The sequence below is a fragment of the Salibacterium lacus genome, from assembly GCF_042684865.1.
GTDB classification, from domain to species: Bacteria; Bacillota; Bacilli; order Bacillales; family Marinococcaceae; genus Salibacterium; species Salibacterium lacus.
Map to the genome: position 1 here is coordinate 1,836,465 of NZ_JBHUML010000002.1, position 57,671 is coordinate 1,894,135.

51 protein-coding genes and 2 pseudogenes (2 of these 53 cut by a window edge) are annotated in these 57,671 nt (G+C 48.4%); 21 read left to right on the forward strand and 32 right to left on the reverse strand.

Annotated features, from left to right (window positions below):
- Positions 1-77, forward strand: the 3' portion of a protein-coding gene (aldA, locus tag ACFSUB_RS10195) for an aldehyde dehydrogenase (RefSeq protein WP_380713071.1). The gene continues 1,372 nt to the left of window position 1, outside the view; 77 of the gene's 1,449 nt are visible here — the last part of the coding sequence; its start codon lies off the left edge, out of view; its stop codon occupies positions 75-77.
- A 217-nt stretch (positions 78-294) separates the two neighbouring features.
- Here the strand turns inward: aldA and ACFSUB_RS10200 are convergent.
- The 10 genes and pseudogenes from ACFSUB_RS10200 to ACFSUB_RS10245 form a co-directional block, all read right to left on the reverse strand.
- A pseudogene (locus ACFSUB_RS10200) lies at positions 295-418 on the reverse strand (ISL3 family transposase); the annotation flags it as partial.
- Positions 419-587: 169 nt separating this feature from the next.
- Positions 588-857: a hypothetical protein gene (locus ACFSUB_RS10205; protein ID WP_380713072.1), complete on the reverse strand. Its 270-nt coding sequence runs from the start codon at positions 855-857 to the stop codon at positions 588-590.
- Between the two features lie 102 nt (positions 858-959).
- Positions 960-1,274, reverse strand: coding sequence for a hypothetical protein (locus tag ACFSUB_RS10210; RefSeq protein ID WP_380713073.1), 315 nt, complete (start codon positions 1,272-1,274; stop codon positions 960-962).
- A 15-nt stretch (positions 1,275-1,289) separates the two neighbouring features.
- The gene (locus tag ACFSUB_RS10215) at positions 1,290-1,571 is read right to left on the reverse strand and encodes a hypothetical protein (protein WP_380713074.1); all 282 of its coding nucleotides are present in this window, start codon (positions 1,569-1,571) and stop codon (positions 1,290-1,292) included.
- Between the two features lie 91 nt (positions 1,572-1,662).
- Positions 1,663-1,974 (reverse strand): hypothetical protein, encoded by a 312-nt coding sequence (locus ACFSUB_RS10220; protein WP_380713075.1) that lies wholly within the window; start codon positions 1,972-1,974, stop codon positions 1,663-1,665.
- Between the two features lie 181 nt (positions 1,975-2,155).
- A complete protein-coding gene (locus ACFSUB_RS10225) occupies positions 2,156-3,373 on the reverse strand; it encodes an ROK family transcriptional regulator (RefSeq protein ID WP_380713236.1) in 1,218 nt (405 codons plus the stop codon).
- Positions 3,374-3,858: 485 nt separating this feature from the next.
- Positions 3,859-5,022, reverse strand: a complete 1,164-nt coding sequence (locus ACFSUB_RS10230) for an S-layer homology domain-containing protein (protein WP_380713076.1) — start codon at positions 5,020-5,022, stop codon at positions 3,859-3,861.
- Between the two features lie 53 nt (positions 5,023-5,075).
- The gene (locus ACFSUB_RS10235) at positions 5,076-5,957 is read right to left on the reverse strand and encodes an S-layer homology domain-containing protein (RefSeq protein WP_380713077.1); all 882 of its coding nucleotides are present in this window, start codon (positions 5,955-5,957) and stop codon (positions 5,076-5,078) included.
- Between the two features lie 76 nt (positions 5,958-6,033).
- Positions 6,034-7,476 carry a sodium/pantothenate symporter gene (gene panF, locus ACFSUB_RS10240; RefSeq protein WP_380713078.1) on the reverse strand — a complete coding sequence of 481 codons (1,443 nt, stop codon included), beginning with the start codon at positions 7,474-7,476 and terminating at the stop codon, positions 6,034-6,036.
- Positions 7,473-7,742 carry a YhdT family protein gene (locus tag ACFSUB_RS10245; RefSeq protein WP_090927706.1) on the reverse strand — a complete coding sequence of 90 codons (270 nt, stop codon included), beginning with the start codon at positions 7,740-7,742 and terminating at the stop codon, positions 7,473-7,475. The genes panF and ACFSUB_RS10245 overlap by 4 nt, the downstream gene beginning before the upstream one ends.
- A 155-nt stretch (positions 7,743-7,897) precedes the next feature.
- Between ACFSUB_RS10245 and ACFSUB_RS10250 the strand changes: the two genes are divergently transcribed.
- Positions 7,898-9,130: a hemolysin family protein gene (locus ACFSUB_RS10250; RefSeq protein WP_380713237.1), complete on the forward strand. Its 1,233-nt coding sequence runs from the start codon at positions 7,898-7,900 to the stop codon at positions 9,128-9,130.
- Between the two features lie 58 nt (positions 9,131-9,188).
- On the opposite strand, the gene ACFSUB_RS10255 is transcribed toward ACFSUB_RS10250, so the two are convergent.
- Positions 9,189-11,222 (reverse strand): beta-galactosidase, encoded by a 2,034-nt coding sequence (locus ACFSUB_RS10255; protein ID WP_380713079.1) that lies wholly within the window; start codon positions 11,220-11,222, stop codon positions 9,189-9,191.
- 460 nt (positions 11,223-11,682) lie between these two features.
- Positions 11,683-12,858, reverse strand: coding sequence for an ROK family transcriptional regulator (locus ACFSUB_RS10260; RefSeq protein ID WP_380713080.1), 1,176 nt, complete (start codon positions 12,856-12,858; stop codon positions 11,683-11,685).
- A gap of 184 nt (positions 12,859-13,042) precedes the next feature.
- On the opposite strand from ACFSUB_RS10260, the gene ACFSUB_RS10265 reads away from it, so the two are divergent.
- From ACFSUB_RS10265 to yicI, 4 genes are all read left to right on the forward strand, one after another.
- Complete coding sequence (locus tag ACFSUB_RS10265; RefSeq protein ID WP_380713081.1) at positions 13,043-14,302, forward strand: ABC transporter substrate-binding protein; 1,260 nt, start codon at positions 13,043-13,045, stop codon at positions 14,300-14,302.
- Between the two features lie 78 nt (positions 14,303-14,380).
- Positions 14,381-15,271: a carbohydrate ABC transporter permease gene (locus ACFSUB_RS10270; RefSeq protein ID WP_380713082.1), complete on the forward strand. Its 891-nt coding sequence runs from the start codon at positions 14,381-14,383 to the stop codon at positions 15,269-15,271.
- Between the two features lie 2 nt (positions 15,272-15,273).
- Positions 15,274-16,095 carry a carbohydrate ABC transporter permease gene (locus ACFSUB_RS10275; RefSeq protein ID WP_380713083.1) on the forward strand — a complete coding sequence of 274 codons (822 nt, stop codon included), beginning with the start codon at positions 15,274-15,276 and terminating at the stop codon, positions 16,093-16,095.
- Between the two features lie 31 nt (positions 16,096-16,126).
- Positions 16,127-18,469 carry an alpha-xylosidase gene (yicI, locus tag ACFSUB_RS10280; RefSeq protein WP_380713084.1) on the forward strand — a complete coding sequence of 781 codons (2,343 nt, stop codon included), beginning with the start codon at positions 16,127-16,129 and terminating at the stop codon, positions 18,467-18,469.
- 157 nt (positions 18,470-18,626) lie between these two features.
- Here the strand turns inward: yicI and xylB are convergent, their stop codons facing one another.
- The 8 genes and pseudogenes from xylB to ACFSUB_RS10320 all read right to left on the reverse strand — a co-directional run bounded on the left by xylB (position 18,627) and on the right by ACFSUB_RS10320 (position 27,736).
- On the reverse strand, positions 18,627-20,126 hold the full coding sequence (gene xylB / locus ACFSUB_RS10285) for a xylulokinase (protein WP_380713085.1): 1,500 nt from the start codon (positions 20,124-20,126) through the stop codon (positions 18,627-18,629).
- A gap of 13 nt (positions 20,127-20,139) precedes the next feature.
- Positions 20,140-21,462: a xylose isomerase gene (xylA, locus tag ACFSUB_RS10290; protein ID WP_380713086.1), complete on the reverse strand. Its 1,323-nt coding sequence runs from the start codon at positions 21,460-21,462 to the stop codon at positions 20,140-20,142.
- Positions 21,463-21,587: 125 nt separating this feature from the next.
- Positions 21,588-23,150: a glycoside hydrolase family 43 protein gene (locus tag ACFSUB_RS10295; protein WP_380713087.1), complete on the reverse strand. Its 1,563-nt coding sequence runs from the start codon at positions 23,148-23,150 to the stop codon at positions 21,588-21,590.
- A 20-nt stretch (positions 23,151-23,170) separates the two neighbouring features.
- Positions 23,171-23,992, reverse strand: coding sequence for a carbohydrate ABC transporter permease (locus tag ACFSUB_RS10300; protein ID WP_380713088.1), 822 nt, complete (start codon positions 23,990-23,992; stop codon positions 23,171-23,173).
- Between the two features lies 1 nt (position 23,993).
- Positions 23,994-24,932: a carbohydrate ABC transporter permease gene (locus ACFSUB_RS10305; protein ID WP_380713089.1), complete on the reverse strand. Its 939-nt coding sequence runs from the start codon at positions 24,930-24,932 to the stop codon at positions 23,994-23,996.
- 67 nt (positions 24,933-24,999) lie between these two features.
- The gene (locus ACFSUB_RS10310) at positions 25,000-26,298 is read right to left on the reverse strand and encodes an extracellular solute-binding protein (RefSeq protein ID WP_380713090.1); all 1,299 of its coding nucleotides are present in this window, start codon (positions 26,296-26,298) and stop codon (positions 25,000-25,002) included.
- A gap of 339 nt (positions 26,299-26,637) precedes the next feature.
- Positions 26,638-26,802, reverse strand: a pseudogene (locus ACFSUB_RS10315) (xylose isomerase); the annotation flags it as partial.
- A 484-nt stretch (positions 26,803-27,286) separates the two neighbouring features.
- A complete protein-coding gene (locus ACFSUB_RS10320) occupies positions 27,287-27,736 on the reverse strand; it encodes a DUF2188 domain-containing protein (protein ID WP_380713091.1) in 450 nt (149 codons plus the stop codon).
- Between the two features lie 275 nt (positions 27,737-28,011).
- Between ACFSUB_RS10320 and ACFSUB_RS10325 the strand changes: the two genes are divergently transcribed.
- The 5 genes from ACFSUB_RS10325 (at position 28,012) to ACFSUB_RS10345 (ending at position 31,183) form a co-directional block, all read left to right on the forward strand.
- Positions 28,012-28,206 carry a hypothetical protein gene (locus tag ACFSUB_RS10325; RefSeq protein WP_380713092.1) on the forward strand — a complete coding sequence of 65 codons (195 nt, stop codon included), beginning with the start codon at positions 28,012-28,014 and terminating at the stop codon, positions 28,204-28,206.
- A 30-nt stretch (positions 28,207-28,236) separates the two neighbouring features.
- Positions 28,237-28,479, forward strand: coding sequence for a hypothetical protein (locus ACFSUB_RS10330; RefSeq protein ID WP_380713093.1), 243 nt, complete (start codon positions 28,237-28,239; stop codon positions 28,477-28,479).
- Positions 28,480-28,757: 278 nt separating this feature from the next.
- A complete protein-coding gene (locus ACFSUB_RS10335) occupies positions 28,758-29,795 on the forward strand; it encodes an amidohydrolase family protein (RefSeq protein ID WP_380713094.1) in 1,038 nt (345 codons plus the stop codon).
- Between the two features lie 19 nt (positions 29,796-29,814).
- The gene (locus tag ACFSUB_RS10340; RefSeq protein WP_380713095.1) at positions 29,815-30,171 is read left to right on the forward strand and encodes a Rieske (2Fe-2S) protein; all 357 of its coding nucleotides are present in this window, start codon (positions 29,815-29,817) and stop codon (positions 30,169-30,171) included.
- Positions 30,172-30,187: 16 nt separating this feature from the next.
- Positions 30,188-31,183: an NAD(P)/FAD-dependent oxidoreductase gene (locus tag ACFSUB_RS10345; protein ID WP_380713096.1), complete on the forward strand. Its 996-nt coding sequence runs from the start codon at positions 30,188-30,190 to the stop codon at positions 31,181-31,183.
- Between the two features lie 374 nt (positions 31,184-31,557).
- Here the strand turns inward: ACFSUB_RS10345 and ACFSUB_RS10350 are convergent, their stop codons facing one another.
- From ACFSUB_RS10350 to ACFSUB_RS10365, 4 genes are all read right to left on the reverse strand, one after another.
- Complete coding sequence (locus tag ACFSUB_RS10350; protein ID WP_380713097.1) at positions 31,558-32,727, reverse strand: IS256 family transposase; 1,170 nt, start codon at positions 32,725-32,727, stop codon at positions 31,558-31,560.
- A gap of 803 nt (positions 32,728-33,530) precedes the next feature.
- A complete protein-coding gene (locus tag ACFSUB_RS10355) occupies positions 33,531-34,085 on the reverse strand; it encodes a DJ-1/PfpI family protein (protein ID WP_380713098.1) in 555 nt (184 codons plus the stop codon).
- 265 nt (positions 34,086-34,350) lie between these two features.
- On the reverse strand, positions 34,351-36,321 hold the full coding sequence (locus tag ACFSUB_RS10360; protein WP_380713099.1) for a methyl-accepting chemotaxis protein: 1,971 nt from the start codon (positions 36,319-36,321) through the stop codon (positions 34,351-34,353).
- Positions 36,311-36,541, reverse strand: a complete 231-nt coding sequence (locus ACFSUB_RS10365; RefSeq protein WP_380713100.1) for a hypothetical protein — start codon at positions 36,539-36,541, stop codon at positions 36,311-36,313. Before ACFSUB_RS10365 ends, ACFSUB_RS10360 begins: the two co-directional genes overlap by 11 nt.
- Positions 36,542-36,999: 458 nt before the next feature.
- Here ACFSUB_RS10365 and ACFSUB_RS10370 point away from each other — a divergent pair, with 458 nt between their 5' ends.
- From ACFSUB_RS10370 to ACFSUB_RS10415, 10 genes are all read left to right on the forward strand, one after another.
- Positions 37,000-38,067: a TRAP transporter substrate-binding protein gene (locus ACFSUB_RS10370; RefSeq protein WP_380713101.1), complete on the forward strand. Its 1,068-nt coding sequence runs from the start codon at positions 37,000-37,002 to the stop codon at positions 38,065-38,067.
- A gap of 81 nt (positions 38,068-38,148) precedes the next feature.
- Entirely contained in the window at positions 38,149-38,670 is a 522-nt protein-coding gene (locus tag ACFSUB_RS10375; protein WP_380713102.1) for a TRAP transporter small permease, read from the forward strand.
- Positions 38,667-39,944, forward strand: coding sequence for a TRAP transporter large permease (locus tag ACFSUB_RS10380; protein WP_380713103.1), 1,278 nt, complete (start codon positions 38,667-38,669; stop codon positions 39,942-39,944). The genes ACFSUB_RS10375 and ACFSUB_RS10380 overlap by 4 nt, the downstream gene beginning before the upstream one ends.
- Positions 39,945-39,966: 22 nt before the next feature.
- Positions 39,967-41,580, forward strand: a complete 1,614-nt coding sequence (locus ACFSUB_RS10385) for a PucR family transcriptional regulator (RefSeq protein ID WP_380713104.1) — start codon at positions 39,967-39,969, stop codon at positions 41,578-41,580.
- Positions 41,581-41,710: 130 nt separating this feature from the next.
- The gene (locus ACFSUB_RS10390; RefSeq protein ID WP_380713105.1) at positions 41,711-42,976 is read left to right on the forward strand and encodes a M20 family metallo-hydrolase; all 1,266 of its coding nucleotides are present in this window, start codon (positions 41,711-41,713) and stop codon (positions 42,974-42,976) included.
- Entirely contained in the window at positions 42,973-43,764 is a 792-nt protein-coding gene (locus ACFSUB_RS10395; protein ID WP_380713106.1) for a dihydroorotate dehydrogenase electron transfer subunit, read from the forward strand. The genes ACFSUB_RS10390 and ACFSUB_RS10395 overlap by 4 nt, the downstream gene beginning before the upstream one ends.
- Positions 43,761-44,675 (forward strand): dihydroorotate dehydrogenase, encoded by a 915-nt coding sequence (locus ACFSUB_RS10400; RefSeq protein ID WP_380713107.1) that lies wholly within the window; start codon positions 43,761-43,763, stop codon positions 44,673-44,675. Before ACFSUB_RS10395 ends, ACFSUB_RS10400 begins: the two co-directional genes overlap by 4 nt.
- Positions 44,676-44,740: 65 nt before the next feature.
- The gene (gene allB / locus ACFSUB_RS10405) at positions 44,741-46,165 is read left to right on the forward strand and encodes an allantoinase AllB (protein WP_380713108.1); all 1,425 of its coding nucleotides are present in this window, start codon (positions 44,741-44,743) and stop codon (positions 46,163-46,165) included.
- Positions 46,152-46,898 (forward strand): oxygen-insensitive NADPH nitroreductase, encoded by a 747-nt coding sequence (nfsA, locus tag ACFSUB_RS10410; protein ID WP_380713109.1) that lies wholly within the window; start codon positions 46,152-46,154, stop codon positions 46,896-46,898. The genes allB and nfsA overlap by 14 nt, the downstream gene beginning before the upstream one ends.
- A gap of 13 nt (positions 46,899-46,911) precedes the next feature.
- Positions 46,912-48,210, forward strand: coding sequence for a CapA family protein (locus ACFSUB_RS10415; protein WP_380713110.1), 1,299 nt, complete (start codon positions 46,912-46,914; stop codon positions 48,208-48,210).
- 23 nt (positions 48,211-48,233) lie between these two features.
- Here the strand turns inward: ACFSUB_RS10415 and ACFSUB_RS10420 are convergent, their stop codons facing one another.
- From ACFSUB_RS10420 to ACFSUB_RS10455, 8 genes are all read right to left on the reverse strand, one after another.
- Complete coding sequence (locus tag ACFSUB_RS10420) at positions 48,234-48,425, reverse strand: hypothetical protein (RefSeq protein ID WP_380713111.1); 192 nt, start codon at positions 48,423-48,425, stop codon at positions 48,234-48,236.
- Positions 48,426-48,669: 244 nt separating this feature from the next.
- Positions 48,670-49,746 carry an ABC transporter ATP-binding protein gene (locus ACFSUB_RS10425; RefSeq protein WP_380713112.1) on the reverse strand — a complete coding sequence of 359 codons (1,077 nt, stop codon included), beginning with the start codon at positions 49,744-49,746 and terminating at the stop codon, positions 48,670-48,672.
- Positions 49,743-51,485 (reverse strand): ABC transporter permease, encoded by a 1,743-nt coding sequence (locus tag ACFSUB_RS10430; protein ID WP_380713113.1) that lies wholly within the window; start codon positions 51,483-51,485, stop codon positions 49,743-49,745. The genes ACFSUB_RS10425 and ACFSUB_RS10430 overlap by 4 nt, the downstream gene beginning before the upstream one ends.
- 13 nt (positions 51,486-51,498) lie before the next feature.
- Entirely contained in the window at positions 51,499-52,530 is a 1,032-nt protein-coding gene (locus ACFSUB_RS10435) for an ABC transporter substrate-binding protein (protein ID WP_380713114.1), read from the reverse strand.
- Entirely contained in the window at positions 52,527-53,327 is an 801-nt protein-coding gene (locus ACFSUB_RS10440) for a sugar phosphate isomerase/epimerase family protein (protein ID WP_380713238.1), read from the reverse strand. Before ACFSUB_RS10440 ends, ACFSUB_RS10435 begins: the two co-directional genes overlap by 4 nt.
- Positions 53,328-54,131: 804 nt before the next feature.
- A complete protein-coding gene (locus tag ACFSUB_RS10445) occupies positions 54,132-54,425 on the reverse strand; it encodes a hypothetical protein (protein ID WP_380713115.1) in 294 nt (97 codons plus the stop codon).
- Positions 54,426-54,587: 162 nt separating this feature from the next.
- Entirely contained in the window at positions 54,588-55,508 is a 921-nt protein-coding gene (locus ACFSUB_RS10450) for a SurA N-terminal domain-containing protein (protein WP_380713116.1), read from the reverse strand.
- A 216-nt stretch (positions 55,509-55,724) separates the two neighbouring features.
- Positions 55,725-57,671: the 3' portion of an S-layer homology domain-containing protein gene (locus ACFSUB_RS10455; RefSeq protein ID WP_380713117.1), read on the reverse strand. It continues 828 nt past the right edge of the window; 1,947 of the gene's 2,775 nt are visible here — the last part of the coding sequence; its start codon lies off the right edge, out of view; it ends in the stop codon at positions 55,725-55,727.

Sequence of the window (57,671 nt, forward strand, 5' to 3'; positions counted from 1 at the left end):
CCGACGGCCGTCACGGGCTCGAAGAACACCTCGAAACCCACGTCGTGTACATGCAGTATAAAGACGATATCCAGTAAGAACAGCTTCGTTCATACGTGTGAAAAAGAAACGGAAAGGAATAAAAACGTAAGTATGGCTGCTCCATACTTACGTTTTTTTAGTGGTCGAAGGAGAAAACCTGAATCCGTGATGCGTTCTTTCGACATATCCTCCAAAGTCTTGATAGGATAGGGAATGATGTTCTATTCGGTTCTAAGTCAAATGTTGAGGTGGAGGCTGTCGGCTTCCGCCCCATTATCCTACTTGAACATTTTGATACTTCATTTGATGATATAATACAATTTTACTTTGAAGTCGATCATATCGTTGAAATCCAAAGGCATTTCATCACCTTTGTCTGGTTAATCAGCCCTTCGATAGGACGGTGAATCTGTTTAATTTTTCGTCTGCCAGTTCTTAAGGGTTGGGGCTTTATTTATGTGGCTGGCAATACCTGTTGGTTATTACGGCACTGCTTTTTTTATAATATGAACTTCTTGATTCATTTTCTCTCAGCCGGTATGTTCCAGTCATGGGAGCATATGCTGTCATTTTCCTTCAACAATAAACGCTGCCACCAGGTCATCTATACTGATAATCCCGATGAAAATCAGAGAACTGAAAAACAGCAGCACAGCCAGCATAATCAATAACCGATTTCTAAGCGCGTTTGCCAGGAGAGCAGCTGATGTACCCGTAACGACTGTTATTAACACCGTAATTCCAAACCCGTAGTCCATAAACGTGTAATAAAAAGAAGCCAATCCAATGGCAACCATAATCCAATACGTGATAAGGAAAAACATTTGTTGCTGCATTTCAAAAGCCTCCAGTGCTTATTACGTAATCCGCCGAATCATGCCACACACCGCATTCCCAGGTACATACCTTCACACAAAAAGAGAGTATTCCTCCCTTTATCAGGGACTGTCGCTCATTCCCCACAATAATGCCATGATGACGGGAACCAGTATATAATAAAGAATGATGAGAAAAGGTATAACAACTCCTGCGTACTTGATCTTCTTCGGTTCCTTTCGAATAACAGCTGTAACAGCACTTATTAATCCAACAAGGAGTAAAATGACAGCCAATATGTAGAGAAAGGCTGTCAGAATGGCTATGAAGCCTTGTGGTACTCTGGGAGCTGCGGCATGGCTGAGTATAAAAAACACAACACCCAGTACACTGGTCAAAAAAGCCCAAAAGCTAAAAGTCTTATTAACTATCATCATAGGAACGAAGCTCCTCTACACGCCAAAAATGACTGTTCCGATAACATGATACAATATCGGAAACAAAAACATCACTATATTAAAAACAATGCCGATAAGGGACCATTTATCCTTGTATAACCTGTATGAAACAAAGCCTATTACGGCGCCGATGGGACAAAGGAAGATCGGCAGAATAACGGGCAGTCCCTGCATGTTGTCCATCGGAATAAGTCCTGAAAAAAAGTTCAAAATCAAAAAAAGCAGCAGCAACGGGATACCAACTGACACAACACCTGTTATTCTTTTTCTCATCATCCAGTCTCCTTCATCCAGAATCGGTGATCATTACCCTGTTTTTAATCCACTTTCTTGATGTTTCAGCACACTGCCAAAAAGCCCTCTGTAACTATGAATTGAAGTGTTTTTGCCTGCGGAGGACTGCAACCTTGATTATGGTAAAAAGAACACTGATCATGATACCGACAGCTGCTGTAAATAATATTCCAAGGGCCTGCCAGCCTCCAATAAGCGGAGGAGCAATAAAAGGGACAACAACTAAAATGATGAGTGCTTCAATCATGACGGTTGCAATATCGAGGACATAACGCCCCCGGTTTTTAAAAATTAAAGATAGGCTGAAATATATCATAACGGTCAGCAGGACAGCGTATAGTATGATCGAAGCCCATCCCTGCGTCCACTCATTTAATTGCTGCACAGTAAACCCTCCTATCAGTCTCCTTCATCCATTCTTTTATAAACACAGCATCTTTTGTCTGCGACGTGTTTTCATAAAAACTTACATTTCCAGTATAAAATAAGAAAAGAGAGGGGTGGTACCCTCCCGTTGTAATTTGAATATTTTTTTAGATTTCCCGGTGTTTCTGTCTAACGTGTAGTCACTGCGAAACGATCACTTCAGGGTCAAACAGCTCGACCAGTACGAGCGAGACGGCGCCGAGTGCGGTGGCCTGGTCCCCGAGACCGGACACGACGACGTCGGTATGCTTGGCTTTTGTCGTCAGGGCCCGCTTCTTGATTTCTTCTTTAATGGGGGGAAGGATATAAGATGCTGCGTTGGACACGCCTCCTCCGATCACGATTTTGCCGGGGTTCATGACGTGAATCAGGTTCGTGAAGCCGATACCGATGTAACGGCCGGTGTCTTCGAGCAGCTTCCGGCATACCTCATCCCCTGCCAGCGCCGTTTCATACACCAGTTCTCCGGTGATGACGCCGTCGCTGCGGGCAGCTCTTTCAGAAAGCGCGGTGGCTTCGCCGGATGCTGCCAGTCTCTCTGCTTTTGCGGCAAGTGCCGGTCCGGAGGCCATCGTCTGGAGGCACCCGGTATTGCCGCACTGACACGTTTCTCCGTGAATATCAATCGTCATGTGCCCGACTTCTCCTGCTGTATCAAATTCCCCGTGATACAGCTTTCCGTCTATCACCATACCGGCTCCGATGCCGCGTCCGATATTGACGGCCATCATGCTGTGGGCCTCTCCGCTTTCACCGAACCAGGCTTCTCCGAGCGCCATCGCTCTTGCGTCATTCTCGACTTTCACCGAATAGGGAAAAGCAGCTTCCAGTTTCTCTTTTACCGGCATGTCACGCAGATCCAGGTTCGGCGCATACAGTGATATCCCGGACGCCGCATCCACTACCCCGTGCATGGCAACACCAATGCCGATTATTTTGTCACGAAGATGGTTATATCTATGTAAAAAACGACGGATGCCGCCTTGCAGCATTTCGATAAAATCATGTTCCTGAATCGGCAGTGTGATCGGAATCCGGGCACCATCAACGACTTCTCCGGATAAATCCGATAAAATCATTTCCATCTCATTCGGTCCTGCATCAATACCTATCACAAAAAATTCACTGTTGTTCATCTCAAGCATCGTCGGTTTCCGTCCGCCCTGCGACGTTCCAAGACTGCTTTCTTTCACAAAACCCTGATCCAGCCACTCTTTCACGATACTGCTCACGGTCGGTGGTGTTAACTTGGTGTCTTTGGCGATCTGGGCGCGTGAAATCGGTCCGTTCGTACGTATTTTATTTAATATGATGGATTTATTTAATGATTTCATCCACTGAAAGCTTCCGGTCTGTATCATATCGTGCCCTCCATCCTGTACTCTCTCTCAGTATATCATATAAATTAACTTAATTAACGTACTTTTATATGCGTTTACATTAAGTTTTTTTATATCGAAAGGGCTTGGGGGAAAAAGATCCTTATGGGGTATGGACACTAAAGGCGCCCCTCAAACGCATAATGTCCACACGCGAGCCCGCAAAAGAGATACATGGTTTCAAAGACCGGCTGAGGCGGTCTCCCTGGAGCACTCTGCCGGTAAACGGTCGATAGACGACCTCTCTCGACCATTTCCAAGCAGAAACACACTACAGATGCCTCTAAAAGATCCCCTGGGACCGTTTTCCACTTGCTCAATCATGCAATTGGTCGTTAAAGCGAATCCATCGACCAATTTGTGCCGGCTGCGTGCATTTATTCGCCCCAGACGGGCCCACCCACCTACAGAAAACGCTCCCGGCTATCATTCAGGATAACCGGGAGCGTCTTTCTACTATCGTTTTACATCGTTTCATCAAAAAACACCAGGTTGTATGCTTCTGGTTCCGAAACAACCGGGGCTGTAAGCTGAAGGACAGCGGTATCGCCCTGCGGACGTGCTTCATTCAAGTTCAGGGTGACGGTCCTTCCCTCCGCCTGAATGTTGTCAACCGTTATCGTGCTGCCTCCTGTTGTGGCAAGTCTGTAGGCGTCAGGACTCGTCAGCTCCATGCCGCTGATGTCCGTGTTGAACTGAACCGTCACCTGCTTCAGATCAGAGGCCATCACGTCTTCGACCACCGGTTCCGGTGCCGTTTCCACAGTCATCCCTGTCCACGTTCCCTGATACAACAGAGAATAAGACTGGTCGTGCTCCATCGGCTCGACCGTCAAACGGACCGTGTTCCTTCCCACCGTTTCAGTCCGGGATACGTTTACGGCCGGATCGAACGAGAACTGTCCTGCTTCAACGTTCCCCGGCGTCTGTTCAAATTGCACATCAATGGTTTCCTCATCCACCATGCTGACATCTGTCAATCCCTGTTCTTTCGTATATTCATCAGCCTGTGCCCTCTCGAGAAAGACGGCAAACTGGGCGCGTGTGACAGGGTCCCGGGGATGAAAACGCTGATCGGGCGTGGCGGTAATACCATGGCCCGCCAGTATTTCAATATTCGCCCGGTGGGTCTGGGACGCTTCCTCGATATCAGCAATCACCGTCTGTCCGCCTTCCCGGGCCTGCAGTCCGAAAGCCCGTACCAGTATCGAAGCCATCTGTTCCCGGCTTAAATTCATATCAGGAGAAAAAAGCGTGTTATTTTCTCTTCCTCCCATCAATCCTGCTTCTTTGACGGCTTCTGCCGCCGGCGTGAAATAACTGCCCGCGTTCAAGTCTTCAAACGTGGATTCAGGCTGCTCCTCCATATTCAGGTCAAACACGCGTACGAGCATCGAAGCCGCCTGGCCCCGGTTAATCTCTTCGCCGGGCGCAAAGGTACCGTCGGAATAGCCGCCCAGTATTCCTTTCTCTGAAAGACGCTGAATCGATCCGGATGCCCAGTACTCCTCTTCCACATCCGAAAAAGCTGCCGCCGCTTCTGCCTTTGGCGCCTGCAGATGGAATACCGCCGTAAAGGCAGCAAGCAACAGAGCAGCGCCGGCGGTCCATTTTACAATATAGGACAACAATATTCTCTCCTCTCTTCTTAGCTGAGACAACTGTATCTGTCTGTTATCTATCACATTTCAATTTCCGTGCGTTCCCCTTTGTAATAAAGCCTGTGACTTCCTTCCTGTGTCCCTGTCGTCAGGCGGACTACAGTGACGGCGTCATCGCTTCCCGCCGGAGAATTCTCCGCATCTACAAACTCCACACTCAGGACTACGGCAGGAGGCTGAAAGGAGAAGTCATCTACACTGATCGCTGAAAGCTGCCGGTCAAAACTGACATCCATCGTATTCCGCCCGGATGAGGCTGCCTCAAGAATTCCTGCATCTCTTGTATGAGCAACCGCTCTGGCACGGTCCAAAAAGACAGCGAACTGATCCCTCGTTACGGTTTCATCCGGACGGAACATCCCGCTGCTTGTCTCTGTAATCCCGTGCTGGGCGAGGATTTCTATGTTCGGACGGTGGGTGGGGGCCGCACTGCTTAAGTCACGGATCCCTACCCCGTCTCCCTCATCTTCCAGAGAGAAAGCACGCACGAGAACCGTTGCCATCTGCTGTCTTGTCAAATCTGCTCCTGCTTCAAACCTGTTGGCGCTTCCGGTCATATACCCTGCCTCATTCACCGCTTCGGCAAATGGCGTATAATAACTGCCGCTGTCGAGATCACTGAAAGATGAAGCCGTACTTCCCGGGTTCAAGCTGAATGCTGTCGTCAACAATTCCGCGACCTGCCCCCGGTTAATCTCTTCGCCGGGGTGGTACGTCCCGTTGGAATACCCGTTTACGATATCATCTTCCGCGAGGCGCTGAATAGATGCCGACGCCCAGTGACTGTTACGAACATCGGAAAAAGCATCTGCCGCATCAGCACCGCCGGCGTAAAATAAAGAGCCTCCAATTGCTGCAGCCGCTGCCGATAGAAGCAGTCCGGTTCGATATACATATTTCATCTATAGACCTCCTCACCGGTCGTGTTTTTATTTTTTTGAAAATAAAATCCCCGCTGCTCACCCGATGATAACATTTTCATGGATGATGGCCGATGGTCGTGACGCGGCGGGAAACAAGGGTTGCTGTAATATACCCCGCGCATGACAGCAGTACCGGAAGCGTCACGGTATGCATGCCGAACGGTTCCGGCCACAGATTATGAATCAGGCTGTACGCGGCGACGCCGATGATAATGGAGGCGAGCGCTCCGTATTTATTCCCTTTCGACCAGTACAGACCGAGTACAACCGGCCAGATAAAGGCGGACTCAAGCCCTCCGAAAGCAAACAGATTCAACCAGATTAACAGATCCGGCGGGCTGAGCGACATCGCAAACACGCTGATCCCAAGAACCGCCGTCACTCCGAAACTGACCCGCTTCACCTGCTTGCGGGACGCATCGGGTTTCATATAGTTCACATACACATCTTTCACTACAGTGGAACTGACAAGCAGAAGCAGCGAATCCACCGTGGACATGATAGCTGCCATCGGTGCGGCCAGCACAACTCCGGCAAGCCAGGCCGGCAGCACTTCCATCGCGATCCGCGGCATCACGGAATCCGGTGTTTCAATGCCGGGCAGAATCGGACGCGCCATGACGCCGACAAGGTGCATCCCAAACATCATAAACGCCGTGACCACCGTACCGATAATGAGCGCCCGGTGCATCCCTTTGGAACTTTTATAGGACATCGCCCGCACCGCCACCTGCGGCAGACCGATGACACCTACACCGACAAGAATCCAGAACGAAGAAACGTACCTTGGTGTCAGGCTGCCGTCGTGACCAAACGGTGTCACAAGATTCGGGTTTTCTGCGGCAAGATCGGACATAATATTGCCCATACCGCCGCCTGCTATAATGGTTCCAATAAGTATAATAAGTGTACCGAAAAACATCACAATGCCCTGCAGCGTGTCCGTGACGACAACAGCACGGAACCCGCCGATAATCACGTATACAATCACCGCGGCGGCGAAGATAAATAAAGCGGATGTGTAGGAAAGCCCCGTCAGTGACTCAATCAAACGGGCGCCTCCCACCCACTGCGCAGCCATTGCTGAAAACAGGAAAATTATAATGCTCGCCGCGCTGAGCAGCACAACGGCCTTGCTTTGATAACGTCCTTTCAGGTAATCAACAAGCGTTACAGCCTTATACTGCCGTGCCTTTACCGCAAATTTTTTCCCAAGAATCATAAGCACGAAGTAACCGGTTGCCGTCTGGGACATCGCAAGCAGTACCCAGCCGAGCCCCTGGGTGTAAGCCACTCCCGGACCACCGACAAAACTGCTGGCGCTTCCGTACGTTGCAATCATCGTCATCGCAAGGATCAGCCCGCCAAGCTCCCGGCTTCCCAGAAAATACTCCTGCAGGAAGTCGCGCTTGGACGCCATCTGCCGCGATGCCCAGAAACCGATGCCAAAAATCGCCGTCACAAATACAATCAGAGGGATCACAACTCCCCAGTTCATGAAGATCCCTCCTCATCGTCAAGCGGTACTTCTTTGAAAAAAAGCTTTACTACAGCGCTGACCAGCACCATCATTACAATAGACCCCAGGGCGCAGCTGTAGAAAAACCAGGCCGGCATACCAAGAACATAATGGTACGCTGAAGGATCAGCCGACCCCAATCCATAGGCAAAACCAAACCACCACAGAAAATTGAATACCACCAGGCCGACCCCGATCCAAGCTTCCCGGTGTGCAATACGAAATCGCTTATCCACGTTCTTCATCTACCTCTCCCCTCAAACATTACATTCTACGACAGATTTTACTATGCATCGTTCCTTTTTTACATACAATTCGCAAAATAATTCGGTGTTTCTTCTGTTTTGGAAAGGGTATAGTAAGGAGTGTGGAACACGTTCAAACGTTGGAGGATGGTTACATGATAGCTGCTATTATCGTTTTACTCTGTGTATCCCTGTTTTTATCAGGCAGCGAAACGGCTCTTACCGCCGTTAATCAGATGAAAGTAAAATCACGCGCGGATAACGGAGATAAAGCGTCCCAAAAATTATTACATATGATTTCACGTCCCGATGAGATGATTACCGCGATCTTGATCGGCAACAATATATCCAATATTACCCTCCCCACGCTGGTCACCATCGTGGCGCTCGATTACGGCATTAACGTCGGCATCGCTTCCGCCGCCCTGACTGTTACCATTATTGTCTTCTCTGAAGTGCTGCCAAAATCAACGGCCGCTACCTTTGCTGACCGGATTGCCTACTTGGTCGCCCCGGTGATACGGGCCGTGATGACTATTTTCAAACCACTGACCTATCTGCTGTCGCATTTCACAGGTGCGGTTATACGGGTTATTTCAAAAGGGGAAAAAGAACAGTCCTCTTTCTCCAAAGAGGAACTGAAAACGATGGTCGACATCGGTTCGTCGGAAGGAACGTTTGAAAGTGATGAAACCCAGCGGATCAAAGGGGTCATCGACTTTTACAATAAAGATGTGAAAGACGCCCTGAAAACACCGCGCATCGATATCACCGGCATCCCGGCCGGAAGCTCGTACGACGAAGCCGAAGCCATCGTGCTCGAGAATAATCATACCCGTTATCCCGTGTATGACGGGGATATGGACCATATCATCGGTATTTTTCACTCTAAGCTTCTCCTTAAATGGGCCCAGGAGCCGGGCCTGAGTCTGGCGGATTTCACCGATAATTATCCGCTCTACATTGTCGAAACGACCAATATTGAGAAAGTCTTTAAAATGATGCTCAAAGAGAAAAAGCACCTGGCCATCGTGCTGGATGAATACGGCGGCACCAGCGGCATTATCAGTCACGAAGACATTATTGAAGCGATGATCGGCCAGGAAATCGCCGATGAAACGGATGACAGCGAAGAGAAGCTGATTGAGGAACTGTCGGAACAGCACATTGTCTGCCACGGCAAACTCGGTCTCCGCCGTCTCAATGATTTGTTCCGGGAGAGTATTCCGGAGGATGAGGATATAATATCAGGGTTTCTATATAAGGAAATGGAAAAGATACCAAAAGAAGGAGAAACACTGGAATATGATTCACTGTACTTTGAAATACTGAAGATGAACAAAAACCGGATTGAAAAAGTGAGAATTACAAAAATGACAGAAGAATAACAAAGCTTCCGCCTGTCAATACAGATGGGCGGAAGCTTTTTTGGTATGCTTTATTTTCTTACAGGGAGTCCTTTAAAATCATTACCCCTTTTGGCTCAAGCGCATGCGCTCCGGTGACCATTTCTCCTGTGAGCAGATCTTCTGTCTGTCTCTCTCCAATATCAAACGAGGACGTGCGGTCGTTGTGATTCATGAGAAACAGATAGGAACCGCTGTTGCTGCGGCGTTCCGAAGCTTCCACCCCGTCGTCGGCGTATGTCACAAGCGGGGCTATCCCCTGCTTTTCACAAAGGTCGCGGAGAAAATCTTTCAGAAAGTCCCCTTCCGGACTCGACGCAACATAGAAGGCATTTCCGCTGCCGTAGGAGTTCTTCGTGACAACCGGCATGCCCGCGTAAAAGTCGGAACCATACTCCGCCAGCACCTCAGCGCTTTCCGCGTGGATAAGATCAAACAGCAGCCGGCAGTTATATTCTTTCCGCCCGTGCTCCCATGGTTCTTTCATGACAATCTGATTTTTCTTCTCCGGCGGCAGCGCATCGATCTCTTCGGCCCAGATGCCGAGCAGACTTCGTAACTCTCCCGGATAACCTCCAAGGGTGACGAGATCATGCTCATCGACGATACCGCTGAAGAATGTGGTAACAAAAGTACCGCCATTATTCACAAACGTCTTCAGCTTACCCGCGTATCCGCGTTTCACCATGTATAACACAGGCGCAATGACAAGGTCATAGCCGCTCAGGTCCTCTTCCACCCCGATCATGTCCACCTGGATATTCTGCTGGTACAAGGCATCATAATATTTGTGCACTTCCGTCACATAATCAAGCGCCGCGGACGGACCGCTCGACAATTCAACCGCCCACCGGTTTTCCCAGTCAAAAACGATGGCGGCTCTGGCCTGCACCCGGCTGTCCAGCACTTCATCCGACAACACGTCCAACTCTCTGCCAAGCTCCGCGGTTTCCCTGAACACCCTCGTATGTTCATGACCCGCGTGTTCAATAACGGCACCGTGAAATTTTTCCGTGGCCCCGGCGGAACGTCGCAGCTGAAAATACAGAACCGTATCGGCTCCCCGCGCCACCGCCTGATAACTCCACAACCTCATCACGCCCGGCCGTTTCAAAGAGTTGTAAGACTGCCAGTTCTGCTGGCTCGGTGTCTGTTCCATCAGCATAAAGGGCTGCCCGCTTTTCAGCCCGCGCATTAAATCATGCGTCATCGCGGTGTAGCTGATCGGGGTATCCATGGCCGGATAATTGTCCCACGAGACAACATCCATCTCTTTTCCCCATTTGAAATAATCAAGCATCGGGAACGTACCCATGAGATTCGTCGTCACCGGCGTATCGGGGGTGTGTTTTTTGAGCGCGTTGTATTCCAGCTGAAAACACTCCAGCAGGCTGTCCGACATAAACCGACGGTAATCGATGGAGATCCCCTGAAAATCTGTCTCACTCCCTTTGCGCTCCTCACTTAAAGCACTGGGGGCAACGATTTCATCCCAGTCGTAAAACGTATGGCCCCAGAAACGGGTATTCCATACTCTGTTCACTTCATCGAGCGTCTGGTATTTTTCTTTCAGCCACTCCCGGAACGCCGCTTCGCAGTGCCCGCAGTAGCAGTATCCCCCGTATTCATTGGATACGTGCCAGATCAACACCCCTGGATGTTCTTTGTAGCGCGCTGCCAGTTTGTCCGCTATCCTCTCTGAATACTTTCGGTAAGTCGGGCTGTTGGGGCAGGAATTGTGCCTGCCTCCGAACTTCCGCTGCTGCCCGTGGAAATCCACCCGCAGCATATCGGGGTACTTCTTTGCCATCCACGCCGGATGAGCGGCTGTGCTCGTGGCCAGGCACGTATAAATCCCCTGTTCATACAGGCGGTCAATCTGTTCATCGAGCCATTCAAAATGGTACGTGTCTTCATCCGGCTGATTCTGCGCCCAGGAAAACACATTTAATGTCGCCACATCAATGCCGGCGAGCTTAAACATCCGCACGTCTTCATCCCACGTCTCCCTGTCCCACTGCTCCGGATTGTAATCCCCGCCAAACCAAATCTTTGGAAGCTGTTTGTTTATCATATGAAACCCTCTCTTTTTTTCGAGTCTACAATAGATGCTTTTATGTATATGTCCGTCGTTTGATAGAAAACGCTTTCAGAAGTAGTTTAATAGCGATCGCGCTGAAAGTCAATTATTAATTAAATTAATTAATCAGTAAGAAGTGAAAAAGGAAGGCCTCCCCCTCTTAAAATCCTAAGAGGTATGTCCACTATCTTCTCGAAAACAAAGATTAGTGTCTACAAAACAGCGTTGTGGGGACACTACCCTGCTGAAATCATCGATTAGTGGTCACCGACTGACGACAATGGACACTAATTGCTCACTTTAGAAAGATTGTATCCATCAAAACCACCTCCGTGGACACTGGAAATACAAGCTGAATATCCAGTGTCCACTACAGAGTCCTATAAAAAAGCGCGGTGCCTTCAGCAGCAGAAATTCCGCTGAAAACACCGCGCCGCGCCGGATTTTCCGCCCTTCAGGTAACGGTGACTTTGTTTTCCGAAAAGAACGCTTCAACCGAAAATGCCGCGGAACCAAGAGCGCAGGATTCAATGCCGAACTGGGAGAAAGAAACCTCCAGTCCTTCGTAAAAGGGTGGAAGCAGACGCTGTTCCAGCACGTGGTGAATAGGATTCTCGAGCCAGCGCTGGATTTTGGACAGACGGTTGCCGATAATAATCTGTTCCGGGTTGAACGTGTTCACGACATTGGTCAGTCCAATGCCCACATATTCCCCGATGCGGCTGAGCAAGGAAAGGACCTCCCCGTTCCCGGCTTCTGCTTCCTGTATCAACTGGTTCAGGCTCAGCTCTTTCCCTTCCATCGAAGGCAGTTTCGCCGCCTGCTCCAGCAATGTACTCTCCGAACTGTACAATTCCCAGCACCCTTTGTTTCCGCAGCGGCATTTCTTCCCATTCGCATCGATGGAGATATGTCCCATCTCCCCCGACATTCCGCGGGCACCTTTGTATAATTTGTCATCAATAATAATGCCGGTTCCAATACCGATGCCGAGACTGATGTAAACAAAATCGGAACTTTTTCTGCCCGCTCCGTGAATATTTTCACCGTGGGCGCCGGCTTTTGCTTCGTTTTCAATCACCACCGGAAGCTCGAAATACTGCTCCAGATCCTGCTTTACATTCACCTGTTCCCAGTTCAGGTTCGGCGCGAACAGGATGGACCCGTTGTTGTCCGTAATACCCGGCACACCAACGCCTATGCCGACTACTCCGTAGGAACTGGCCGGCTGTTTTTCCATCAATGTGTTGATAATATTCTTAAGCATAGGCAGAACCACTCCGGGAGACGTTTCCTCCAGCGGTTCCTCTATTTTTTCCACCACCTGACCCTGCAGATCCGTCAGTACAGCCAGTATGTAGTTGACTCCGAGATCGATACCTATGGCATAGCCGGCTGTCTGGTTAAAATAAAGCATAACCGGTTTCCGGCCGCCGCTTGAGAGCCCGGTCCCGATTTCAAGCACAAAGTCTTCTTCCATCAACTCGCTCACGAGCCCCGATACTGTTGCCTTGTTCAACCCCGATTCCTTCGAGATCTGTGCCCTGGATATTGGACTCGATGCCTGTATCGTCTGCAGAACAATGGATTTATTAATTTTTTTCACTAACTCCTGATCACCGGTTTTCATCGTAATCCTCCAACGTTTGTTTATTTATTAAACATAATAGCATAAAAATAATCGTATAATAAGTCTACATCTATCTCTTATTCTATCCTAAAAGTCATCATCCTATGTTAGAAAACGCATCTGTTATCACTTTGCACTTTGTTCATCATTTAAACTATCTAAACTTATAGCAAGGGGTGTTAAAATGAAGCTGTTTGCAAAAAGTCTGGGGCTGGTCAGCGCGGTTCTCATGTTCATGGTTTTAGGGGCATGCGGAAGTAACGGTGGCAATACTTCATCTTCTGAAGGAGGAAACAGTGAGGGTGGTTCTGCTGAAGAGATTTTAGTTTGGGATTACTTCACCGGTGTGCAGCAGGAGAAGTTTTATCAGCTGGTAGAAGAGTATAACAATTCTCAGGATGAAGTCGTTATAAAAACAGAATATGTCCCGTTTGACGAAATCAAGAAACAACTGTCTGTCGGTTCTGCCGGAAGTAACCTACCTGATATGGTTTTTATGGACAACGTCGATAATGCGGCTTTTGCTGAACAAGGAATCCTCACAGACCTAACGGAACAGATTGAGAATTGGGAGCAAACAGAACAGTTTCTCGAAGGTCCTTTACATTCTACTACGTATGACGGTAAATATTATGGACTTCCAGTCACAAGTAACACGTTAGGACTTTATTATAATGAAGACATGTTTGAGGAAGCCGGCATTTCCAACCCTCCTGAAACGTGGTCGGATTTGAAAGATACTGCTTCTCAACTGACTCAAGGGGCGGTCCAGGGATTCGGCATGTCAGCAGTAAAATCGGAAGAATCTACCTTCCAATTCTATCCTTTCCTCTTATCCGCAGGAGCTGACTATAAAAGCCTTGGATCAGAGGGAGCCACACAGGCTTTATCCTTGGTAAATGAATTGGTCGATAACGGTTCCATGAGTTCCAGTGTTATTAACGCAACACAGGATGATCTGGCCCGTCAGTTCAGTACAGGTAATCTGGCGATGATGATTAATGGAACGTGGAACATTGAACGAATTAAATCAGAGAATCCTGATTTACATTTCAATATCGCTGAAATTCCAAAAGCTGAAAAGCATGCTTCTACCCTTGGAGGAGCCAATTTAACCAGTGTGTCCGGCGGAAATGTCGAAGCTTCCTGGGATTTTATGAAATGGCTTACATCTCCTGAACAACTTACAGATTATACAGCAGAAACCGGGGTCTTTCCTCCAAGACAGGATATATTGAATGAATCCAATCATTGGAGTGAAGATAAGCATCTTTCCAGCTTCCTTCCAATAATGGAATATGCTCAAGCAAGAGGACCATCTCCTGAATGGCCGAATGTTTCGGAAGCTATACAGTTAACACTGCAGGAATCTTTAACTGATTCAAAATCACCGGAACAAGCTATGAAGGATGCAGCAGAAGAAGTTTCAACTATTTCGGAGTAGACGGGTAGCTCAAAGCTATCTGTCTCCCGTTCCCTTATTACCGTTCGTTCACAAAATGGGTGTGTAAGGAGATATATCATGTTAAAAAAATTACCCAGTCGATGGAATGGATATATGTTTTTATTTCCTGCGGTTATCTATATGCTGGCTCTTATAGGTTATCCTTTACTCTACAATCTGATTTTAAGCTTCCAGAACGTTGACCTGCAGGGATTAAACACAGGTAAATCGAGTCTAGTTGGTTTCGCTAACTACATGAATCTATTTCAAGACAGTGTTTTTTGGATTTCTGTGAAAAATACATTGCTTTACACCGTTGGGAGTGTTGTTTTTCAGTTTGTCATCGGATTTCTGCTGGCTTTGTTTTTCAGTATGAAATTCCGTCTTGCTTCATTTTTGCGGGGGATTATGATGGTGAGCTGGCTCATCCCTCTCACTATCTCCGCTCTCTTATTTCGTTTCATGATGGGGGCTGATGGAGGAATATTTAATCAATTCTTATTATCTATAGGAATAATTGAAAATCCGATTCCATGGCTGACAAGCCCGCAGATGGCTCTATGGAGTGTAGTCCTGGCAAATATATGGGTAGGAATTCCATTCAATATGCTTTTGCTCTCTACGGGATTAAGCAACCTGCCTGAAGATATTTACGAAAGTGCGAGTCTTGATGGAGCCAGTATTATTCAGAAGTTTTTCCGCATTACTGTCCCTTTGCTCCGCCCGGTTATACTGGTCGTCATGATGCTTGGCTTTATTTATACATTTAAGGTATTTGACTTAATTTTTGTGATGACAGGGGGAGGGCCTGTAAATGCTACAGAAGTACTTTCCACCTTGTCCTACCAATACTCTTTCAGCGACTTTGAATTCAGCATGGGAGCTGCAACCGCGAATATTCTCTTTTTAATTCTATTTGTTGTAAGTTTGGTCTACTTAAAAATGATCAAAAATGATGAGGTGATGTAAGCATGAAAAACAGAAAGAAAGAATGGCTGCTGAACATTGCCGGTATTTTGATCGTTTTTATCTTTTTATTTCCTGTGTTCTGGATGATCGTAACATCTCTTAAAACGCAGAATGAGATCTTTCAAGTTCCTCCTGCATTTCTACCGGCAGATTGGCAGTTCAATAGTTATCAGGAAATCTTTCAACGGGGGATTATACGTAATTTTGCCAACAGCCTGTTAATTGCGAGCTCTACAACTCTGATTGTACTGATACTATCCGTACCTTCTGCGTACGGACTTGCCCGCTTTTCGATAAAAGGGAAAGAATTATTTATTCTCTTATTCCTGGTCACACAGATGCTGCCGGCCACGGTTATTTTGACTCCGCTGTTTATTCTGTTTGACCAGTCGGGAATTTTAAACTCTTACATCGGACCGATCCTTGCCTGCGCAACGTTAGGGATTCCATTCTCTGTATTAATTTTACGAACCTTTTTTCTCGGTATCCCAAGAGAATTGGAAGATGCAGCCAGGATTGACGGATGTAATCCTTTGAGTGCGTTCATACGTATTATCATGCCTCTCGCCACCCCCAGTATTATTGTCTGCGGGGCTGTTTCCTTTTTCTTCACATGGGGGGATTTGATCTTCAGTATTACATTTAACCGAAGCCAGGAACTCTGGCCCCTGACTGCAGGTATTTATAACGCTATTGGCCAGTACGGAATCGAATGGAATTTATTAATGGCCTTTGCTGCTATTTCCGCTCTTCCTGTATTAATTATTTTCATAATACTTCAAAAGCGCTTAGTCAAAGGTCTTGCAAGCGGTGCCGTGAAATAACAATTAATTTACAGAGAGGTGAATGGAAAGAATGAAATTTTCAGACGGCAATTGGCTGACACAGCCTGGTTATAAGATTCATACACCGAAACTTGTATATGACGTACAGCGCGGAGATAACAGCATTACCTTCTATGCTCCCTGCAAGTATATCAATCACCGTGGCGACACCCTCGACGGGCCATTATTGACCGTAAAGGTGTCATCTCCCTTAAATAATGTCATCCGGGTGCAGGCTTGGCATTTCAAGGGACAGAAAGAACGAGGGCCCTGGTTTGACTTATCAGAAAATGCATCCGAAGCAATCATTGAAGACAATGAAAGCTTTGCCCTGCTTCAAAGCGGCAGCCTAAAAGCCCGTATTCATAAAGATACATGGAGTGTAGACTTCTTGAATGGTAACAAAAACCTTACAAATAGTTCTCCGAACAGCCTGGCTTATATTACTTCTGAAGATGGCAGCACTTATATGAGAGAACAATTGAATCTTGGGGTAGGTGAAAATATTTATGGATTGGGAGAACGCTTCACTCCTTTTGTGAAAAACGGACAGACCGTAGATATATGGAATAAAGATGGAGGCACCAGCACCGAACAGGCATACAAAAACATACCTTTTTATCTCTCCAATAATGGATATGGTGTTTTTGTGAATCATCCTGAACTTGTTTCTTTTGAAGTTGGTTCTGAGATTGTTTCAAAATCCCAATTCAGTGTGGAAGGTGAAAAGCTGGATTACTATATTATAAACGGACCCACGCCTAAAGACGTACTGAAACATTATACAGACTTAACAGGAAAGCCTGCCCTGCCACCGGCCTGGTCTTTCGGCCTGTGGTTAACAACGTCTTTTACCACGGATTACGATGAGGGGACCGTGAACCATTTTATAGACGAGATGCATAAACGCGATCTCCCGTTAAGCGTTTTTCACTTTGACTGCTTTTGGATGAAGGAGTATGAATGGTGTAATTTCAAATGGAACCGCAGCACATTTCCAGAACCAGAAAAAATGTTAAAACGATTGAAAGACAGGGGGCTGAAAATCTCCGTTTGGATCAATCCATACATTGCTCAGAAATCAGAACTATTTGAAGAGGGAATGAATAATGGTTATTTATTAAAAAGACCGAATGGTGATGTCTGGCAGTGGGATCTGTGGCAGGCGGGACAGGGAATTGTAGATTTTACAAACCCGGATGCCAGAGCATGGTACAGAGAAAAACTCGAGGCACTTATAGATATGGGAGTGGACAGCTTCAAAACAGATTTTGGAGAACGAATACCAACAGATGTTGTCTACTATGATGGGTCCGATCCATATAAAATGCATAATTATTACACCCAAATGTACAACTGGTTGGTTTTCGATCTTCTACGCGGGAAATTAGGTACACATCAAGCAGTCTTATTTGCTAGATCCGCAACGGCCGGCGGACAGCAATTCCCCGTTCACTGGGGAGGAGACTGTTCTGCCAGTTTTGAATCCATGGGGGAAAGTCTCCGGGGAGGCTTATCCCTTACTTCATCCGGATTCGGATATTGGAGTCATGATATCGGCGGCTTTGAAAATACAGCAGCTCCTGACCTTTTTAAAAGGTGGACCGCTTTTGGTTTGTTGTCATCGCACAGTCGTCTGCACGGCAGTTCTTCCTACCGTGTCCCATGGCTTTTTGATGAGGAAGCTGTAGATGTTACCAGATTTTTTATAAAACTAAAACATCGCTTAATGCCTTATATTTTCACGTCCGCCTGCATGACTTCCGAAACTGGTATTCCACTCATGCGTCCCATGATGATGGAATTCCCGGAAGATCCTTCGTGCACCTTTATCGATACACAGTATATGCTGGGGGATTCCATCCTGGCGGGCCCTGTTTTCAATGAAGACGGCATTGCTTCCACTTACCTGCCCAAAGGCACATGGACAAACTTGATAACCAATGAAGAAATCTATGGAGGATCCTGGATCAAGGATGCCTACGATTATTTTCATCTTCCTCTCTTTGTTCGGGAAAATACACTTCTTCATGTCGGAGACAACGAACAGAAGCCGGATTATGACTATGCAGAGGATGTTACGTTTCATCTGTTTGCCCTCGGTAATAACCAGGAAACCGAAACGGATGTTTATAACGTCCACGGAGAAAGAATATTGCATGCTGAGGCAGTACGAACCGGCAATAGCATCACGATTTCCAACGAGATGCTTACAGACTCCAAACCTTGGCACGTGCTTCTCCGCAATATCTATTCGGTCTCTGAAGTTAGAAATGCCCATTTTCATGAGGTGGAAAAAGGTATTCTTCTCACTCCTGAGCCATTAGATAAATCAATAACATTGAAAATCCCTGCTGACCCAGCCCATGTATAATCGAAAGCATTCTTTTCCAGTTTTTTATAGTTTCTGCCGATCCCACTATCAGATCAACAATAAGAATTAGTGTCCGGTAAACAAAACAGCCGGTCATCCCCTGCTGATACAGAAAAGACCCGGGAGTCCAGCATTCCCGGGTCTTTCCCTGTCATTTTTACGTTCGAAATTCTTTCAGTCTATTGTTCAGTTCTTTCGTCTGTTCGTACACTTCCTGGTACAAGCCGTGCAGGGTTCTGTACGTTTCGCGCCTTTCTGCGTCTGGATAAAACACACGGTCTACCTGAAGGAAAACCTCGGAGCATTCCTGCAAACTGGAAAACGCTCCGCTTCCGTAAGCCGCAAGCATGGCTGCTCCTATACCCGGTCCCTGCTCACTGTTCAGTTTGATTACATCGGCATCGAATATATCCGCCTGCATCTGCAGCCAGGTTTCATTCTTCGCGCCTCCTCCAATAGAAACGATAGATGATATCTCCCGGCCGTGATTGCGGATGATGTCCACTGATTCTTTCAGAGAAAACGTGATGCCTTCCATCACAGACCGGACGAAATCCTTTCTGCCATGCGAACTGTCCATTCCGATAAAACTGGCGCGTATATCGGCGTCAGCATGCGGCGTGCGCTCCCCGTCCAGATACGGGGTGAAAAGCAGTCCGACGGCGCCTGGCGGGATCTCCTCCACCCCTTCTACCATTTCATCCATGGACTCTCCGGGTGCAAAAACGTCCTGGAACCAGCGCAGGCTGTTGCCGGCAGATAGTGTTACACCCATGGCATAATACGCATCCGGTGCCGCATGATTAAAGTAATGCACGCTGCCCCCGAAATTTTTTGATCCGTCTTCTTCATGCGACAGTACCACTCCTGACGTGCCGACGCTGCATAACGTTCTACCTTCCTGTAAAATGCCTGAGCCGACAGCACCGCATGCGTTATCGGCGCCGCCTGCGATGACCTGTGTTTCCCGGGACAACTCCGTGCGTTCGGATATTTCCTCTGTCACAGGGCCGACAGGGGCAGTGGATTCGAGCAGCGGCGGGCAGAACGAGGGATCGATTTCAAAGGCTTCACACATGTCCCGGCTCCAGGTACGCTCCACAATATCGAGCAGCAGCGTGCCCGCAGCGTCGGAGTAATCCATATGAATACGCCCGGTTAGTTTGTAACGCACATAATCTTTTGGAAGCAGAAACGTTGCGGCCTGCTCCCATATCTCGGGTTCGTGCTCTTTCACCCACAGCATTTTGGAAAGAGTGACGCCTTCCACCGCAGGGTTTTTTGTAATGTCCAGAAGACGTTCTTTTCCCAGAACGTCTTCTATCTCCCGGCACTGTGCTGTCGTTCTCGTGTCATTCCAGAGAATGGCGTTACGCAGCACATCATTTTGTTTATCGAGTAAAACAAGACTGTGCATCTGCCCCGAAAAACTGAGACCCTTGATACTCGCTGCGTCATGGGGGAATCTCTCTATCAGTTCCTTCAGGGCACGTGTGGTCTGCTCGGCCCATTCCTCCGGATTCTGTTCGCTGAAACCGTTTTGCGGCTGCATGAGGGACAGGGGTTTTGCTACCTCGTCCGACACCTCTCCCTGTTCACTTACCAGCATTGCTTTGACGGCACTTGTTCCAAGATCCACTCCAATGAAATAGTCCATATCTTATGCTCCTTTACCGGGAAAATTCGGTGAGCAGGTATTGATTGAGGATCGATCTGATTTTTTCCAGACGGCCGGATTGATGCTCAATCGAACCTGCATCCAGTATATGTTCCTCCAATTTGTGAATATCGGTACGGTTATTTACAATATCCGCGCCGATGCCTTCGCCGTAGCTGCTGTACCGCTCGGCGGTAATGTCTTCAAGTACGCCATCATCCAGCAGACGGGATGCAACCTTCAATCCGGCAGCATACGTATCCATACCGGAAATGTGGGCGTGGAAGAGATCTTCAGGTTTAAAGGAACCTCTGCGTACTTTCGCGTCAAAGTTCAGGCCGCCTTTACCGAGCCCGCCGTTTTTCAGAATTTCATACATGGCAAGCACCGAGGAATAGAGATCGGCCGGAAACTCATCGGTGTCCCATCCCAGAAGCAAATCTCCCTGATTGGCATCCACGGATCCGAGAATATTATGAATCCGGGCGTAATGCAGCTCATGCTCAAACGTATGACCCGCGAGTGTAGCGTGATTGGCTTCAATGTTGAACTTAAAATGATCGGTCAGCCCGTAATTCTGCAGAAACGCATAGCCCGTTGCTACATCAAAGTCATACAGGTGCTTCATCGGTTCTTTCGGCTTCGGTTCGATCAGAAACTGCCCCTCGTAGCCGATTTCTTCTGCGTAATCCACCACCATATGAAAGAACCGGGCCAGATTATCCAGCTCCTGCTTCATATCTGTGTTCAAAAGCGTTTCGTAACCTTCCCGTCCACCCCAGAACACGTAATTTTCCCCGCCGAGCTCTTTGCCGATTTCAAGCCCCTTTTTCACTTTGGCAGCGGCATACGCAAACACATCCGCGTTATTGGACGTCGCAGCACCGTGAATAAAGCGGGGATGCGTGAAATTGTTCGCCGTGTTCCAAAGCAGCTTCGTGTTACTGTCTTTCATGTACTCTTTGATCATGCCGACAATGGTATCGAGATTCCTGTTTGTTTCTCTTAATGTATTCCCTTCCGGCGCGATATCCACATCATGGAAACAAAAATACGGAACACCGAGTTTTTCAAAAAATTCGAATGCCGCCTCCACGCGCGCTTTGGCCAGGTCCATACCGGTGTATCCGTCCCACGGCCGCTCCATCGTGCCGGCACCAAACGGATCCGACCCATTCTCTACAAATGTATGCCAGTACGCGACGGAAAAACGCAGATGCTCCTCCATCGTCTTTCCCTGTACTTTTTCCTTTGGATTGTAGTATTTAAACGCGAACGGGTTCGTGGACCGCGGCCCTTCATATGCAATCCGGCTGATGTCTTTGAAATATTCCATAAAACAAGTCCTCCTTCACTATTAAAAAACCACTTACAATATATTCTAAATCTCCAAACATACTTTGTATAATAAATAAACAAAGGTAATTTAAATTGATGTTCAACTTTATTATCTGCTTACTATTACGTCCTGTAATCAAAATATCGAAAATCAGCAGCAAGCTTAGTGCCGCTCAAATCCTGGCTGCAAATGCCTGTAAATGTCCCTGTAAATCGAACATCGTCTGCTGTGTCGTCGGATAAATGAGAGATATCCATAGAATCACCGACTGCCTGCCATACCTTACCATCCGCAGAGTAATAGAGCTGCAGCCATTCCTGTTGCAGTACACCCTTTAAATAAACTTCTCCTTCATCCGGAATAGATATTCGTACCGTGGGTTCTTCGTATGCACCAAAAACTGTCCGCAGCATTCCTACACAGCGTCCCTCCTCTTCATCATGACTGACGAAAAGGTATACGTGATCCATTGTATCGTAATAAAAGATAAGGCCGGCCATCTGTTGAAAGGTAACCGGATGGAAATCCACACACGTTTCCACCTCTGTGTCCAGACTATTCAACCTTCTGGCCAGAAGACTCTGTCGGTGCAGCGAGTTTAAAGACTCCCCTCCTTTCAACCGTAAATATCCCTCGCGTTCATTCCATGTTATCCATTCTTCTGTAAATGGACGTCTTAAAGACTTCCAATACTTCTTCAGGTATTCTCCTGTAAAATCATCTTTATTACTTTCTGTCTGCGGATAGAACTCTGGAAGGTCCGGCACTTCAACGAATGTCTGCGGCCGGCTTCCTCCCTCCACCCTGATCCAATCATCTTCTGTCCAGTAACACTTCTGCAGTGCCGTCTCTCTTCCCAGAATACAGCGTCTATTTTTCACGGGACGGCCGCAAAGATGAGCGAGATACCAAGCCCCGTCCTGCGTTTGCACCAAACTGCCGTGTCCTGCTTTTTGAAGGTAGGCATCGGTATCCTTTGATGTTAAAACAGGGTTGGCCGGATCCACTTCGTAAGGACCGAACAAAGAACGGGAACGCGCTACCGTAACAGCATGCTCATATTCAGTGCCGCCCTCAGCTGTAACAAGGTAGTAATACCCGTTTTGTTTATAAATGTGGGGAGCCTCTGTTAACCCAATGGAGGTGCCCGTGAATATGGTTTTAACAGGACCAATCAACCTCTGCTCTGCCCGGGAATACTCCTGTATTACAATACCGGCAAATGAGTGGTTGGCCGCGCGGTAATCCCACAACATGTTAAGAAGCCATTTTGTACCATCCTCTTCGTGATACAATGAAGGATCAAACCCGCTGCTGTTCAGGTATACCGGGTCAGACCACGGGCCTTTGATATCAGCTGCCGTAACAAGGTAATTGTGGGAATCCTTATAAGCTCCATGCTTGCTTTTCATATCTGTGTAAATTAAATAATATAACCCGTCGGAATAACTGAGACATGGCGCCCACACTCCCCCTGAATCACAGTTTCCAATCATGTCCAGCTGTGAGCGTCTGTTCAATGGGGAAGGAAGCATCTCCCAATGGCGCAGATCTCTGGAGTGGTACAGTTCCACCCCTGGAAACCACTCAAAGGTGGAAGTTGCAATGTAATAGTCATCTCCCACTCTCAGAATGGAAGGATCCGGGTGGAAACCCGTTAGAATTGGATTTTCAATTGTTCTCATATGCGTCCACCTTTCTTCATTTATCCTTTTACAGATCCGGCCGCGAGACCTTTTATGATTTTTTCCTGAGCCACAAAATAAACAAGCAGCAATGGAATGCTTGCCATCGACAGTGCCGCCATCAGACCTGGGATATTGACCGAGAATTCTCCATAAAACTCTCTCAGTCCTATCGGCAGCGTAGCTGCTTCATCCGAGTTTGTCAGCACAAGCGCAAAAATAAACTCATTCCAGATATGAATAAAGTTGTAAATAGCTACAGTTGATGTTGCCGGTACGAGCAGAGGAAACAATATTCTCCAGAACAATTGAAAATGCCCGCACCCATCAATTTTGGCCGACTCTTCCAGTTCCTTTGGAAGATCAGACATGAACTGAGTGTAAATGACTACGGAAATCGGCAGGGCAAACGCAATGTACGGACCTATCAATCCCCATAGCGTGTCGTACAAACCGAGGTTCTGGGTTAACAGAAATATCGGAATAAGGGTCGTATGAATAGGAATCATCATACCGACCATAAACAAGAGCAGCAGCGGACGATTTAACTTAAATTTCATTCTGGACAGCGGATAGCTTGCCATTGCTGAAAAGATAATGACGAGCACCACCGAAATCACAGAAACAAACAAGCTGTTCCCGAAATATTGAAAGAAGTTTGTCTCAAACAGGGCCGTGTAGTTATCCAGTGAGAAATTCTGAGGCAGTGCCCAGGGAGCTGCACTGAATTCCCCTTGTTCCTTGAAAGAAGTATTCAGCATAATGAAAAACGGAAGACCGGTGAACAATAGAATCAAAATCGCAACAACGTAGAGCGGAATATGTTTTAACTTTTTCAGCATATTAGTAATCCGCCTTTCGTTTATTGTCCAATGTGATAATGATGACAGTTACAATGAAAGCTATAATAAACATCATGGAAGATATCGTACTTCCATACCCCATATTGAAATTGGTGAAGGTCTGATCATACATATAAGTGGCCATCAGATCTGTTGCGTTATTCGGCCCGCCTCCGGTCATAATGTAAATGAGATCAAAGTATTTAAGCGCTCCGATAATAGACAATATGGCGGAGGTAACAATAATAGGTTTTAACAGCGGCAGTGTGATGCTTGAAAACCGCTTCCAGCCGGTAGCTCCATCAATATCAGCGGCTTCATATAATTCTTCGGGAATCCCCACAATGGCAGCCCGGAAGAGAATCATATAAAAAGGAGCAAACTGCCAGCATATCGTTACAATAACAGCCCATATTGCTGTGTTCTCATTTCCCAGCCAGCCCCTCTGCAGCGATTCCAGACCTACGGATCCAAGCACTTGGTTGACCAAACCGAAATTGGCATCATAAATGTAAATGAAAAGAATACCGATTGCCACCGTCGACATAAGAAACGGCATAAAATAGACCGTTCGGAATAATCTCATTCCCTTCACGGGACTGAAAAGAAGCAGCGCCATAACCAATCCGAGAGGAATTTGAGTGAACAATGACGCGGCAATTAAAAGGGTATTATTTTTCAAAGACTGCCAGAATGTCATATCTCTAAATAACTCTATATAATTCTGGAGGCCGATAAATTCCAGATCGGCATCAATGCCTGTCCAGTCGAATGTACTGTAGTAAAACGTCATGCCTATCGCATAAATAACATACATCCCGTAGATGATAAGCGCCGGAGCCATGAAACCTATAATGACCCAGGTCTTTTTCCTTTTTTGTTTTTTTCTAAAAGCTGCTGAACCGGCATACACCTGCTGAGACTGTGTGTGTTCAGACAAAAGAAGTTCCCCCCTTATGTAAGGGCTGCATCAGGATGCAGCGATATTTCCCGATGCAGCATTATGGTTATTCCAGTACTTCCTGCGCTGCCTGCTCGACTTCCTGCGCTGCTTCTTCCGGTGTGATGGAGTCTCCAAACAGTCCTTGAGTTGTGTCTAAGTGTACCTGCGCCACCTCAGGCGGCAGGGTCTGATCATAGAACGTCTGAAGATAGTTTGCTTCATTCAGCGTGTTGTTCAGTCTTTCAATGTAACCATCTTCATATTCCACACCCTGAACGGCTGAAATGTTTCCGCTTCGATCAGCCAGTCCCTGCGCAGTCTCCTGACTGCTCAATTCTTTCAACAGTTCAAGAGCAAGATCAGGGTGCTCCGTCTGGGAAGAAATAGAAAAGGCAGGACTAACCCCTCCAACTGCGTGATTTTGACTTCCTTGTCCTCCCTCTACTTCAGGAAAAAGAAAATAGTCTAATTTTTCTTCAAACTCAGGCATTTCTTTTCTCACATTATTTAACATCGCGCCGCTGTTCATGATTTCCATCGCCGCGTCTCCGGAATACATCAGCTGTCTCGATTGGCCGTTATCATAATTCATCCCATTGACTCCATCCGGGAAGGCTCCCATATCAACCAGTTCCTGAATTTTCTGTCCCCCTTCAATATAAGCTTCATCATCAAACGTCCGGCCGGTGCGGTTATAGGCTTCATTAAATAAATCAGGCCCGCCTATTCTTTCTGCCAGATACATCATATAAAAGGCTCCGGGCCACTGCGGCTGATTGGCCAGCGCAAATGGAATGATGTCGTTGGATCTCAGCGTTTCTACTATTCCAAGAAGATCATCATACGTCGCCGGAACTTCAAGGTCGTACTCCTCAAAGATAGCTGTGTTATACCAGACCGGCGTCAGTTCCATACCGACCGGTACTCCATAAATTTCATCATTAAAGGTAACCGTATCCAGTCCTGTCTGCAGGTAATTATCCGTGTTTATATCCTCTGTGATATTCATCACCTGATCCGAATCTACAAAGTTTTTCAGCCATCCACCTCCCCAGGAGTGGAAAATATCGGGTGGAGAGTCCCCGCCCATCGACGTGATAATCTGTTCCTTATATGGATCGTTCTGATATTGATTCAGCTCGACGGTGACACCATCATGTTCTTGTTCAAACCGTTGAGCCGCTTCCTGAAGCACCTGTTCTGCCTCCCCTGTTTCAATATGCCACAGAGATAAAACAGTGTCTTCAGAACTTCCCCCCGAGTCTGATCCTCCGTCCGGCGTCTCCGCATTCTCTGACGAAGGCTGGCATCCCGCAGCAAGAACCATCAACGAACAAAAGAAAACAACAGCTTGTTTTTTCAATCGAATAACCTCCCTTTTCTTTTTGATACCGCTTACAAAGCACATCAAAAAAACCCCTTATCTCTTTATCCCCCCTTCTCAGAAAAATCAACTAAGTTTGTTCATCGGATAAACTTAGTTTGGTTATTATTTATAGTAACTTATGAAATATCGAATGACAAGCGTTTTTTTAAATTTCTGCATTTTTCTCCGCACCCTGTGATCTTTCAAAAAATTAACTTTCTATTTATACCATCTTAATATTTATCCTTCACAATAGTACATGCGGTTTTTCATTTATTTGGAAAAATAAATGGATGCAGGATCTAATACCGGCCTAGAGGAGGAGAAAAACTTTATGCCCAAATCTACAAATGTATGCCAGTACGCGACGGAAAAACGCAGATGCTCCTCCATCGTCTTTCCCTGTACTTTTTCCTTTGGATTGTAATACTTAAACGCAAAAGGATTAGTAGACTTCGGTCCTTCATATGAAATCCGGCTGATGTCTTTGAAATATTCCATAAAACAAGTCCTCCTTCACTATTAAAAAACCGCTTACATCACGGCTGTTGATTATCCAAATATAGGAAGCGTTTCGTTGGACTCCGCCCTTCTTGCCCGCTTTCCGCAGGCGTCGCCTCAGCTACCGGGAAAATCACCCGGTGATCTTCGGCTGACGCTTCTCCCGCTGGAGTCGGGCAAACGGCTCCGTCCAACGAAAAAGAAGGGGGAATACATGCTTTGATCACAGATCCCCCCTCCTCATAGAATCCTTTCCCATTCCTTTATATAGTAAATCAACAGGCGTGCGCTTACATAGTATTTTACTCTTCGTTGCTTTATTTATATATCGAATAAACTAAGTCTATGTACAATAGTTACAACCTTCCCCGTCCGCTGCCGGAAAGTACTGCACCTCAAAAGTCCGTCTGAAACCAAACTTTCGGAGTGCTTCCAATCCTGCGGATATTTTTCTTAGGTGGCTCTTAAAACGCGCTTTTTCATGTCAGTAGGAATGCCGGTCCTCTTCTGTACCGTCTTTTTTGTAGATGACTGCTTCTGTTCCTTTGTTACCGGCAATGTCTTTTGCTTCCTGCACCGCGTCGGACTTTCGTTCAAATACTTCAGCCGGTTTTTCAGCACCATTTGCCTGTACTGCCCATCCGTCTTCGTGAGGGACAACCATTTCCGCCCGGTCAAGAAGTTCCGGCCGGTTTTTGTACTGTTTGTCTTCCTCGTCCCGGTTGGTCGGATCCGCCTCTTTCATAAAATCATCTATTTCACCCGCGGAAGCATTGTCATACCACTCTTTAGCCTGTTCGGTAGCAATCGGTATCGCAGTTCCTTCCTCGTATCCTTCATCGATCATGGCATTCGCAATATCAATCGCTTTTTTACGTTCCGGCTTATCCAGGTTTTTCAGCGACGAAGGGTAATCATTCATGGTCCAGGGCATAAGGATTCCTCCTTTTTCCTTGTTTTTATAAATATATATTACCAGTTCTCCCTTTTCTCAAACCTTGTTATCCATACCGGCCGGATCATACTGATACTTTTCCATCTTTTCCAGTATCTTATTAAAAATTTACTTTCTATTTCCATCTCCTTGATATTTATCCTTCACAACAGTATGTGCAGTTTTTCATTTATTTGGAAAAATAACAGGATACAGGATCTAATACCGACCTCGAGTAGGAGAAAGCCTTCATGCTCAAAAAACGATAGAATAACTTGAACATCGGTAAAAAGTTCGGAACAGCTTTAACAGTGACCATTGTACTGTTCACTATTTCTACAATTATCGTTTCCTTTCAGCTGACGCAGGTTCAGAGTAATATGAGCGCCGCGGAGACGCAGGCGGAACATTCTATTGTCATATCAACGCTGCTGGGCGTTTTGATTGTACTGCTGGTGAACCGGAATTAATTTGATGCAATCAATGAATCCATTGACTCCATGCAGCACCGCATCCAAACGGTTAGTTCCAATTTAACCAGCATCGCCGCCCACAGCGCCAAAGTCAGCGAATCCGGCGAAGAGATTACCGCCACCTCGGAAGAAACAACCGCCGGCATTGAGCAGGTATCAGGCACTGCCGAGCAGCAGAACTCAGCTATGCAGGAAGTCGCCGGAAACGCCGAATCCCTCTCCCAAATGTCGGAAGAGCTGAACAGCTTAACGAAGAAATTCCGGCTCTAACACACTGGACACCACTGGCACAGCATGATCCGCTCCCGTTTACCCCAGCAGATAAACGGGAGCTTTTTTCGAAAACATTGTTTGTTTTGTAAAAAATATTTTTTCAAAACTTATCACTGCTTTTCACTGAAGCTCACTGAGATTCACTGAGCATTCTCATGATCTATGACTGCCTGTCATCAACGTTGGAGGAAAATACCGGCTGTGATACGATGTTTCCCAGTTGATCAGAAAAAAGCGCTCCCCGCGGCGGGAGAAACTCGAGGAGGAGATTCGCTATGTTAATTGATACCGATGTACACGAACGCGTCATGTACGACGAACTGCTTCCTTACCTGGAGCAGCCTTGGAAAAGATATATTGAAGACTGCCACTGGATACAGGAAAAACATATGCCTTACACACAGCCTGCAGTAGCCGGGGTGGACCGCGCTGATGCCCGCATCCCGGACGGCCGCCCGGCGGGAACGGACCTTTCGTTCATGCAGCAGCAGCTGCTGGATGCCAACAATCACGAAAAAGCGATACTCACCGGCGCTCTCGACCCTTCCCCGTCTTCCATGCACGGCTGGTATGAAATGGCGACGGCTCTTGCCACGGCGTATAATAACTGGCAGATTGACAAATGGCTGGATCAGGACGAACGCCTTTACGGGTCCATTCATATTGCGGCTCAGGAACCCTGGAACGCGGTGAAAGAAATAGAACGTGTCGGCTCCCACCCTAAAATGGTACAGGTGCTGCTTCCAATCGACGATAAGCTGTGGGGCGATCCGTACTACCATCCGATTTTTGAAGCGGCCCAGAGGCATAACCTGGCAATCGGCATGCATCACAACGAGCCGCCGGTTTATTACGGACAGTGGCCGAAATACTTTATCGAGTGGCACACCCTGATCCCGACGTCCCACATGAATGTCATCACAAACATGATTTTTAACGGCGTATTCGATAAATTCCCGGACCTGAAGCTGATTATGATTGAAGGCGGCTTCACGTATGTTCCTTTTCTCTTGAATAAAATGGATCAGCAGTATACCGATCTCCGTCATGAGGTGCCGTGGGTGAAGCGGATGCCAAGCGATATTGTGCGGGAAAACATGCTGTTTACCACGCAGCCGCTTGAGAGCATGAAGAAGAAAGAACTCACGCAGATTATCGATCAGCTCGGGTCGGATGAGATTATTTCGTTTTCGACCGATTATCCGCACTGGGATTTCGATTCGCCGGATGCAGCGCTTCCGCCGAATCTGGATGACGATCTAAAAAAGAAACTTTACACCGAAAACGCACGTAACTTTTATCCCAAATTTTAAGAACCAGGAGGTGCTGTTCATGGAACAAACGGTCTGCCATATAGAAGACCTGCAGCCCGGAGAAATGATGGAAAGCACACTCGGCAAGCACTCCATCGTTGTCTGCCGGGCTTCTGACGGACACTACTATGCTTTTTTGAACCGCTGCATTCATCAGGGCGCCCCGCTTTCCAAAGGAAAACTGTGCGGAGCCCCCGCCCCTACCGATAACGTCGGGGAATATAATTTCGAAAAAGACGGAGATATCCTCCGCTGCCCGTGGCACGGCCGGGAATTTGATGTAAAAAATGAAGGCCGTATGCTCGTTAACGAAAAGTATAAAGTAAAAAATTTCGGCGTATCAGTCGAAAATAATTACGTAATTGTTTACAATTGAGAGTGGGTGATGTTAAATGATCAATGAAGAAGAGCTTTACGATATAGCAATCATCGGCGCTGGCCCGACCGGTCTGTTTGCTGCATTTTACGCAGGCATGCGGGGAATGAGTGTCAAGTTGATCGACAGTCTGCCGCAGGTAGGCGGACAGTTGTCCACTCTCTACCCGGAAAAATATATCTACGATGTTGCCGGCTTTCCGGGAGTGAAAGCGCAGAAACTCGTGGATGACCTGGCCGAACAGGCTTATGCCTTTGATCCGACCGTGGTTCTCGAAGAAACCGTCCAGGAAATTGATAAAGACGCCGACGGACGCTTCGAGCTTTCCACCAATGAGAAAACGCATTACGCCAGAACAGTCGTTGTCACAGGCGGCATTGGTGCGTTCGAACCACGCCGTCTGAAGATGGAGGAAGCGCGGGAATTCGAAGGGAAAAACCTTCATTACTTCATCGATGACCTACAGGCGTTCTCCGGCCATAACGTCCTTATCTCCGGTGGCGGGGATTCCGCGCTGGACTGGGCTCTGATGCTGGAGCCGATCGCGAAAAACGTAACGATTGTTCACCGGCGCGAGAAATTCCGCGCCCATGAACACAGCGTCGAACAGCTTTTCCAGTCCGGCATGAGTGTAAAAACACCGACCGAAATCTCGAAGTTTGAAAGCCAGGACGGCAAAATCAAGAAAGCTGTTCTGAAAAACATTCAAAGCGAAGAAGAAGAAGGACTCGATGTCGATTCTGTTATCGTCAACCACGGTTTCATTTCTTCCATCGGGCCGATCAAAGAATGGGGTCTTGATCTGGAGAAGAACTCCATCGTCGTGAACTCCCGGATGGAAACGAACATCGAGGGACTGTACGCAGCCGGTGACATCTGCACGTACGACGGAAAAGTGAAACTGATCGCTACCGGATTTGGTGAGGCGCCGATTGCCGTGAATAACGCCAAGCACCTCATCGACCCGAAAGCCAAAGTACAGCCGCAGCACAGCACAAGTTTGTTTTCGTAAGATCCTGTAATGCAAACCCGCGCCGGATTCCGGCAGCGGGTTTCTTTTTTTATGCCGGGATCCGGGACTGGTCACAGCGGAGGTTTTAGACCGCAGCCAGGCTCCGTGGACACTAAACCACGGGGCAGCACACGTAGTATCCACAAAGGGACGTTCGGGGGACAACTACGACTACCGCCAACGACTGCCAGTGTCCTTTGATTTTTGCCGGTGGACACTGACTCCTGATTTTAGAGTCAAGCCCTTAATCTTGTGTAAAATACCATCTACCGTTTTTAACGGGCGCTTCATTTTGGGGTGATTTTGATGGGAGGGAGGGGAAGGGCCTTAAGGCCCTTCCCCTCCCTCCCATCTCGCTCGCCGCGTCGCGGGGGTCAGAGTGTGTCGACCAGTCGCCGTTTTTTATGATAAACCTCTGCGTAATCCATTAATACAGCGCCCAATAAGCGATACGCTGATTGACTGTTGGGAAAAATGCGGATGACCCTTTCGCGGCGGCGGAGTTCCTGATTCAATCGTTCCAGCGAATTGGTGCTTCGAATATAGACATGAAACTTCAGTGGCTCGTTCATATACTGAATCGCATCGTCAAACCCATCTTCCAGTTTATTAATTACAGTTTGAAGTTTGGGGTGATCGTTATACCGTTTCACGAAGTCTTCTTTGAGCTGCCGGGCTTTCTCCGGTGTATCCACATCAAAGATGTGTTTGAGTTCATTTTTTATTTCCCCTATATCTTTCTTCGGCATACCCTGAATAAGATTCTTTTTAAAGTGGACCGTACAGCGTTGCCAGGAGGTTCCGATGAATTCCTTCTGAACCGCTTTTTTTAATCCGGCATGGGCATCGGATATGATAAGGCGTGGAGTCTGCAGTCCCCGCCCTTTCAACTCCTCGAAGAACTCTTTCCAAGCTTCATAACTCTCTTCGTGGCTCACCTTCATCCCCAGGATATCCCGCTTGCCCTTTTCGTGGATAGCGGTAGCGATGTAGACCGCTTTGGACACCACCTTACGGTGCTCCCGTACCTTAATATACATGGCATCCACGAAAATGTAAGGGTAGTATTCGGTGTTTAAGGGACGATTCGTCCACTGTTGTACAATGGGATCCAGTTTAGCTGTCAGGGTGGATACAAACGATTTCGATACGGTTTCGCCACACATCTGGCGCACCACAGTGTCCACATTCCGCGTGGAGACCCCTTGAACGACCATCTCCAGCATCGTCAGGGTGAAAGCCTGATCACAGCGTTTATATTTCTCAAAAACGTCTGTGGAAAAATCTCCATTCCGTGTGCGCGGTACTTTGAGCTGCAGGGAGCCGATATGGGTCACCAGTTCCCGTTCATAGTAACCGTTTCGGAAATCCAGTCGTTGATCCGATCGTTCATAAGGAGAGACATTTAAGTGCTCATCACGCTCCTTTTCCATATACTCATTCAAAACAAGAACGATCATAGCTTTGTAAACCGATAACAAATCAGAATTCACAACATAGTCTTTTAGCTCGTCCAGATTTAGGTTAAGCTGTAATTGGGACATATTCCATTTCTCCTTTACAATTTTTTGGTGTTAAAAACATTGTAGACGAAATGGAAATGTCCCATTCTTTTTACACAATTATATGGACTTAATCGATTTTAGCGGCTTAGTGTCCACGAAACGATAGTCCATGGATACTACGCCCTTATTTATTTATGGCAGTGACCCGTCCGGATCGCCAACAGCCGAAGCCGTCACATTCTCTTCTATAGAAAAAGAAGCTGTACCTTTTGATACAACTCTCTTCATTACTTAAAATTTGTCTCAGATTCTATTTCATCAAACGTTTGTTTAATACTGCTTTCTCTTTATTCTTCAGATGACGAATCGGGTGTTCCCGGTGTACGCCGTCTCCGTCGAATCACAAAAAAGCCTGCCGCCCCCACCAAAATCACAATGAGTACTGCTGCCACAATAATACCGGCACTGGCCTGTCCCCCGCAGAATGTGCGGCGAGGCCGGCGTCCGCACGTGACGTACTTTCACAGGATAATGCACGAAATCCTGTAAAATACCTCAGGCATCTTGTCCAACGACGTTTAAGGGAATCCGGAACCCTCTAAAGTGCCTTGGGAATCATTCCTAATAACGTTTACGGGGGCATCCAACCCCCTAAAGTGCCTCCGACGACTTGCTTAACGACGTTTGAGAAGCTGCGGGATACCCTGAAGTGCCTTGGAGACTATTTCTCTCCCTTTTCACGCAGCGGTGCACCCCAAAACGAAGCATGCCGAACGATTCCAGAAAATCGTTCGGCATTTTTCTACATTATAAAGGTTTTGTCCCAGACTCTTTTTTCTTTCTTATTTCAACTGCTTCACAAATTCGCGCATGATGGCGGGAAGGTCCGGCCAGGCGTGCCCGGAAACAAGGTTGCCGTCCACATAGTCCATTTCATCCACGTATTCCGCCCCGATGCTTTCCACTTCCGGCTTGCACGCAGAATACGCGGTCAATTTCCGCCCTTTCACTGTTTCGGCAATCGGTGTGAGGACAAGGCTGCCGTGGCACATGATGGCAATCGGCTTGTTCTCATCAAAAAAATGGATAACGATATCAAGCAGTTCCTGATGCATGCGGATGTGTTCCGGAGCCCGTCCACCCGGGATAATCAGCCCGTCGTAGTCAGCCGCTTGAACATCAGCAAATGTCTTGTTTGCGTCGATGCCGTACCCGCGCTTTTCGGTGTACGTCTCCCAGTCTTCGAAATCGTGAATCACCGTGTTCAGTTTCTTCTGATGAGGTGCTGCGATGTCCGTTTCAAATCCTTCTTCCAGACAGCGGAAATACGGATAATACACTTCCAGCGCCTCCACTGCGTCTCCGGTCACAATAAGAATTTTTTTCGATGAAGCCATAGAATCCCTCCTTTTTCCATCATTATATCATGAAAGGAAACCATCATTGGGATTCACAAGCTATCTTTACATCATATTTATAAATGTACCTGCGGTCTGTAAGATGCACTTGCTGCACTGCCGGGATAAATTGTGACGGTTAGAATCATTCTAACCGTCAGTTTGTCATCCCTTACAGCTGAATGTGATGGTTACATCGATTCTAAGGGTTACTTTTCGGCCGGGCGTTCGAAAAAGTAACTGTTTGAGCCGGAAATCCTGTTCTCTAAAACTTAAACTGGTTCACAGAGTTCTGAAGATCTTCGGCCAGCGAGCTCAAGGACTTGGCGGAAGAATCGATTTCTTCACTGGAAGCCGACTGTTCTTCCGATGCCGCCGCCACATTCTGGGTGCGTCCCGCATTATCTCTTGAAATCTGGGCGATGTCCTGGAAGGAATCCGATACCTGCTGGGAACTGGCCGCAATTTCTTCGGAAGTGGCCGCCATCTGTTCAATCTGTTCGGCCACCGCTCCGATATAACTTTGAATTTCTTCAAAGCTCTTCTGGGAGCCGTCCGCCAGGGTCAATCCTTCTTTCACTTCACTGCTCACCTGTTCAATGGACTTCGTGGAGTTCTCGATGTCGTGCTGGATATCCTGAATAATATGGGCGATCTGCTGGGAAGAGGACTGGGACTCTTCGGCGAGCTTTCTGACCTCTTCGGCCACCACGGCAAATCCTTTGCCGCTCTCTCCTGCACGTGCCGCTTCAATCGCTGCATTGAGCGCCAGGAGATTGGTTTGTTCCGCGATATTGGTAATGACCTGCAGAATATTTTCAATCTCTTTGGAACGCTGGTTCAAGGACGTATTCACTTCATTGGAAGACTGAACCGATTCATCGATGGAGCGCATCTTATTCAGTGTCTCTCCCACATTTTCTCCCCCGTCTTTGCTCTTTTGCAGAGCAGACGATGCATTTTCGGAAACAGATGCCGCATTTTCAGCCACATCCTGAACACCTTGGGACACTTCGTCCATTGTCTGCACGCTTTCATTAATCCGTTCGGTCTGCGATTCGGATCCGGACGCCACTTCCTGAATGGAATTGGATATCTCCTCCGAAGCACGACTCGCTTCTTCCGATCCCGCCTGCAGCTGTTCAGAGGAAGAACTTACCATTTCCGCACTCTCTCTCACCTGATACAGCAGCCCTCTTAACTGCTCTTTCATGGTGTTCACATTCTCGGCAAGACGGCCTACTTCATCTCTGGATTTCACCTGTATGTCTTCGCCGGTCAAATCACCACCGGCAACAAGCTGTACCTGTTCACTTACTTTGTGGATCGGCCGGCTGATGGAGCGGGCAATGAACCAGGCCAGTACAATGATGAGGACAGCCGCCGCTGCAATCATCAGCCCCGCCTGCAGCTGCAGCGAATCAGTAACATGAAGCACCGTGCTCATCGGGACGGCAAAATACAAGCCGTACTGCGCCATGTCGACCGGAGCATGGGCAAGCACCTTATCCTGGCTCTGCAGCACTTCCGAGCCGATATTCGTTTTTCCTTCTTCCAAACGCTGCCGGTATTCCTCACTAATATCTGCTTCGTCGAGTGACTGACCCATCAGCTCTTCGTTCTGATGAAGCTGAATGGTATTACTGTTATCGACAAGAATCGGCGCAAGGCCCTCTTTCTTCAAATTGTCTTCTGATAAAAACTGATTAATTAATGCCTGAAAATTTGCCACTGCGCTCAGTACGCCAATCACATTGTCCGACTCGTCATACACTGGTGTAGCGAGCACGATAATCCGGTTGCCGGTCGCCTTGGATTCCAGCACATCAGAAATCGCATTTTCTTCTTCCATAGCCTGTTGATAATACGCTCGTTCACTAAGATCAAGCTGACCGATATTGTCTTCTGTCGTATCGGCACGTACAATCCCTTCAGCATCCGTAAAGACCACATTCTCATAGGACTCATCGCTGTCTTTCAGAATCCGGACCATCCGCATCTGCCGTTCTTCTTCCGCCGACATAACCTCTTCGGTCTGCGCCATCAGCTGCAGCTCTGACATTCGTTTATCAATCCACTGCTCCATGCTCTCGGATGTCGTATCCGCCAGCGACTCCAGATTTTCTCTTTCCTTTGCAACAATTTCGTCTGTGCTCGTGTCGTAGATAAAAAGACCGATGGCAATCGTCGGTATCAATCCCACCAGAAGCAGATAAAGCATCAGTTTATTTTTCATTGATCCCCTTATCGTCAACCAGCTTGACCGCTGTTCCTGTTTTTCTTTTTTCCTCACTTTGGCTCCCCCTTATGGAAAACTGAATAAATTTTCTATCCGTTTTATCGGCATAAAGTTCTAAGATTAAAGATTTACACGAAATAAATAAATTTTTTTGTTTTTTTGTCGAAAAATAACCTATATTTATCTTGAAGGGAGCAAGTGGATGATGAATGTTCATGAAATGAATCCCGTCAACTGCGGGGATGATACGCAGTTTGCGGAGATAGAAATCACCCAGATCCTCTTTGCAAATTAGGATAACTGTCAAAAGTAACTGTAAAAATATAGATATTACCGACGCAGTATTCGTCTTCTATTAAAAGTCAAACACTTCGCCCGCCATTATTCTTCGTTAAATAATATAACAACATTGCCGGAACCCCCGTCTTTCCGCCATCGCTGCAAGAAAAGATTTCCACATGTTCGAAACACCGATTTGTCAGTTATATTCCCATTTGATTATGAGGATACTACCTAATACATTCTTTATTACGTTGTCTAACTATGTCATTTTAAACAAAATAGTTTGTTTAAAATTGTCGTTAACAACAAAGAAATAAAAATGTCTAAATTGTAAGATTAGTCTAACGACGTTACATCACTACTATTTTCTACTATTTCATAAGGGGGATTACAATGAAAATTCCAGCAAAACTTGCGGGAACAACAGCTTTTGCCTTGATGCTTACATTAACTGCATGCGGCGGAGGCGGACAGGAAGAAAGCGAAGGCGGCACGTCCGGAGATTCAGGCAGCGGAGGATATAACAACATGACCATCACATTCAGTCACAACCAGCCTGAAGACAGCCCGGAACACACCGGAGCCGTTGCATTTAAAGACCACATCGAAGAAGCGACAGATGGAAGTGTCACGGTAGATCTCTACCCGGCTTCACAGATGGGCAGCCTCCGTGAACAGGTGGAAGGGACGCAGCTTGGCGAAATTGACATCACTATGCAGCCATCTGCTGTCGTCACCCCGTTTGTCGATTCGGTTAAACTCATTGACCTGCCTTACCTCTGGCCGGCAAGCAATGAACAGAAATACGAAGTCCTTGATTCCGAAGTTGGGGAAGAATTACTCGGTACATTGAATGAAGGCGGCTTCGAAGGCCTTGGTTACTGGCCCGGTGGATTCAAACTCTTTACCACGAGCGGCACAGAAATTCACGAACCTTCCGATTTCGAAGGGCTCACAATGAGAACGATGGAATCTCCCGCTCTCATCACACAATATGAAGAATGGGGCGGCAGTGCAGAACCGGTCGCCTACGCAGAAGTCTATAACGCCCTGCAGCAGGGAGTCGTAGACGGCCAGGAAAATCCGCTTCAGACCATCTACCTGAACGACTTTCATAAAGTCCAGGACTACGTCGTCGAAAGTTATCACGGCACCATGACCTATCTCTTGATGGCTAACCAAAGCTGGTTCAACGGCTTGAATGAACAGACACAGGAAGCCGTTAAAGAAGCAGAGGCAGCAGGCGTGGAAGCGGCCCGTGAAGATCTTGCCGCCACCGAAGACGAATACCGCCAGAACATTAAAGACTCGGAGGCAGAATATTATGAGCTGACCGAAGAGGAAATCGCGAATTTCCGTGAAGCCTCCCAGCCGATTCATGATGAAATCGTCCAGGACGAGTCCCAGCAGGAAATTCTCAGTAAACTGAAAGAAAAAATCAACGAAGTACGGAGCGAATAAATAAAAGACGCAGAGAACCAGTACGCTGATAGGCTGCTGGTTCTCTGTTCCCTATACGAATGTTGTGAAAGGAGGCCCGTCATGAACGCTTTACAAAAAGGTCTGCACTATTTTTATAAAGTAGAAGAGGCGGTCATCGCCCTTCTGATTATCATTGCGACAGCGGTTTTGTTCTTCAACGTCATCATGCGGTTCGGCTTTGACACCAACGCCAGCTGGGCCAACGAACTGATTCGGTATGCCATGATCTGGATTACTTTCATCGGAATGGCGATCTGTTTCCGTAAAGGAGTTCACGTCGGCATTGATTTTATCCTTCATTACTTATCCAAGCGTGCCACGAAAGTACTGCAGCTCATCGTTCATGTTCTTTCCATTCTGTTTCTGATTTTCCTGGGGTATTTCGGAATGGAACTTGTACTCTTTTCCATGAATACCGGTCAGATTACCCCATCTCTTGAAATCGCCATCTACTGGGTGTACCTGATCATCCCGATTGGATGCCTGCTCTCCATTCTTCATCTTGTGACGCTTTCGATTCAACTGCTCATGGAGAAGGACGAGCCATCCTTGAACAACATGACGGAAGGAGATTCCGTATGATTACATTACTGATCATTCTTATCCTTGCCCTGTTATTCATCAGTGCCCCGATTTTTGTATCACTCGGCCTGGCTTCGTTTCTCAGTGTGCTGTTCCTCAGTAACACGGAGCCGATGATACTCGTGCAGCGCATGTTTGCCGGGCTCGACCAGTTTGCCTTGATGGCCCTCCCGTTTTTCATTCTTGCTGCCAATATTATGGAAGGCGGCGGCCTGTCCGACCGGCTTCTCCGCTGGGCCCGCGCGCTTGTCGGTCACCTTGCCGGCGGTGTTGCGATGACGACCCAGGTGTCCAGCATGTTTTTCGGAGCTCTGTCGGGATCAAGTCCGGCTACCGTTGTTGCGATTGGTAAAATTATGTACCCCGAGCTCGTGCGCCGGAAATATGATCCTGCCTTTGCGGCCGGACTGCTGGCATCTGCCGGATCGATTTCCCTTATTATACCGCCGAGTATCACGTTGATTGTCCTCGCTTCCGTCGTGACGTCGGTTTCGGTCGGTGAATTATTTACCGCAGGCATTGGGGCGGGGCTGATTTTTGGCATTGTGACAATTCTCTATATTTATGTTTATTCAAAAAAACAGAACCTTCCCCGGGACAAAAAGGCCACCTTCCGGGAACTGATGCAGGCAACGGTGAAAGCGTTCTGGGCGCTTTTGATTCCTGTTATTATTCTTGGCGGGATATACGCCGGTATTTTCACACCGACGGAGGCTGCCGGAATATCTGCGGTTTATGCGCTGATCATCAGTGTGTTTGTGTACCGGGAAATGACATGGAAAAAATTCTATGACGTCTGTGTCGAGTCTGCCGTGACATCCGCCCAGGTGCTTGTACTTGTCGCCTCCGCGCAGATTCTCGGCTGGCTTCTGACGAGATCAGGTATCCCGCAGCAGATCGCCGGTTACGTCACCGAACACGTCGGTTCGGTCCTTTTGTTTCTTCTGCTTATCAACATTGCCCTGCTTGTCATGGGAATGTTCATGGAAGGCATTGCCGCTATCATCATTGTGGCGCCTCTGATTTTCCCGGCAGCAGCCGGTCTCGGAGTGGATCCGGTCCACCTCGGCATTCTGATGATCTGCAACCTTGCCATCGGGATGTACACTCCGCCGTTTGGTATCAATATCTTCGTCACCCAGACGATTTCAAAATTGAACATGGTGGAAATGATTCCCGGTCTGAAACGATTTCTGGCCGTTCAGATTGCAGCACTTTTGATCATTACCTATGTTCCGGAATCAGCACTGTTTCTGCTCCATTTATTTGACTAAGACATGAATTGGTGGGAATAAAATGACCATATCGCTGCAGGATGCCATGAAAATAGGAGGACTCCGCGAATGCCGGGTGATAGCCGGATACCAGGGACTTGATGCCGAGATCCGGTACGTCACCATTATGGAAGTTCCTGATATTGTCCGCTGGCTCAAGGGCAATGAACTGATGTTAACCAGCCTGTACCCTATTAAAGACGATCCCGAGGCTCAAAAGCAGCTGATCAAGCAGCTTCACGAAAAAGGAACATCGGCGCTTGCGATTAAACCGAACCGTTTCGTGGAAGATATCCCGCTGCCGATTCTTGAAGAAGCTGAAAAATACGGCTTTCCAGTTATTGAAATCCCGGAGCCGGTCAGCTATCTGGATATACTGTCTCCGGTCATGAATACGATTTTCGACCGGAAAGTCGTGCTTCAGGAAGATCTGGAGGAAGCGTACCGGCTGTTAAACGAAGTTTCCTTAAATGAACCAGGAATTCAATCTCTGATTGATATTTTAACGCATTTGACAAAACATAATATTGCTATCGAAAGTCTTGTCTCTTTTGTGGACACACCGCTTTTAAACAGTCCTTTTCAGGATTTCAAGCATCAGCAGATCGAGGAGCTCGAACACGTGCAGCGGCCGATCCGGCTGAAACGCAGGCACGAAGAAGCAGGACCGGTCAGTTGTATTACCGCCCCCATTATTGTGGACGGCACATTGTACGGAGCCATTTCCAGCTGGGATGACGCGCAGGAACACATTGAAGCGGATCTTGCCATTCTCGAACGCGCCTCGTCGGTGCTTGCTCTTGAGTTCATGCGCCGGAAGGTCCGCTATGAGGTCGAGCTGCAGTATAAGAGTGATTTTTTCCGGGCATTGTTCAGAGGCAGCACATCCCATACGAAAGATCTGGAAGAAAAAGCGCGGGGATACAATATTCTTCCGGAACGGTGCTATATGTGCTGTGCCGTTTATTTTGAACAGGCAGACACAGCAGGAACCTTTCTTACCGATCATATGACAAAGCTTGAGATGATTATTCATCACATCGAACCGCACGCGGTCGTTGGAATGATGCATCACGTGCTTTATATTCTCTATCCGACGAAAGGAAAAGGAGAAGAAAGAGCGCTGATTGACATGAACCGTTTCATCCGTGAATTCGAGAAAATGTTTGCCAAAACACCGTTTGCCGGGACCGGCAGAGTCAGCAGCAACAGTTTCAGCGAACTCCAGGAATCGTTTGAACAGGCCGAAACGGCTTTGTCGATCAGCCGCACTCTTCACCTTCAGGACAGCCGCCCGGTGCATTACGATGAACTCGGCGTATATCGTCTCCTCGCGCAGGTAAGTGAAGAGGAGGAGCTGACCAGATTTTACACCGAAACGGCCGGTCTGCTCGCCGAATATGATGATAAGCACAATCTCGAACTCATCCGCAGCGTGGAAGAATATTTTTATCATAACGAATCCGTGTCAGCAGCAGCGGAAAGCCTGTATATCCATGTGAACACCCTGAAATACAGACTTCAGAAAGTAAAAACATTAACCGGCTGGAGTCTTCAGGATTCCGAAGGAAAATTAATGATCCAGCTCGGTTTAAAGATCGGGCACTATATTCATCATGGTTATCGCCAGCGATAAAAAAGAAGTCTATATTATGTCTGTGAAACCGAGGTTGTCCAAGCCGTCAGAATATTAAAATGTATATATAGACTATAAAACGGTTATTACACGATAGGCATGATATCGATTCTTATAAGAAGAGGTGGACATGATGAGTTTGGAACGTATCGATGAGTGGCTCGATCAGGTGAATCAGATAGGAAAAACTTCCGCTCCCGGTCTGTATCGTCTTGCGTACACTAAAGAAGAACAGGACGCGCTGGATATCTTCCGCGGGCTCTGTGAAAAGGAAGAATTGAGTGTACGTGAAGATGCGGCCGGTAATCTGATCGCCCGCCGGGAAGGAACAGCTGATGTTCCTGCGGTTGCTATCGGCTCTCATCTGGATACAGTCTACGCCGGCGGACAATATGACGGTACACTGGGTGTCCTCGCCGGTCTGGAAGTCATCCACCGCTTGAATGAGAAAAACATCCAGACTACACACCCTGTTGAAGTCATTGTATTCCGGGCCGAAGAGTCTTCCCGGTTCGGCACCGCCACGATCGGCAGTAAGCTGATGAGCGGAAAGGCGGATCCTGCGAAGCTTGCGTCCCTCAAAGATAAAGATGGAATCACGTTTCCTAAGGCTGTAGAACAGGCAGGTTTTTCATTCGAACAGCTCGCTGAAGCAAAGCGGCCGCAGACAGACATCAAAACCTTTATGGAACTCCATATTGAGCAGGGGCCGGTGCTTGAAAACAAGCAGCTCCCGGTTGGTATTGTGACAGGTATCGCGGCCCCGCTCCGGCTGCGCGTACTCGTCGAGGGAAAGGCGTCCCATTCGGGCACAACCAGTATGGATATGAGAAAAGATGCTCTGCCCGGTGCTTCTGAATTAATCCTTGAGCTCGAATCCGCGGCCCGGAGCGAAAAAGATAATCACACGGTCGCCACGGTCGGCAGCATTGAAGCTTCTCCCGGCGCCATAAACGTCATTCCGGGAGAGTGCCGCTTCGACGTTGATATTCGAAGCACTGATACCGCTTCCCGCGAGCGGGTGTACCAGCGCTTTGTACAAGCCGCCGGGCATGTGGAGCAGACACGCGGACTGTCCATCCAGATGGAGACACTGTCAGAAGAATCACCGGTTCCTCTTTCATCCCGGATTCAGGACTGCTTGAAAGAGGAATGCACGAACCTGAATCTGACCCCGGTTTTTATGCCGAGCGGTGCCGGGCATGACGTGATGAACATGGCGCAAAAGTGGCCGTCCGGTCTTCTTTTTGTCCCGTCGGTTAACGGACTCAGCCACCATCCGGAGGAATTCACTGCGCTGACTCATGTGGTGGAAGCCGTGGATGTTCTCGAACAAGCGGTACGCACCGAGGCAGATGAAGGCCGTACTAAAAAATACGTGGAGGTGAGATCATGATGAAGCAGCACCTCCTGCCCATTCTTACCAATGTGCAGGTCTCCAAGCGGTACTGGCATATGACAATCGATACGTCCGGAATGGCCGACGACATCGAACCCGGCCAGTTTTTTCATATCCGTTGTTCCGATGGAGCATTCCCGTTTCTGCGGAGACCTTTCAGTATTTACCGGATTAACCGGGAAGACGATACAATCGAGTTTCTGTACCTTGTTAAAGGAGAAGGCACGAAAGATTTAACAAAAAAGCAGCCCGGGGATACTGCTGACCTTCTCGGCCCGCTCGGCTACGGTTTTAAGCTGGACCCCGGGTACGATGAGATCCTTCTTACTGCCCGCGGCGTCGGCATTGCAACACTTGCCGCTCTCGCCCAGGAAGCCGGACGCAAAGGCGTGCGCTGCACCGCCATATTAAGTGCCCGTTCGAGAAATGATCTGCTTGCCGCCGAGACCCTTCAGGATTTCGGAGCGGAAGTTCACAACGTCACCGAAGAAGAAGGCACGAGCGATGTGGACTCTGTGGAAACGAAGATGCGCGATATCATCGAACGAAAAGACGTGGACGCCCTGTATACGTGCGGATCACGCCGGCTCTCGCGCCTCAATCAGCGGCTTGCCGCTGAATACGGACTCCCCGGTGAAATTGCGTTGGAAGAACAAATGGGGTGCGCCATGGGGGCCTGTTTTGCCTGCGTCTGTGACCTTGAGGAGGAAGAAGGGAAATACCGCTCGGTGCGTGTCTGCCTGGAAGGACCGGTATTTCCGCTTGAAAAGGTGGTGATTTCATGACCTCGGAACGAAGCCTGCGTGTATCCATCGGTTCTCTCACTCTCTCAAACCCTGTCATGCCCGCATCAGGAGCATTCGGTCCGGAAATGCACGAAGCTCTTGATTTTAACAGCATCGGTGCGATTGTTCCAAAGAGTATTACGAAGTATCCACAGCCGGGCAACGATACCCCGAGAGTATGTGAAACCCACGGCGGTATGATCAATTCGATCGGCATTCAGTCCAAAGGGCTGGACGCTTATCTCAGCAAAACCATTCCGGAGTTTTCCGCCTACGATGTGCCTTTAATCTCCAGCATCTCCGCGGAATCCATCGAGGAATTCGTTGAGATGTCCGATGTACTTGGTAATCATCCCGATATTGATGCACTCGAGTTGAATATATCATGTCCGAATCTGAAAGGAGACGGTCATGCCTTTGGAATGGACGCTGATGTAACGTATGAGCTGATGCAGCGGGTACGGAAGGTAACAGATGTTCCGCTGATCGCCAAGCTCACCCCGAATGTGACGAGTATTCAGGAGATTGCAAAAGCGGCGGATGCAGGCGGTGCGGATGCGCTGACCGTTGCCAATACGATTCTTGCCATGGCAATCGATACCGAATCGAGAAAACCGATGGTCGGCAATGTCATGGGAGGTCTGTCCGGTCCTGCGGTGAAACCGATTATGGTACGGATGATTTATCAGACCGCCCAGGTGACCGACCTCCCGATTATCGGATGCGGCGGCGTGATGAACGGAAACGACGCCATCGAGATGATGATCGCCGGCGCTTCCGCGGTGCAGGTCGGAACAGCAAGTTTCATCACCCCGACCGCTCTCACCGATGTCATCGAAGAAATTCGTGATTATATGGAGCGCCATGATATCATGAACATTAACGATCTCACCGCAGCGGTGGAGGTCTAGAAACGAAAGCTTCCGCCGAGGTGGAAGCTGTTTCTTCCCCTATTCTCATACAGAAAGGATGATACATGTTGGCATGGCAGCAGCGTATTAAAAACGGCACTATTGTAACAGGAAAAGAAACGTATCAGGCGGATATTTATGTGCAGGATGATAAGATTGCAGCGATTACAACAGAGAAACTTCCGGGGGAAATCGATGAAGACATCGATGCTTCCGGGAAGCACGTATTTCCCGGTTTCATGGATACCCATATTCATTCGCGTGATCCAGGCCCCACCCACAAGGAAGATTTCACACATTCCACCAGAGCCGCAGCAGCAGGCGGTCTTACGACAGTATTTGAAATGCCGAACACGAATCCCCCTGTTAATGACGCCGCCCATTTTGACAGCCAGCACGAGCATCTCGGAACTCAGGCAAGCGTGGACTTCGGGCTTTGGGGCATCTGTCTTGGCCATCTAAACGAAGAACATATCCCGGATCTTCACGACAAAGGCGTCATCGCATTTAAATTCTTCTGGGGCTATGCGGTTCATGCAGAAACGTATCAGCTGATGTATAACTACAAGCCCGGCATGGAAAACGTTATCCCGCCGTTTCATGACGGTGAAGTATACAAAATGATGGAAAATGTCGCTAAAACCGGTCAGGTGTTTGCCGTACACGCTGAAAACAACGACCTTATCCAGACGCTCACGTCACGGGTGGAAGAGCGAGGCGGCTCCACGTATGAAGACCTGCTCGAAGGCCGTCCGGCGCTCGCAGAAGTATTGACGGTTCAGACCGGCATTCAAATGGCACGGGCCACCGGCGTCCGTTTTCACGTGCTCCACGTCAGCGCCGGCGAATCCGTCCGCCTTATCCGTAAAGCGCAGCAGGAAGGGCTTCCTGTCACTGTTGAAACATGTCCGCATTTTCTGTTCTTATCGGCCGAAGACTTCGACCGGGTCGGACCGAAAATGAAAGTGTATCCGCCGGTCAAACATAAATCGGATCAGGAGGAGATCTGGAGAGGCATCGCCGACGGTACGATTTCCCACGTATGCTCCGACCATGCCCCGCATACGCAGGATGAAAAAGACGGCAGCCTCTGGTCGATACCGGCGGGCATGTGCGGCATCGAAACACTTGCCCCGCTCATGCTGAATGCGGTAAGTGAAGGACGCCTTTCCCTTCAGCGCGCCGCCCAGCTGCTTTCCGAAAATCCAGCCCGTCTGTTCGGTATCGCTCCGCAGAAAGGAACGATGCAGCCCGGGTCGGACGCTGACTTTACCATTGTCGATATGGACAAAGAAGGCACGATTCAGCAGGACAACCTCCACAGCAAGAGCAAAATGACAGCCTACGACGGTTTTCCAATCAAAGGATGGCCGGTACAGACGATTGTGCGGGGCCGGACTGTCATGAAAGACGGAGAGATGGTGTCAGAAGGGCACGGCACGCTCATTCAACCAACAAGCACAGGGCAGACGGTACATGGCATATCCTAATTCAACGTCCAAGCTGATTCAGAACCACCGCTCCATCCGGCGTTTCAAAGAAGATCCGGTGCCTGACGATATGCTTGGGGACATTATACGTTCCGCCCAGTGGGCCCCTTCATCCCACAACGTGCAGGCATACACGATCATTTCTGTCACCGATCCCGCTGTCCGAAGCCAACTGGAAAAGTGGTGCGGGCCGCAGCGCTACGTCGGCTCCGCACCGGTATTTCTCGTCTTCACCGCTGATTTTCACAAACATGAAATGATCAGTGAAGAACAGGGGACAGCTTTTGAAATGGAGGAATCCGAAAATGTACTTGTTGGTGCAGTCGACGCCGCTCTCGCCGCTCAAAATGCTTTCATTGCCGCTAAATCGTACGGTCTCGGCGGTGTCATGATCGGCGGCATCCGCAATCGCCCGTATGACGTGGCGCGGCTTCTTAAGCTGCCGAAGTGGACCTTTCCTGTCATGGGGATGTGTCTTGGCTTTCCGGAGCACCTCCCCGGACAGAAACCACGGTTCCCGCTATCCGGTGTCCGGCATGAAAACCAGTATGACGAGCAGCGGATCGAGAACGCGCTTTCGGTGTTTGACGCATCCACCCGTGAGTATTACCAAAACCGTCCGTCCAACCCGAAATCACAAAGCTGGACAGAACAGATGGCCTCCTACCTCTCGGCTCCCCGCCGCCCGCAGATGACCGATTTTCTGAAAGATCAGGGGTTTACTTTAAAATAAAGGAGAATGCAGCTTGAGCGGACCCATTACCCTTACCGCAGCAGGAGACTGCTTTATTACAAGAAGACTTCCGGAAAAAGCACCACAGGCCGCAGCACTGCAGCGATTTTTCATGCAGGCGGATGTGCGTTTTGCCAACCTTGAAGTCACGACACATAACCGGGAAGGTATTCCGTCTCCTGTCAGCGGTGGTACATGGGCCATGGCTGAACCCGGCGTGCTGGATGATCTCTCTTTTTACGGATTTAACATGCTCAACGGTGCCACAAACCACGCGCTTGATTACCTGTACACAGGACTGCGCGCTACCGAAGAACATGTGAGAAGCCGGGGCTTCGTTTATGCCGGAACGGGCACGAACCTCGCCGACGCCTCGTCCCCTGCCTATCTTGAGACACCGAATGGGAGAGTCGCTTTGATTGCCTGCACGTCGACTTTTTTTGATTTCTGGGCAGCCGGAGACCAGGGCCGGGACATGGCCGGACGTCCCGGGGTTCATCCGCTCCGTTTTCAGACGGTTCACCGGGTAAGCCGGGAAGACATGGATGCACTCCGGCGGATTGCGCGTAAGACGGACGTGAACGCTGATGCCAATCTCGCCGTAAAAGAAGGATTTCTCCCTCCGCCGGATGATAAACGGCTGAAGCTCGGTGATCTTGCATTTGAGGAAGGTTCTCCCTCCGGAACATACCGCACCCCGCACCCGGGAGATAAAGACCGCCTTCTACGGAAAGTGGAAGAAGCCGGGCGGCAGGCGGACATTGTTATTGTCAGCATTCACTCCCACGAAATGGACGGCGAGGACAAAGCCGCTCCCGCTGATTTTCACAAAGATCTGGCGCATTCGCTGGTGGATGCCGGGGCCGACAGTATTATCAGCCACGGCCCCCACATTCTCCGCGGGATTGAACTGTATCAGGGTAAACCCATCTTCTACAGTCTTGGCAACTTTATTTTTCAGAATGACAGCGTTACGCACCTTCCGCCGGATTTCTATGAAAAATATTCGCTCGATGACAAGGCGGGAATTGCCGATGCGCTCGACATCCGCAGCGATTACGGCCGCAAAGGGCTTGGCGTGAATCCTGATGTGTGGCGCTCCGTCGTGCCGTACTGGGAAATGGAAAACGGCCGGCTGACGAAGCTCACTCTGCACCCGATCGAACTTGGGTTTCATCTGCCCCGCTACAGGAAAGGCTGGCCCGAGTTTTCCGAAGACCAGAGTATTCTGGAAGACCTCCAAGAACTGTCCGCCCCATTTGGGACAAAGATAACTATCAACAAAAACGGAGCCGGAGAAGTACAGGTATGATCCTGCTTCCCCGGCTCTTTTTGTTACAACTCCTGTTTCAGATCAAATTCTTCCACGAATTCATCGTAATCTATACCTATTATACCACAGTACCGCTTTACACTTCCGAAAAAATCGAAATGTTCGTCCACCGGCTTGTCTCTGTTTTCAGAATAGTACAACAATAACTCATACAACTCCTTGAAGGCCTGTGCTTTCGTCATCTGTTCACTCATTCAGCTTCCTCCTTATGAAAAATATGAAAAAATCCTGATGATTGATGTTATCTCGCTCTATCCCCCGGTAAAAGAGAGATGAAAAAGAAGGATAGAGGTCTCAGTATAACATAAACACCAGGATCCATGACACAAACCTATTGAAAGGGTCTGATTATATTATCCCACACAGACAATGCTTTCTGAATGTTCACGCAGCTGTAAATCTAACCTGTTCCTTGTTTTCGGAAACATACCGGAGGGGTCAAGATGAAACGGACATCGTGCTGCTTCGACCGGATGCTTGGACTCCTGCCAGGGAGAGGCCTACTTCTTCGCCGATCGAAACGTGAACGTCCGCTGGAGCATGAACTGTCCATTGATGCCCCTCTACATCGACAACATAATGCATTTCTTTCCCCTGGTACTGGGAATTGATGACCTTCCCTTTCAGACCTCCCCCTCCTTCATTCAACTGAAACTGTTCCGGCCGGACCGGAAACGTGCCGTTTTTTATAAACGTGGAAGCGATCCATGTGCCGGGCCATGAAATGGAGGAATCTGATAGGGGATGGAACCCTTCTTTTGTCCAGGTGCCGGGGACCATATTCGCTTTTCCAACAAACCGGGCGGTGAATTCGGTACGGGGAAAACGATAAATATCGTGTGGACTGCCCATCTGTTCTATCGTTCCATGATTCATGACAATGATACGGTCAGCCATGGCCAGAGCTTCCGCTTGATCATGGGTAACGTAGACAATCGACGTCCCTGTTTTTCGGTGAATAGCCTGAATTTCTCTACGCATCTCCATACGAAGGCCCGCGTCCAGGCTGCTCAGCGGCTCATCCATCAATAGCAGCGAAGGCTGCGCAGCAACTGCTCTGGCAAGAGCCACACGCTGCTTCTGCCCACCCGACAACTCATTTGGCATACGGTCAGAATAATCTTCGAGTCCGACCATCTCGAGCATTTCCTTTACCCGCTCTTTTTTTTGTTTTTTGAATGGTTCCGGGACATATTTATGATGTTCAAGCGGAAACTGCACCTGTTCTTTCAATTTCATATGCGGCCACAGGGCAAAGGACTGAAAAACCATGCCGATGTTACGCTTCTCCGGCGGTACCATCCGCCCCGGCTCAGCTGTCTCGATCCCATCCACTTTTATACTTCCAGCCGTAGGTGTTTCAAATCCGGCAAGGAGCCGCAGCAGCGTGGTTTTGCCACAGCCGGACGGCCCCAGAATCGCAATGAATTCGCCGTCTTTTACTTCCAGATCCACTGAAGACAGCGCGACGGTGTCCCCAAATGTTTTTCTCACATCCTGCAGTACTGCGCTCATATCTTCACCACTTTCTTCTTCCAAATCTGATGGGCAAGCAGTAACGAACCTATTACCGCCAGCATAAGAACAACCACGACAGCGGAAAATGCGGTGGAATAGTGCGTATATCCCGCCTGTTCGAAATCAAATATCGTCACTCCGATCGTTTCATTTCCTGCCGACATCAACAAGGACGAAACAGTAAGCTCGGTAAACGAAGTTAAAAACACGAGCATGGTTCCGCTGATCAAACCGGGAAGGAGGAGGGGGAGCATAATTTTTCTCCATTTGGTAAATCCCTTGGCTCCGGATACATGCGAGGCTTCTTCCATCGAAACATCCACCTGCATCAATGCCGTCATGCTGCCCCGCACCTGCAGAATCATAAACCGGGTCACGTAGGCAATCATTAATATACCAATGCTCCCGTAGATTCCTGGATTCCAGCCTGGAACCGGCTCCATCCAGGCAAATATCATCGCAAGAGCAAGGACGATGCCCGGCAGTGCATACGGAAGGCCCGTCACCAGTTCTGCCCCCCGTGTGAGGGCAGAAGGTCTGCGCACCCGGTAATAAGCCAGAATGGTTCCTGCAATCAACGCCGTCCCCGCTGTCCATAAAGCGAGCAGCAGACTGTTTCCTATCGCTCCCTGCGTTTTCCCGTTTTCAAACAAGATGTACGTGTAGTTGGAAAACGTGATGGTCTCTAAGCTGAAATCCACCCCGTACGCGGAAAGCAGCGAAGAAGATACCATGGACGAGAGCGGAACAAAGCTGATGAAGACAAGGAATACCCACACTACTGTTTCTACCGGCGTCCGCCAGAGACCGAGGGAAAAACGCGGTCTCGTTTCTTCATGTGCTGTCTCCAGCTGCCGCGATTTTCGTAAAAGCAGCCACTGCAGAAACGTTCCAAGGAGCGCAATGATCCCCAGCAGAACAGACAGTACAGATGCGCGGGCAAAGGCAGAAGGCCCGATACCAACAACCTCCTGGTAGATGGCAGTGCTTAACACCGTAATATTTCCCGGAATGCCGAGAAAGGCCGGAATACCGAAATTATCCAGGTTCGCAAGGAAAGCAAGCAGACCGCCCCCGGCAATACCCGGCAGAGCAAGCGGCAGGGTAATTTTCCGAAACACGGCGCCTCTTCCCGATCCGGAAGCTCTCGCCGCTGATAACAATTCCTGCGGGATTTTCCGGAGGACCGCCACGGTAAAAAGGTACACCAGCGGATAGTTCGACAAACCGAGCATGAACATCATACCGGGCAGGGTGTATAAGTCCGGGGCCTCCAGATGGCCGGGGAGCCATTGAAGAACACTCGAAAACCAGCTGGAGTTACGGAAAAGCTGGGTCCAGGAAAGTGTAATGATATACGACGGGATGATGAAAGGAAGCATCACCATCACATGAATCAGTTTTTTCGCACGGATATCACTGTACGTAACCAGCCACGCCATAAACACTCCAAGCACCAGCGCCATGATGGTGGATCCCAGTACCATCCAGAATGTATTCTGCACAACTATCCACGTTCCTGCGTCTGATAGTACTTCGCGGTAATGCTGCCATGTCGGAACAGCGTCTTCGGTGAAACTGAGCCACACGAGACGAGCGATCGGCAGTACAAAAAAGATAACCAGTATGATGAACGTAACGGCCGCTATGATTCGTTTCCACCCCGGGGTACGGGCAGAAAGCGCGGAAAACCAGGAAGCAGGTCCTCCCTGGTTGTTTCTCGCTGTATGATCCATGTCACGTCACTCCCTACTCCTGCTCTCCAACAATATCAGCAAATTGCTGCTTATCCTGCCCGCGGGTTTCAAGAAGCTCCTGCACGTCGTGGGAGAGAACATTCAACTCATCTACTGTCTTCAACCCTTCAGGAGCGTCTACTCCTTCTCTGATCGGCGTATAGCCTATTTCCGTTGAAACGTCCTGCCCCTGCTCGGAAAGAACAAAGTCTACAAAGGCCTTGGCCGCTTCCTCGTTATCTGTTTCGTCCATAATTCCAATAGGCTCGGTAATGACCGGTACGCCTTCATCCGGGTACACCAGCTCAACCGGTGATCCTTCCGCAGCTGCACGGGCGACGATGAAGTCTACGACCATGCCGTATGATTTTTCACCTGCGGCTACGGACTCCAGTACGCCGCCGTTCCCCTGTACCACGCTGACATTGTTGCTGCTGACATTTTCGAAAAAGTCCCAGCCGAACTCCTCTTTGCGGCTCATCACACCGACATTGTAAGCGGCCGCACCGGAGTACAATGGACTGGGCATGATGCTTTCCCCGGCTGCCGCTTCTTCGGTAAGTACCTTCCAGGAGCTTGGAGTTTCTTCCACATTGTCTGTATTGACGGCCAGAATAGTGGACATGATTTTCGTTCCGTAGTATTGATGATCCGGGTCAACAAAATCATCCGGTATCCCCTCTGCTTCCGAAGACTCATAAGACATCAGCATGTCCTGTTCCTTCAACGATTCAAACGTCACCGAATCCGCCACGAGCATCACATCGGCCTGCACATTGCCCGCTTCTTTTTCAGCCTGCACCTTGCTGATGACTTCTTCGGTGCCGGACCGGTAAACCTCCACATTGACATCCGGGTATTCATCGTTAAAAGCAGAAATAAGAGCGGTCGCGTCCTGATCCGGCTGCGACGTATAAAAACTTAAGTTCCCTGAAATATCCGATGTTTCCGCCCCTGCTCCGCTGCTTGTGTCATCGTCTGCTCCGCAGGCGGCCATCAGGCCCATTGTTACCGTTCCAAGTAGAAGTGCTGACATGCGTTTCATGTAAGTGGTCCTCCTTTAGTTATAAAAAAACTATCATTAGAGTGGATACTTTCCTTTTGAAACTTTTTTAAGTAATCAAGATGGCTGGCCAGCTTCTCTGCCCCCGCACCTTCTTCAAACCCTTCCAGCACAACCGGCAGCTCCGTATGTTCCAGAAGAGACATCAGGTGGAAAAGAGAAAGGTGCCCCTCCCCCAATCCAACGTGGTACACTGTTTGCGACGTATCACTCAGATGAATCTTGTTGATACGGTTCATTCTTTCAAAATAATCCGCCGGGTCCCGCTCCGCCGGCACATGCGCTGCATCAAACGTCACTTTCACATCGCCAGGCATGCTTTCTGTCAGGTGATTCATGTCACCGGGCGTGCAGAATAATTCTTTCGGTTTTTCCTCCATATGTTCGACAGACAAGGTGCAGCCATGCCTGCGGGCTTTTTCATTCAGACGGTACAATTGTTCCTTTATCATGTCTGTATGCCATGAGGCCATGGTGGATGGTATCGTCTGATGTCCCGGATGAACCGTTATGTTTGGTGCTTCCACCTGCTCCGCCAGTTCCATCGAACGACATATCTGTTGATACGAGGCTTCCCGGATCTCCTTATTGATCGATGCCGGATTCAAATCCCAGCTTGGAGCATGGAGCGTGCAGGTGATACGGGAGTCTTTCGTCCAGCGCAGAATGTCGTGGACGGATTCTTCCTGGGCCCAGATATGTTCCGCCCATAGTTCCACTCCTTCAAACCCCTGCTTTGCTGCCTGTTTGATGATGTCGCGAAACGGAGTCCCCCACATCAATGTCGAAGAAAAATAAAGCCTGATCCCACTCTCCCCCTTTGCCGTTATATATTTTCAACCGTAATAATCATGCTACAACAAAAGTATTAACCTTTGATGAAACAAGTAATAGCTTTCTGTAAAGGAAGATGAAGATGTGTTAACATTTTCTGATTGCAAGGTAGAAAGGGTGGTGCTGAGGGGTAAGGGCTGTGAGGATGTGCGGCTGTGAGGATGTGCGGCTGGTGGACACTATATGGCCTGGGCCGGTCTTTAGTATCCACCAATCCTTGTTTTGTGGACACTAAGTAGTCGGCCCGCAATATTAATGGTTACGGACAGCGGCCGGGAACCACTATTTCCAAAAAGAAGTACCTTAGTCTCCATGAATCGGTGTTTCATGGACACTATCCTCTTGTTTCAAGCTGCTAATGGACGCAGTTCCCTGTGCGGATCAAGGCTTCTTTTTTCCATACAGAACAAGCAGCCATTCTCAGACCGGTATCAGGGCAAGATGGTCGATAGGCAGCGGCTTACGACCGTTTACGGGATAAAACGAAGCAGCATTGGTCATTAGAAACCTCTAACGACCAATGCTTCCCTGCTGCAGCGTTCTAATGGCTCTTAGGACCGTTCTATCGACCATCTCTGGCAGCCACCTGATCCTGTAGTGACTGATAGCGGAACAAACGGGCGCTGAAACCGGCCGGTCCGGATCGTAATAAAAATACTTTCTCTATAAAAAATGCTCCCGGCTATCGTTTATGATAGTCGGAAGCATGTCGTGCTCTTTATCGATTACAGCGTCAAAGCCTGTGACTTTTATCCACGTTTCTTATCGGATACACCGTCCATAATCAGCCATACGGCCGCGATGACGTGCATGATCCAGCCGACAACGGGAATCAACCCGATTACGGATGCAACAAGACCAAAGATATTCGGTGCTTTTGACCTGCGGTACACAAACATAATCGCTATAGCGATAAGATGAAGAATGAAAGCTGTCCAAAGTGCACTGTAGCCGCTGAATACAACAATACTGCCTCCGATAATCGGGATGGCAAGCAGTGCTTCGAATCCGCCGGTTATAAATTTCGCGAGAGCCGGTACCATTTTCTGAAAAACCTCCTTCTGTACAAAACGTGCTTCCCTTCTTACGTTACCCGGAATACTCAGGTTTCACGCTTTTATTTTATGTGACAGATTTCCTCATGGTTCACGCGGAAAATTGTCATGAAAAACCCCTGAGCAAAATGGCCCAGGGGTGATGGGGAGTTACAGGTTGATCGATACATCCGCTTCTTCACGGAGACTTTGGACGAGAGACTGAGCAGCCTGGGATTCTTTCTGGCTGACGAGCTGCTCTTTAAGTCTTGGTTTCATCTCTTCAAAGGAAGGGACGCTGGACTGGCTGCTGCTTTCCTCGCTGCTGCCTTCGCCGCTCTCACTTTCACCGCTTCCTTCGCTGTCCCCGCCGCTTGCCTGCTGCTGTTGCTGCTGCTGGGATTTAACTTGATCGTAGAGGTTTCTCATTTCTTCCTCGGACGGCTGCACGTCGCCGGCTTCTTCTGAGATAAGCTTATTCAGCTTCACCTGCTGCGAAAGCTGGTTACGTACCTCTTCTTCGCTCATGCCCTGCTGCTCCTGAATCGTGGAAAGGAACTGCTCTTGGGAATCTACACTGCTGTTTTGTTCTACCAGAGTGCTGAGCTGATTATTGACTTCTTCCTCGGAAGCCTCGATGTTACGATTGGACGCTTCCTGAATCAGAAGTTCCTGGCCGACCATGCTGTCTGCCGTCTGCTGTTTGAGCTGATCCTGATTTATTTCCTGGCCGCTCATCTGAGCCTGAAGAGCCTGCTGCTGAAATTGTGATTGATATCTTGTTTTAAATTCTTCACCGGTGATTTCCGTGCCGTTGACCGTGGCTACGGTATCGGGAACATTATCAAGTTCAGGTTCCGGCATGGAGGACTGCTGCGAGCTATTTCCATTTCCTGAATCCGAAGAGCCGCTGCCATCTGAACTGCTGTTACTGTTTTCGCCGTTGCCGCTGCCGCTGTCTTCGGACTGCTCTTCACCGGAATTTTCCTGATTGTTTTCACCGGAAGAGTCATCTCCACCGCCACATGCTGCCATGATGGAAACAAACAAAGCAAGGGAAAAACCGAATAGTACTTTTTTAATCAATGTCATTCTCCTTTTTCTACTGAATTTATACTGATGTTCCTGAAACAAACGCATTGCGCTTACGCCGTTACATTTTATTACGGCGCCGACCCTGCATGCTTCATCCCCCCAAATAATCGAACAACCTTTTCATCATGTTTCTAATCTATCATCGCAATGTATCAGGAATGTGTCAAAGGTAAAAAACCCTGCAGAGAATATTCTCTGCAGGGAAGGCACCTTTTATGAGGTGGTATTTACTGCGCTGACAACAAAGTTCTGTCCGCCGTAAGCTTCTTTCAGCTCAACGACAGCCTCTTCATCGTTCGGAGAGTACACAACGCTTGCGATCATATCGCTGCTGAGATCCGCATCGGAGGAGTTCAGTTGACTGATGTCGTCAATCTGCCACGTTCCTTCCGAATCCTCGGACACGTCCAGCGCATCCACATCATCGGCAAGCTCAAGGTTGTCAATTTGTGAAATGCTGTTCTCGACTTCCACCTCTACCTGGGCGAGGGTGGTTGTAAAGTCGCCTTCCACATGTTCCAGATAAATCTCGGCTGTGCCTTCGGATTCACCGGTTACGTTGAAATCCAGAGCTTCCTCAGCTGTGACGTTCATCGTATCGTTGTCCGACACGGTTGCAACTTCTTCGTCACTGCTGCGTACCTGAAGGCTGCCGGAATCGTTTAAGTTTGAAAGGGCACTTTCAATTTCACTGTCACTCAGGTTGATACCGTCATACATCGCTCCGGTCGAAACAGTAAAGTCGAGTTCTTCCGATCCCTGATTAATAGATCCGTTTTCCAGGGCGTCCTGAAGGTCCACAGTTTCCGGTTCCGAGGAGAGACTGAATTCATCGACTTCGGATGAATCAAGCTGCATGAATTCAAGAGATGTTGTACCGATCGTTTCGTTATCATACGTAAACTCGATGTCGTACTCGCCTTCGAGATCGTCCGGATACGTCACGTCAAGTTTTCCTTCACTGTTTACATCCGCACTGCCGGAATCCACTTCCGAGCCTTCGGAATCGGTGATGGCATAGCTGACGGTTTCACCATCACCGTACGGCTGGTCGTATTGATCCAGAACAGTGAACGTGTCAGCGCTGGAATTGGTTGTATAACGTTTTGTGGTGTCGTCAGCTTCCATGCTGCTGATTTCCTGGTTGGCCACGACTTCCACGTTATATTCCACCGGATTGTCCATGCCTTCAAAATGAACGCTGAAGGTAACGTCTCCCTCTCCGTTCACCTGCAGGCCATCTTCATTATAGTAGGCAATGGATGCATCACTTGATGTCACGCTCTCGACTGCCGGGAACGATGCTTCATCCGTGTCCACTTCATCCCCGAAATCATTCGTGCCGGTGACTGGTTCGAACATGAGTCCTTCATGTTCCGGAGTCACGTAATCACTTTCATGACGATTATCATTACCATCAAAGAGCGCTACTTCGGTAACTTCGGTAACATCACTTTCTGAACTTACATTCACTTCCATTTCTTCGGATTCAACTTCATTGCCGTCTTCATCCGTGATGGAAACAGCGTAACGGAATGTATCAGAAAGATCGCCGCTTGTTCCGTCAATAACACCTTCCTGCTGCGCCTGGTCGGTATCAAACGGAGCATTGTTGGAATTATAAAGGAATTCTACTTCATAACCGGCATCTTCCAGTTCTTCAACAGACAGATGACGGATGCCGTTCACCGTGAATTCGAGCTGCTGATCTTCGGACTGGCGGATCATGCTCGTTGTTGCTTCTACAGATTCTACATCGATTTCGGAATAATCAAAGTCTGTTTCAAAATTGTTCACCATCAGTGTGCCGGCCATGCCTTCAAGATCATTGTCAGCATGCTCAACCATAATGGTTTCTCTATCATCACTGATCTCTACATTGGTTGGAGTAACATCCGTCTCTTCATCGTCGTCATTCACGACGGAGATGTTCAGCATATCCTCCACATCGGAGCTGTCCCAGTCTTCATTCAATGCTTCATCAAGCTCGATGTCAAAACTGGAGGTGGACTGCACCGAGATATCATCTACTGTCACGTCACCGGCCTGCGTATTTCCACCGGTGAACGTCATGCCGGTGTCTTCGCCGTCATAGGAAAGACTGTATTCTTCGTCTTCGGTCTGTTCCTCTGTTGTGAGACGTACGACGGTACCTTCTGC

Bases quoted from the DNA above. Each gene is read 5' to 3' on its own strand.
- ACFSUB_RS10205 (WP_380713072.1), bottom strand. From the start codon at position 857: ATGCAGCAACAAATGTTTTTCCTTATCACGTATTGGATTATGGTTGCC.
- ACFSUB_RS10210 (WP_380713073.1), bottom strand. From the start codon at position 1,274: ATGATGATAGTTAATAAGACTTTTAGCTTTTGGGCTTTTTTGACCAGT.
- ACFSUB_RS10215 (WP_380713074.1), bottom strand. From the start codon at position 1,571: ATGATGAGAAAAAGAATAACAGGTGTTGTGTCAGTTGGTATCCCGTTG.
- ACFSUB_RS10235 (WP_380713077.1), bottom strand. From the start codon at position 5,957: ATGAAATATGTATATCGAACCGGACTGCTTCTATCGGCAGCGGCTGCA.
- panF (WP_380713078.1), bottom strand. From the start codon at position 7,476: ATGAACTGGGGAGTTGTGATCCCTCTGATTGTATTTGTGACGGCGATT.
- ACFSUB_RS10245 (WP_090927706.1), bottom strand. From the start codon at position 7,742: ATGAAGAACGTGGATAAGCGATTTCGTATTGCACACCGGGAAGCTTGG.
- ACFSUB_RS10250 (WP_380713237.1), top strand. From the start codon at position 7,898: ATGATAGCTGCTATTATCGTTTTACTCTGTGTATCCCTGTTTTTATCA.
- ACFSUB_RS10255 (WP_380713079.1), bottom strand. From the start codon at position 11,222: ATGATAAACAAACAGCTTCCAAAGATTTGGTTTGGCGGGGATTACAAT.
- ACFSUB_RS10260 (WP_380713080.1), bottom strand. From the start codon at position 12,858: ATGAAAACCGGTGATCAGGAGTTAGTGAAAAAAATTAATAAATCCATT.
- ACFSUB_RS10265 (WP_380713081.1), top strand. From the start codon at position 13,043: ATGAAGCTGTTTGCAAAAAGTCTGGGGCTGGTCAGCGCGGTTCTCATG.
- ACFSUB_RS10270 (WP_380713082.1), top strand. From the start codon at position 14,381: ATGTTAAAAAAATTACCCAGTCGATGGAATGGATATATGTTTTTATTT.
- ACFSUB_RS10275 (WP_380713083.1), top strand. From the start codon at position 15,274: ATGAAAAACAGAAAGAAAGAATGGCTGCTGAACATTGCCGGTATTTTG.
- yicI (WP_380713084.1), top strand. From the start codon at position 16,127: ATGAAATTTTCAGACGGCAATTGGCTGACACAGCCTGGTTATAAGATT.
- xylB (WP_380713085.1), bottom strand. From the start codon at position 20,126: ATGGACTATTTCATTGGAGTGGATCTTGGAACAAGTGCCGTCAAAGCA.
- xylA (WP_380713086.1), bottom strand. From the start codon at position 21,462: ATGGAATATTTCAAAGACATCAGCCGGATTGCATATGAAGGGCCGCGG.
- ACFSUB_RS10295 (WP_380713087.1), bottom strand. From the start codon at position 23,150: ATGAGAACAATTGAAAATCCAATTCTAACGGGTTTCCACCCGGATCCT.
- ACFSUB_RS10300 (WP_380713088.1), bottom strand. From the start codon at position 23,992: ATGCTGAAAAAGTTAAAACATATTCCGCTCTACGTTGTTGCGATTTTG.
- ACFSUB_RS10320 (WP_380713091.1), bottom strand. From the start codon at position 27,736: ATGCCCTGGACCATGAATGATTACCCTTCGTCGCTGAAAAACCTGGAT.
- ACFSUB_RS10330 (WP_380713093.1), top strand. From the start codon at position 28,237: ATGCAGCACCGCATCCAAACGGTTAGTTCCAATTTAACCAGCATCGCC.
- ACFSUB_RS10335 (WP_380713094.1), top strand. From the start codon at position 28,758: ATGTTAATTGATACCGATGTACACGAACGCGTCATGTACGACGAACTG.
- ACFSUB_RS10340 (WP_380713095.1), top strand. From the start codon at position 29,815: ATGGAACAAACGGTCTGCCATATAGAAGACCTGCAGCCCGGAGAAATG.
- ACFSUB_RS10345 (WP_380713096.1), top strand. From the start codon at position 30,188: ATGATCAATGAAGAAGAGCTTTACGATATAGCAATCATCGGCGCTGGC.
- ACFSUB_RS10350 (WP_380713097.1), bottom strand. From the start codon at position 32,727: ATGTCCCAATTACAGCTTAACCTAAATCTGGACGAGCTAAAAGACTAT.
- ACFSUB_RS10355 (WP_380713098.1), bottom strand. From the start codon at position 34,085: ATGGCTTCATCGAAAAAAATTCTTATTGTGACCGGAGACGCAGTGGAG.
- ACFSUB_RS10360 (WP_380713099.1), bottom strand. From the start codon at position 36,321: ATGAAAAATAAACTGATGCTTTATCTGCTTCTGGTGGGATTGATACCG.
- ACFSUB_RS10365 (WP_380713100.1), bottom strand. From the start codon at position 36,541: ATGAACATTCATCATCCACTTGCTCCCTTCAAGATAAATATAGGTTAT.
- ACFSUB_RS10370 (WP_380713101.1), top strand. From the start codon at position 37,000: ATGAAAATTCCAGCAAAACTTGCGGGAACAACAGCTTTTGCCTTGATG.
- ACFSUB_RS10375 (WP_380713102.1), top strand. From the start codon at position 38,149: ATGAACGCTTTACAAAAAGGTCTGCACTATTTTTATAAAGTAGAAGAG.
- ACFSUB_RS10380 (WP_380713103.1), top strand. From the start codon at position 38,667: ATGATTACATTACTGATCATTCTTATCCTTGCCCTGTTATTCATCAGT.
- ACFSUB_RS10385 (WP_380713104.1), top strand. From the start codon at position 39,967: ATGACCATATCGCTGCAGGATGCCATGAAAATAGGAGGACTCCGCGAA.
- ACFSUB_RS10390 (WP_380713105.1), top strand. From the start codon at position 41,711: ATGATGAGTTTGGAACGTATCGATGAGTGGCTCGATCAGGTGAATCAG.
- ACFSUB_RS10395 (WP_380713106.1), top strand. From the start codon at position 42,973: ATGATGAAGCAGCACCTCCTGCCCATTCTTACCAATGTGCAGGTCTCC.
- ACFSUB_RS10400 (WP_380713107.1), top strand. From the start codon at position 43,761: ATGACCTCGGAACGAAGCCTGCGTGTATCCATCGGTTCTCTCACTCTC.
- allB (WP_380713108.1), top strand. From the start codon at position 44,741: ATGTTGGCATGGCAGCAGCGTATTAAAAACGGCACTATTGTAACAGGA.
- nfsA (WP_380713109.1), top strand. From the start codon at position 46,152: ATGGCATATCCTAATTCAACGTCCAAGCTGATTCAGAACCACCGCTCC.
- ACFSUB_RS10420 (WP_380713111.1), bottom strand. From the start codon at position 48,425: ATGAGTGAACAGATGACGAAAGCACAGGCCTTCAAGGAGTTGTATGAG.
- ACFSUB_RS10425 (WP_380713112.1), bottom strand. From the start codon at position 49,746: ATGAGCGCAGTACTGCAGGATGTGAGAAAAACATTTGGGGACACCGTC.
- ACFSUB_RS10430 (WP_380713113.1), bottom strand. From the start codon at position 51,485: ATGGATCATACAGCGAGAAACAACCAGGGAGGACCTGCTTCCTGGTTT.
- ACFSUB_RS10435 (WP_380713114.1), bottom strand. From the start codon at position 52,530: ATGAAACGCATGTCAGCACTTCTACTTGGAACGGTAACAATGGGCCTG.
- ACFSUB_RS10440 (WP_380713238.1), bottom strand. From the start codon at position 53,327: ATGTGGGGGACTCCGTTTCGCGACATCATCAAACAGGCAGCAAAGCAG.
- ACFSUB_RS10445 (WP_380713115.1), bottom strand. From the start codon at position 54,425: ATGGTACCGGCTCTCGCGAAATTTATAACCGGCGGATTCGAAGCACTG.
- ACFSUB_RS10450 (WP_380713116.1), bottom strand. From the start codon at position 55,508: ATGACATTGATTAAAAAAGTACTATTCGGTTTTTCCCTTGCTTTGTTT.